Source organism: Colwellia psychrerythraea (assembly GCF_000764225.1).
Lineage (GTDB): Bacteria > Pseudomonadota > Gammaproteobacteria > Enterobacterales > Alteromonadaceae > Colwellia > Colwellia psychrerythraea_D.
On the sequence record NZ_JQED01000005.1, the window covers coordinates 288358 to 346028 of the forward strand.

Consider the following 57671-nt stretch of genomic DNA (forward strand, 5'->3'; position numbering starts at 1 on the left):
GATGTAAGCCTTGCATTAGTACTTATCGGATCTTTACTAGGTGCCACACTAAGCACTAGCGTTAATGCAGCCCCGTTACCTAATGTTGAAAAAACGGTAAGCGATTTCATTGTTGCTCAAGGAGAGAAAATGATTACTGAATTGAATACACAATTACAGCAATCAATTAATAAAGAAATTGAAGAATACACCGTTAACTTTTCATTTGATAATGCGTCAAGCTGGTTAGCAGCAGAAGAAGTAAAAGAAACGACACCGACAGTTGAAGACAATGCTAAGTAGTAAATTAAGTCACTAACATAACTTTTAACAAACTTAATAACATGTAATTTAATTGCACGTTATTAAGTTACCACACTAAATAATTAAATTAAGTATCGAAAATAAGCAGGAGAAAATTATGGGATTATTCAGCCGTTTTACCGACATTGTTAATGCAAATTTAAACAGCATGTTAGACAAAGCCGAGCATCCAGAAAAAATGATTCGTATGATCATTGGCGAAATGGAAGAAACTTTAATTGAAGTACGTTCAACTGCAGCTAAAAATATTGCTGAACAAAAAACCTTAACAAGAAAAGTTAAAGCGACTCAGGAAGGCATAGCGCACTGGCATGAAAAAGCTGAACTTGCCTTAAATAAGGGCCGTGAAGATTTAGCGAAATCAGCATTGGCGCAAAAACATAAATGCCAAGCGGAGTTAACTCAGCTAGATGAAGAAAACGCACAATTATCCGATTTGTTAATCGCAATACAAGAAGATGCACAACGCTTGCAAAATAAACTTAACGAAGCAAAACGTCGTCAAGAAGCACTACGCCTTCGTCAAGAATCTGCTGAAGTAAGATTAAAGGTGCGCGAAAAAGCGGTGGTTCACAATATTGATGAAGCAATGGCCAAATTTGAACGTTACCAACAGAAAATTGATCATCTTGAAGCACAAGTTGAGTCTTATGATTTAACTGAGAATAAAGATTTATCAACACAGATATCTGAACTTGAACAAGACGACAACATTGAAGCGGAATTAGCTGAAATGAAAAAGAAAGTTGTTAACGCTTAAATTTAATAGCACCACGATAAATGAACTAAAAGCCTTCGCTAGTTTTGAAGGCAATCATTTTTAAAAAGTAACGCTGTAAAGAAATAATGCAAAATTAAGGAGTTCCCATGAGATATGATCGAGAATATTCGAGTATAAAAAGTGTTCGTCAAACATTATGTAAAGACGTAGCAAATAAAAAATTGACTGGTGTCTGTGCAGGCATTGCCAAATATTATGACTTCCCTCGATTAGCTGTACGTATTGCCGCTATTGCTGCACTGATTATGTTACCCGTAGTCACAGGTGTTGCCTATGTCGTAGCAAGCATGTTGCTACCTAACAGCAAGTATTACTAATTTTCATGTCGACAAAAGTGAGGAACCTATGAGCTTCTTTAAATCTTTAATACTGGCCATTTTCGCAACTATCTTCTTAACCTATGTTTTTGGTGTTGGCATGTTGGAGTTAATGGACATGCATGTAATGCTAGACGGTGAGTCTGTTGAGCCGCTAAAAGCAATAGGGGTTTCTGCTTTGGTAGTTGTGGTATTAGTGGTGGCGGCATTAGGGATTGTCTTAAGTGTTTTTGGTGGCCTAATATTCATTAGCTTGATTATCTTTGGCAGCATAGCCATGGTAACCGTCGGCGTATTTTGGCCAATTTTATTAATGGCTGTTGTTATTTGGCTTTTTACTCGAAATAACAGTAGTCGAAACAAAAGCACTAGGCAATACACTTAGTGCTCAGTAAGAGTAGTTATAATTTCCAAACTAAACTCAGGCCTTTATTAGAAAAATTTAGCTAGGATATTTTTACATTCATCCGACTTAACCAAATGAGAAAAGGCTTGGCTTTCTGCACTAATAACTTGGCTTAAAGCGGCTTTGTTTGCTTGACGAATTAACTTTCTGCTGGTCATCACTGACTCAACAGGCAAATTGGCAATGGTTAAAGCAACATCAGCAGTAAGTGCTAACAACTCATCGGGCTGACACGTTTGGTTAGTGATACCATAACTCAATGCTTGCTCTGCGTTAAATGTATTGCCAAGCACCATTAATTCAAAAGCTTTATTTGGGCCGACTTTTTGAGTTAATAACAAACTAGAACCCGCTTCAGGGCACAAACCTAGTTGGGTAAACGGTAGTTTAAATTTACTATTTGTGGCTGCAATAACCATGTCACAATGCAATAATAATGTTGTGCCAATACCCACGGCAACGCCAGCAACACCGGCAACTAGTGGTTTAGTAAATTCAGACAGCACTTTAACAAAATCTAAGGCGGCTAGTTCATCATCAGCAGAACATTGAATAAAGTCATGCAAATCATTACCCGCACAAAAACACTGTTCATTTCCTTGAATGACAACGCAATGAATGCTTGAAGTTTGTTCTGCATAGGCAAAATACTGACAAAGTTGCTTATACATATCATTTGTTAAAGCATTTTTTTTATCAAAACGGTTCAAAGTAATGGTAAAAACACCTTGCTTTTCTGTTGTTAAAATCAAATTATTCATTTGCCACCAGTTTAGTTACATAGGTTTATCAATACGATTGATATAAGATATAGTCAAACAATAATACTTGTTATCAGGGATGTATAGTTACAATGAGAAATATTCATTATAGAAAAGTCGCTATCTTTTTTACTTTATTGTTCGCAATGACAAGTAATGTCTACGCGACAAGTGCAATTACCGTTACCGATGGCTATGTTAAGGCAAGCATACCTGGCAGCGAGGTGACGGCTTCTTATATGACCATAAACAATACTAGTGATAACGCAATTACCTTACAGAAAGTTAGTAGTGTCATCTCAGATCGCATTGAAATTCATGAACACAGTATGGCTGATGGGATGATGCGAATGCGTGAGGTAGGTGAAATTACCATTAAAGCTAACAGCGAAGTCGTGCTGCAACCTTCAGGATTGCATCTTATGATTTTTTCATTAAAACAACAAATAACGGAAAAAGATGTTATTACATTAACATTATACTTTTCTAATGACACTGAAGTTAAAATTCAATTACCTGTTCTTAAGTATAAATAGTACAATACTAACAACCTCATCCTTGGAGTGGATATGAAAACAATGTTTTCTACAAAATCAATTGTCTGGGCCTTTACTGGCATATTTTTTCTTCTATATGGCATTGGTGTTTATTGGAGTACTACACCTTCAGCCATCAATATACACGCTGAAGTAACACAGGCTGCCAAAGCTGAAAATGTTGCTCCTGTTGTGGGCTATACCACTACAACGGCTTTAATAAAAGTTAGTGAAGCATTATTAAATAAGCCTGGTGGTTATTTATCAAATGACATCATGCCGCCGTCACTTTTTTTAGATAACATGCCTGCTTGGGAATTCGGTGTATTAGAAATGGTACGAGATTTAGCATTAGTGATGCGTAAAGATTTTAGCCGTTCACAGTCTCAATCACTGGTTAATAAACATTTACTTGAAGCACAACCACGCTTTAATATCGACAGTAAAAGTTGGGCAGTTCCTAGTGCAGAGTCTGAATATAGTGCAGCGATTAAACAGCTGTATGCCTACCGCAGTGCATTGGTCAGCAGCGATGGCAATAACAAGGCTCAGTTTTATGCCCGTGCCGATAACCTGCGTGCCTATATTGAAGAAGTCCAAAAACGTTTAGGTAGTTATTCACATCGCTTAAGCTTAAGTGTTGGTCGTGAACAAGTGAATACTGACTTAGCTGGTGATAAACCTGCTGAACAATCTAGCCAAGGTGTTTCTCATTTACAGCTACAAACAAGTTGGTGGCAAATAGATGATGTATTCTATGAAGCCCGTGGTGCTACTTGGGCGTTGCTTCAGCTACTGAAAGCCATTGAGATAGATTTTAATAGCGTGTTAGAAAACAAAAATGCCAAAATTAGCTTACAGCAAATTATTCGTGAGCTAGAGGCCAGCCAAGAGTCAATATGGAGCCCAATGATTCTAAACGGCAGTGGCTTTGGTACCCTTGCCAATCATTCATTGGTAATGGCTAATTATATTTCTCGCGCAAATGCAGCTTTAATCGATTTAAATGAACTTTTAACCAAAGGATAATGACATGAAAAAAACTTTACTCGCTGGCAGCTTAGCGGCACTAATGTGTGGTACTGCCCAAGCCGATACACTTTTAGGTTTATATATCGGAGGCCAAATTTGGTCAAATGATGCCAGCGGTAGCTTTGGTGAAGGATCTGATAATCAGTCTGTTTTTGAGTTTGATGATGAAAATCAAGGCAGCTTTTATGTTGCTTTTGAGCATCCAATCCCATTAATTCCTAATATTAAAATAGCATCAACAACACTTGATACCGTTGGTGGAACTCAAATAACAGAAAGTTTTAAGTTTGACCAGGTCATTTACCCGGCTGGCACAACATTAGATACAACCCTTGATGCTAGCTTTGTTGATTACACGCTTTATTACGAAGTATTAGATAATGACTTATTAACGTTTGATTTCGGTTTAACCGCACGTGATCTGGATTCTTACATTAAAGTAGCAGAGTCAGATAGTAACAGCAGTGATCTAGATGTCTCTGGTATTATCCCAATGGCTTACGTGTCTACCATTATCGGTTTGCCACTGACCGGCTTAAATGTTTTCGCCGAAGCTAACTTTATTAGTTATGACGACCAAACGATTTATGACGCACAAATTGGCGTAAGCTATGCGCTTTTAGACAATGTTGCTGTCGATTTGGATGTAACACTTGGCTACCGCACATTAAAATTAGAATTAAACGATTTAGATGATTTTTACAGTGATTTAACCTACGACGGTTTCTTTGCTGGCGCAGTGATTCACTTCTAGAGTCAGGCTTTTAAACCAGAGCAAGATACTAAAAGCCGCGGCTATTTCCAAATAGCCGCGGCTATTTCCAAATAGCCACGGCTTTTTTATAGCCAAATTTAACTTAAAAATTAATTGTTAAGGTGAGAGAATCGCCCATATCGTTGATGTAAAATTCCCACGCGCTCAACATAGACTTGGGTTTCTTTATAGGGAGGAATGCCACCATACCTTCTCACCGCACCTTCTCCTGCATTATAGGCAGCAGAGGCGAGTTGACTGTCACCTTTATATTTTTTCAATAAGCGTGCTAAATGTTTAACGCCGCCATTAATATTCTGCTGTGCAATTAACGAATTTCGCACGCCAAGCTCTTTCGCTGTCGCAGGCATTAGCTGCATCAAGCCTTGCGCTCCTTGCTTAGACACAGCTTGCGGATTAAAATGAGATTCAGCATGAATAACGGCCCGAACAAAGGCAGGATCAATATCATATTTCAGCGCGGCACTGTTTATGTCATGTCTATATGGCTTTAGATACAGTTTTGCTTTGCGCCAATCAATTAAGGAATCTACTTCACATGCATAACAATCAAATCGATAACGACTAAAATCAACATCAAGTGGTTCGATATCAGAAAAAGATGTAACGCCTGAAGAGGATTTATAGGTATATATAGCCGCAGACTTTTTATCATAAGCATTACTAATGCTCATCAACGAGCTTAAAAAAAAGAGTAAGCTAAAACGGTAATATTTATTTTTTTTATTTAAAATCACCCTTATCAGTACCCCCAATCCATTACACTTAACATCAACTAAAATCCTTTCATCATTGTATATTCCATTTTGGAATAAAAAATCGCTATCTATTCCTTTTGATCTGAATGAAATTTGTCTATTCTTCATTCATCAATTGTCATGGGTGAAAATAGTTATGTTGCCAGAGCAGCGCTTATTAAATCAAAATACATCAAATTCAGCAAACAATAGTAGTGCCTTAGATGCAAATCAGTTAGCTTCACTACAACAAACTGTTGCTGGTTATTCATCACTTCAACTTGCTTGGGCAAGTGGTTATTTAGCAGCAAAAAGTGAACAAGGCCATAATGCCCAGATAGCACCTTCTGCACCAACGGTTGCTGCAAAAACTTTAACTATTTTATACGCCTCGCAAACAGGCAACGCTAAAGGTGTAGCGAGCAAACTTGAGCAGAGTGCAAAAACGGCCGGTATTAATGTTGTACTTAAAAACATTGCTGACTATAAAGCTAAAGCCTTAAAAAATGAAAGCCACTTATTAATCGTCGCCAGTACCAATGGTGAAGGCGAAGCTCCAGATGATGCTATTGAGTTTCATGAGTATTTATTAGGTAAAAAAGCACCTAAGTTACCAAACCTTAGCTATAGCGTTTTAGCATTAGGTGATAGTAGCTATGAATTTTTCTGTCAAACAGGTAAAGATTTTGACGAACGTTTAAAAGCCTTAGGCGCTAAACAAGTATCTCCTCGCGTTGATTGTGACGTAGATTATGACAGTGATTGTGAAAGCTGGACAGCAAGCATTGTTGAAAGCCTAAAAGATGAACTTACCCAATCGTCTGCTGGTATTGCACCAGTTATTGATTTACCAACGTCAGGCGCTGAAAGTCAGTATTCAAAACAAAACCCATATGAAGCAGAGTTCTCTTTAAGTCAAAAAATTACTGGTCGAGATTCTGCTAAAGATGTTCGCCATATTGAGATTGATTTAGGTGAATCAGGCTTAACTTATCAAGTAGGTGACGCTCTAGGCGTTTGGTTTGAAAACGACGCTGCTTTAGTTGCTGATTTAATTGCTACGCTAAGTCTTACTGGCGAAGAAAAAGTCAAGTTAAAGGTAAATGGCGCCAATCAGGTATTCACACTAACGGATGCCTTAACTACGCAGTTAGAAATTACACAAACAGCGCCGGCATTTGTTGAATTTTGGGCAAAAATTTCGGGTGATAAAGCACTTACTAAAATTGCTGCTGATAAAAATACCGCGAGAGAATACGCGGGTGAGCATCAAATTATCGATGTAGTAAAGGCGGCAAAAACTGAAATTGACCCGCAATTCTTTGTTGAATCACTTCGAAAAATAACCCCGCGTTTGTATTCAATCGCATCAGCACAAGCTGAAGTTGAAGAAGAAGTTCACTTAACTGTAGGCTTAGTTAGTTTTGATACTAATGGCGAACCACGTACCGGTGGCGCTTCAAGCTTCTTAGCAAATCGCTTAGAAGAAGGCCAAAAAGTACGTGTTTTTGTTGAGCACAATGACAATTTCCGTTTACCTCAATCAGATGATACTCCAGTCATTATGATTGGACCTGGTACTGGGGTAGCGCCATTTAGAGCTTTCATGCAAGAACGTGAAGCGCGCGATGCCAGCGGCGACAACTGGATGTTTTTTGGTGATCAAACTTTCACTCAAGACTTCCTCTATCAAGTTGAATGGCAAAATTATTTAAAATCTGGTTTGTTAACACGTATGGACGTTGCCTTTTCTCGTGACCAAGCTGAAAAAGTATATGTACAAGACCGATTAAAAGAACAAGCAAGTGATGTTTTTGCTTGGTTAGAACGTGGCGCACACTTATATATTTGTGGTGACGCTAACCGTATGGCCAAAGATGTTCATCAAACCTTGGTAGAAATTATCCAAGAGCACGGTAAATTAAGTGCAGAACAAGCAGAAGACTATTTAAAATCACTTAGATCTAATAAGCGTTACCAGAAGGATGTTTACTAATGAGCAACGATTTCACAAAAGTTGAAAACCCTGTACTAATTGTTGAAGGTAAACAGGCCGACAATGAACGCTTAAAAGCTGAAAGCGATTACCTTCGTGGGACGATTAAAGACGATCTGCAAGACAGAATGACAGGTGGCTTTACCAGCGATAACTTCCAGCTAATTCGTACTCACGGTATGTATCAGCAAGATGACCGCGATATTCGTGCTGAACGTCAAAAGCAAAAGCTTGAACCATTGCATAACGTTATGCTTCGAGCGCGCTTACCTGGTGGCATTATCAAGCCAACTCAATGGCTAGCTATTGATAAATTTGCCGATGACTATACCTCATACGGCAGTATTCGCTTAACGACACGTCAAACATTTCAGTTTCATGGTGTATTAAAGCCAAATATTAAATTAATGCACCAAACACTTCACAGTGTTGGTTTAGACTCAATTGCCACAGCTGGTGATGTTAACCGTAATGTACTTTGTACTTCTAATCCGGTTGAATCAGCATTGCATCAAGAAGCTTACGAATGGGCAACCAAAATCAGTGAGCATTTATTACCAAAAACCAGAGCTTATGCCGAAATTTGGTTAGATGAAGAGAGAGTTGAAACGACAGAAGAAGATGTCATTGAGCCTATTTTAGGCAGTAATTATTTACCACGTAAATTTAAAACTACGGTTGTCATTCCGCCTAATAACGACATTGATGTACATGCCAATGATTTAAACTTTGTTGCGATTAGCGAAGGTGGCGAGTTAATTGGTTTTAACGTGCTTGTTGGTGGTGGTTTAGCCATGACTCATGGCGATAAATCAACTTATCCTCGCTGTGCTGATGACTTTGGTTTTATTACAAAAGAGCATGCGTTAGATGTTGCTGCTGCGGTTGTTACGACTCAACGTGATTGGGGTAACCGTGTTAACCGTAAAAATGCAAAAACTAAATACACTATAGATAGAGTTGGTGTTGATACTTTTAAAGCCGAAGTTGAACGCAGAGCAGGTGTTGAGTTTTCTGAGTCTCGCTCATATGAGTTTACTCACCGTGGCGACAGCTTTGGCTGGGTTGAAGGTATTGATGGTAAAAACCACCTCACTTTATTCATTGAAAATGGTCGTATTCTTGATTTCGACGGCAAATCGTTAAAAACCGGTATGCTTGAAATCGCCAAAATACATAAAGGTGATTTCCGTTTAACGGCTAACCAAAATTTAATCGTTGCTGGCGTTTCTGCAGAAGATAAAACGGTTATTGAACAGCTTGCACGTGAGCACGGATTAATTAGCGACGGTGTCTCAAATCAGCGTAAGAGTTCAATGGCTTGTGTGGCATTCCCTACTTGTCCATTAGCCATGGCCGAAGCCGAACGTTACTTACCGGGTTTAGTCGACAATGTTGAAACTATTCTTGAAAAGAATGGCCTAAAAGATGACAGCATTATCCTACGTGTTACTGGCTGTCCGAATGGCTGTGGTCGTGCAATGCTTGCTGAAATCGGTCTAGTTGGTAAAGGTCCAGGTAAATACAATATGTACCTAGGTAGTGACTTAGCCGGTAGTCGAGTACCAAAATTATACAAAGAAAATGTTGATGAGGCGGCTGTATTGAGTGAAATTGATGCGTTAAGTGCCCGTTGGTCAGCAGAGCGTAATGACGGCGAAGCCTTTGGTGATTTCGTTATTCGTGCCGGTATTGTTGAACAGGTTATTGTGAGCTTTAGGGATTTCCACCATGCTTAATTCCGCAATAACTGCTGCAGATAAAGGGCTTAGCAGCCCTTTTGAAGCTGCATTTCCTCATCCTGCTATGGCAGAATGGAATCAATCTTTGGAAAAGCAAACTGCGGTTGCTCGTGCAGAATGGGCCATGGAAAACTTGCCAGGTCAATTTGTTTTATCTTCAAGCTTTGGTATTCAATCGGCAGTAATGTTGCATTTACTTACCCAAGTAGATAGCGATATTCCAGTATTGATCACAGACACAGGTCATTTGTTCCCTGAAACCTATCGTTTTATCGAGCAGCTGACAGACCGTTTAAATTTAAACCTGCAAGTGTATCAAGCAAAAGAAAGTGCTGCATGGCAACAAGCCAAATACGGTGAAGAATGGGCACAAAGTGATGATGCACTTAAAGCTTATAACCGCCGGAACAAAGTCGAACCATTAGAACGTGGTTTATCTGAGTTAAATGCACAGACTTGGTTTTCTGGTGTTCGTCGCCAGCAATCGGCACACCGTGAAAGTTTAGGTGTTGTTAGTACTTTACGTGGCCGTTATAAAGTTCACCCGATCATTGATTGGAGTAATAAAGACGTACATGAGTACTTAACTAAGCACAATTTACCCTACCATCCATTATGGGATGAAGGTTACGTATCAGTTGGTGATGTACACAGCACAAAACCATTAACCCTAGGCATGACTGAAGAAGAGACTCGTTTTGGCGGTGGTAACCGTGAATGTGGACTTCACACAGATGGTGATGGTATATAATTTTTACTCAGATTTAGTAAATAATGAGATCGCCCTACAAAAAGCTAAAAGAGAAAACTCTTTTAGCATTTTTTTGTGCCTGTCATTTGCCATTGTTTCACTGCTATAGCTTGAGTTTGCCTCCCTGCATGGCGTCGCGGTGTCGACCACTTAGCTGAATATTCATCTTTCAATTTCAACTAGCCAAAACCTCGATTCCTGCCGCAAAGTTTGTAATATAAGTATTCCCTGAACTCGGCCTAACAAATGTTTATCTAGCAGCTATTTTTCTTAACATCTGCGTTTAGTTTATTTGCAATAGACCAGTTATTGACGCGAAATTTGCATTGAATTAAGAAAAACTATCAAGCCATAAACTCATCAGAATATTTTGTGGCTATATTTCAATGGATTAAATATCTCTTAAACCGAGTTCAAGTTAATTAGGGATAATAGAGATAGGAATTTCATATTTAAAATGTCCGGTAAACTGGGGAGGTTCAGAGTATTCCAGTTTTTATTATGCAAAGAACCAATAACACACGATTATAGCCGCACAGATTCCGGCAAGATCTGCGAGTAACCCACAAAAGACGGCATGCCGTCCTTGCTTAATACCCACAACGCCGAAATACACAGCAAGCACATAAAACGTTGTTTCGGTACTGCCTTGCATAACGGCAGCTAATCGACCGGCGAAAGAGTCTACGCCATGTGTATTCATGGTTTCTAGCATCATAGCCCGCGCACCAGAGCCGCTAAATGGCTTCATTAGTGCCGTAGGCAATGCATCAACAAATTGCGTATTCAGTCCAGCGAGAGCTAACAAGTAGGCAATAGCGTCAACAAATAAACCCAAGGCCCCGCTAGCTCGTAAAACTCCTATAGCCACTAACATTGCCACTAAATAAGGTATTAATGTAACAGCTGTAGTAAAACCTTCTTTGGCCCCTTCTATAAAGGTCTCGTAAACTTGCACACCTTTACGCCAACCTATAGTAAGAAAGGCAAGAATAACACCAAATAAAATGATGTTAGCAGCCACCGAGCTAACCTTTGTCATTTGCTCTGCTGGCATACTTATTAAGCTTGTAATGAGCAAGGATACCAATAAAACAAATCCCCCCAAATAAGATAACACGACGCGATTCAACAGTGACAGGCGCTGAATCCAAGCGACAACAGACACTCCAACAACTGTTGATGCGCAGGTAGCCAGTAATATAGGGATAAAAACCTCCGTAGGGTTTAGCGCACCTTGCTGAGCACGATACATAAAAATAGTAACGGGCAATAACGTAACGGAAGACGTATTCAAAACTAAGAATAAGATTTGAGCATTAGTCGCAACATCTTTATTGGTATTGTGCTCTTGGAGGTCTTGCATAGCCTTTAGGCCGAGCGGAGTAGCAGCGTTATCTAGCCCCAGCATGTTAGCAGCCATATTCATGGAAATGGAGCCAAAAGCTTTATCGCCACGAGGAACTCCAGGCATCAAATGCCTAAAAAGTGGCTCAACGCCACGAGCAAAAAAGGATATAAGTTGGGATTTCTCAGCGATTTTAAAAATTCCGAGCCACAAACAAAGTGTCCCAATCAATCCAATTGCAATTTCAGCAGAAAGCTTCGCCATAGAAAACAAAGAGGTAATAACTTGATTAAATACTTCAGCGTTATCTAGTAAGAGCCACTGATAACCTGCGGCTATAGCTGCTAGCCAAAAAAAACTTAACCATAATCCATTCAACACAACTATAAACCCCGAATAAGAAAATTAGATACGAACAACTACAAATAGTTAGGATTATAACTTTAAAAGAGTAGAGAAAAATCAACAACCTAGAATTTAGATGCAACGTCAATAAACTAGCGGTTACTTAGGCCTTTGAAATTCTCATCTGACCCCGTTTATTAAGCATCAGCAGTTCAGTCTACTCATGACTAATAGATGGGTGTCGTGTCAAAATAGTGATCTATCCTTAGTTAAATTTAAAGAAAATTAGATAACAATTCAAATGCGACATATTCGTTAAACAGGCTCTGGCTATCAATTGACCTAAAGAACATCCAGTAGCTAACGTCAACAATGCGCACTAAGCTACCTACACAAAACTCTGAAGTAAGTTCAATATGGCTATATCTTGCTTTTATTTACCCTTAAGCTCGTTCTATTGAAAAACTCTGTACTTTACTTATTTCTTGGATATCAAGCGCCAGCATCACTAGGCGGTCAATGCCTAAGGCGACCCCTGAACATTGTGGTAAACCATGATTTAACGCCGCTATGAAGTTTCCATCAATAGGTTTAACAGCTAACCCTTGCTGCTCTCTTTTGGCATTATCTTGCTCAAAACGAGCAACTTGCTCTGAAGCATCGGTTAATTCATTAAAGCCATTTACCAATTCTATACCTTTAAAGTAACATTCAAATCGTTGTGCTACTCGAGGATCGTCGATTGATTTTTTTGCCAGTGATGCTTGAGCTACCGGAAAGTCATAGATAAATTGTGGCTGGTCGATACCAATAGTTGGCTCAATAATTTCAGTAAAAATAAACTGTAGCAGCAAGTCGGCATCATTCATTTCAATGAGCCAATCAGCAGCTTTACCATGCTTAGCTAACACTTCAAAAAGTTCGTCAAAAGTGGCGACTAAAGGGTCAACTGAGACAGTTTTAATGAAGACATCTCGGTAACTGCTAAATAACGACTCATTACAGTCTAAAACAGCGGTTAATAGTTCAGACACCTCAGACATCAAGTCAAACTGATCAAAGCCAATGCGGTACCATTCAAGCATGGTAAATTCAGGGTTGTGGTTACGACCTGACTCTTCATGACGAAAGGCCTTAGCAATGGAGTAAATGCAACCATATCCTGCAGCAAGTAAGCGCTTCATATGAAATTCGGGTGAGGTTTGTAAAAATAATTCGGTAGAGTGACCCGCTGGACTATCCACTAAAAAATCATAGTGACAGGTGATAGCATCCAAATAAACATCAGTGACAGTACCTTGTGACAAGGCAGGTGTTTCTACTTCAACAACATCTCGCTCTGCAAAAAACTGTCTTAATTTTTGCAATATTTGTGCTCTTTTTTGCGCATTTTGCCAAGAAAGTGTTGGTTGCCAAGTCATGTTTATTTCCTCGTTAATAAGCGCGAACAAGTTCCCGCCTACGGTTATCAAGTCGTTGTATAGCAAGATCAAAAAAGGCCGCGTTTGCGACCTTTTTTAATGACAATTAACTTTTTCTTGCATGCTAACCGATGGGTTAACAAAGCGCGGACACGGAACTTGCGTTAGCAAGTGAGTATCCGAAATGCCGTTAACGCAAGGTTAGCGGCATGAAAGTGTTAATTAATCTAAGATAGATGATACAACACCAGCACCAACAGTACGACCACCTTCACGGATTGCGAAGCGTAAACCTTCGTCCATCGCTACTGGGTTAATTAGCTCTACAACAAATTTCAAGTTGTCGCCAGGCATTACCATTTCAACACCTTCAGGTAGCTCTACAGAACCTGTGATGTCAGTTGTACGGAAGTAAAACTGTGGACGGTAACCTTTGAAGAATGGAGTATGACGACCACCTTCATCTTTACTTAGTACGTATACTTCTGATTCGAACTTAGTGTGAGGAGAAATTGAACCTGGAGCACATAGTACTTGACCACGTTCTACATCTTCACGCTTAAGACCACGTAGAAGAACACCACAGTTCTCACCAGCACGACCTTCGTCAAGAAGCTTACGGAACATTTCAACACCTGTACAAGTTGATTTTTGTGTATCACGGATACCAACAACTTCTACTTCTTCACCTACTTTGATGATACCGCGCTCTACACGACCAGTAACAACTGTACCACGACCTGAGATTGAGAATACATCTTCGATAGGCATGATGAATGCACCGTCGATTGCACGCTCTGGCTCTGGAATGTAAGAATCAAGTGCATCAGCTAGTTCAACAACTTTTTCTTCCCATTTAGCTTCGCCTTGAAGTGCGCCTAAAGCTGAACCTTGGATTACTGGTAAGTCATCACCAGGGAAATCATATTCAGAAAGAAGTTCACGAACTTCCATTTCTACTAATTCTAATAACTCTTCATCATCAACAACGTCACATTTGTTCATGAAAACGATGATGAAAGGAACACCAACTTGGCGAGACAATAAGATGTGCTCACGTGTTTGTGGCATAGGACCATCTGTAGCAGCAACTACTAAGATAGCACCATCCATTTGTGCTGCACCAGTGATCATGTTTTTGATGTAATCAGCATGGCCTGGACAATCTACGTGTGCGTAGTGACGAGTTTCTGTATCGTATTCGATGTGAGAAGTATTGATTGTAATACCACGCTCACGCTCTTCAGGAGCATTATCGATTTGTGCGAAATCTTTAACTTCACCACCGTGAACTTTAGTTAATACCGCAGAGATAGCAGCTGTTAAAGTTGTTTTACCGTGATCGACGTGACCGATAGTACCAACGTTAACGTGTGGTTTCGAGCGTTCAAATTTTTCTTTAGCCATTTTTCAATTACCTTTAAGTTTAGTAAACTATATAAATTAAAAGGCGCAGTCAAAATGACCTTGCCAGATGTAAATATTAAATATTCAAGTTAATGGATGCTCTAACGAGTTTCCATAATTTTTTGTGCTACCAATTTCGGCGTTTCATTATACTGCTGAAACTCCATAGAGTAAGATGCACGGCCTTGTGTAGCACTACGCAAGTCGGTAGCATAACCAAACATTTCGGCTAGGGGTACCAATGCATTTACAATTTTTGAACCTGACGGACCTTCATCCATACCGTCAATCATACCTCGACGACGATTTAGGTCTCCTACAACATCACCCATATTGGCTTCTGGTGTAGTGACTTCAACTTTCATCATAGGCTCTAAGATAACAGGATTTGCTTCAAGCGCACCCTTTCTAAAGCCCATAGATGCAGCGACCTTAAATGCTATCTCATTTGAGTCAACATCATGAAAAGATCCATCATATAGAGTGACTTTTATGTCTAATAAAGGATATCCAGCTAAAACACCGCTATCCATTTGCTCTTTACAGCCTTTTTCTACTGCTGGAATAAATTCTTTTGGTACTGCGCCGCCAACGATTTCGTTAACGAACTCAAAACCAGCACCTTCTTCGTTTGGTTCCATTTTCAACCAAACATGACCAAACTGACCTTTACCACCTGATTGACGAACAAACTTGCCTTCAACTTCAACAGAGCTGCGAATCGTTTCTCGGTATGAAACTTGAGGGTTACCTACATTACACTCAACACTAAATTCACGTTTCATACGTTCAACTAGGATATCTAAGTGTAACTCTCCCATACCTGAGATTATCGTCTGTCCCGTTTCATCATCAGTAGCCACTCTAAATGAAGGGTCTTCTGCTGCCAGTTTACCTAAAGCGATTCCCATTTTTTCTTGTGCTGCGAGTGTTCTTGGCTCTACGGCTACAGAAATTACTGGTTCAGGAAACTCCATACGCTCTAGTGTAATGATATGCTTAGCATCACATAAAGTATCACCCGTGGTGACATCTTTCAAACCTATTGCAGCAGCAATATCACCCGCACGAACTTCTTTAATTTCTTGTCTGTCGTTAGCATGCATTTGTACTATGCGACCAAAACGTTCTTTTTTACCTTTTACTGGGTTATGAACACTATCACCTGTTTGCACTACACCTGAATATACACGGAAGAATGTCAGTGTACCAACAAATGGGTCAGTTGCTATTTTAAAGGCAAGTGCTGAAAATGGTGCTGAATCGTCTGCAGGTCGACTGCCTTCAGTTTCATCTTTATCATCATTGATGCCCGTAATAGCAGCAACTTCCGTTGGTGATGGTAAATATTCAATTACGGCATCAAGAACCGCTTGAACACCTTTATTTTTAAAAGCACTACCACAACTACACAAGATAATTTCATTGGCAAGTGTGCGAGCACGCAAGCCGACTTTAATCTCTTCTTCGGTTAAATCACCTTCTTCAAGGTATTTATCCATCAATTCTTCATTCGCTTCAGCAGCTTCTGAAACAAGGTGTTCACGCCACTCTTCAGCAAGTTCTTGCATATCGGCAGGAATATCTTCATAGCTAAAGCTCATGCCTTGGTCACTAGCATTCCAGTTAATGGCCTTCATTTTAACTAGATCAACAATACCTTCAAAATCATCTTCGGCACCAATAGCCAAATGAATAGGTACCGCATTTGCACCTAAACGTGTTTTGAGTTGCTCAACAACAGATAAGAAGTCAGCCCCAGTTCTATCCATTTTGTTAACAAAAACGATACGTGGTACCGCATACTTCTCCATTTGGCGCCAAACTGTTTCAGTTTGTGGTTGAACACCAGAAGAACCACACAGCACGAGAACAGCGCCATCAAGCACACGTAACGAACGCTCAACTTCGATAGTAAAATCAACATGACCAGGAGTATCAATAATATTGATACGATGATCATCAAACTGACCTTCCATTCCCTTCCAGAAACACGTTGTTGCTGCTGAGGTTATAGTTATTCCACGTTCTTGCTCTTGTTCCATCCAATCCATAGTGGCCGCGCCGTCATGCACTTCACCAATCTTATGAGACAGACCTGTATAGAATAATACGCGTTCTGTGGTTGTCGTTTTACCTGCATCTACATGCGCACAAATACCAATATTACGGTAGCGCTCTATAGGGGTGATACGGGCCAAAATGAAATCCTCTTAGCATTACTCGTCAATAGAACCAGTAATTAAAATTTAATGTTATTAAGTAAATACTCGTTAGTGCTCTTAACCGAGGTCAAAGTATTTAATTAATAAAACTATACTATAAAAATTTATCTACAATCTATGAATCAGTACTAAAAGCACTAGTCCGTAAAATGAGTATGGCTAGCAAGAGAAACTCTTGCTAGCCATGTACCTACCCTAAGGTAGGCAATACAATCAGTCAATACTGCTATCTTACCAGCGGTAGTGAGCGAATGCTTTGTTAGCATCAGCCATACGGTGAACGTCTTCACGTTTCTTAACCGCTGAACCTTTGCTGTCAGACGCATCTAACATTTCGTTAGCTAGGCGCTGAGCCATTGATTTTTCACCACGTTTACGAGCTGCTTCAACTAACCAACGCATGGCTAGAGCATTACGACGCACAGGACGTACTTCAACTGGAACTTGATAAGTAGAACCACCAACACGACGAGATTTAACTTCGACAGATGGGCGGATGTTATCTAAAGCAGTTTCGAAAAGCTCTAAGTGAGTTTTCTCGCTGTTTTTTTCAGTTAAAATGTCTAATGCACCGTATACAATTTTTTCTGCAGTAGATTTTTTACCATCAACCATAAGGATGTTGATGAATTTTGCTAAAAGTTCGTTATGGAACTTAGGATCTGGCAATATTTGACGTTGCCCAACGACGCGTCTTCTTGGCATCTTAATTCTCCGTGTTATTCAGGTTTAACCCAAAATACATAAATTTAAAAAATTTTAATTTGGCCTTACTTAACGTTTCTTATCTTTTCCTATTTATCTAGGCAAAAATGGAAAACTTAAGATTTAGGTCGTTTAGCACCGTACTTAGAACGGCCTTGTCTTCTGTCGCTAACACCAGAACAATCTAGTGCGCCACGAACGGTGTGGTAACGTACACCTGGTAAATCTTTAACACGACCACCACGGATTAAAATCACGCTATGCTCTTGTAAGTTGTGACCTTCACCACCAATGTATGAAGTAACTTCGAAGCCGTTAGTTAAACGAACACGAGCAACTTTACGTAATGCTGAGTTAGGTTTTTTTGGTGTAGTAGTATACACACGAGTACATACGCCACGACGTTGTGGACAAGCTTCTAACGCCGGAACGTTACTTTTTGCTACTTGTCTAACACGTGGTTTACGTACTAGTTGGTTAATAGTTGCCATTATAGCTCCTGATTAGTTGTTACCAAGGAAAGTAGCCTTGGTAAATTTGTGCGTAAACCTTCAATCAATGGGAAAGGTCTACGCGCTCGTAATATGTCTTTTACCTTGATAAAAGCGCGACAATCATCACACTTTTTATATTATGCACACTGTGTACAGAATATCAGGTCGCGAAATTCTATAGGTCAATGATTGAGCTGTCAAGTTATTAGTGTTTTCGTGCTCAAAAAACAAAAAACCGTACCTTTTGCAAGGTACGGTTTTATTTCAACGCTTAACTAGACTAAATAGCGGGTTTCCCCTTAAAAAGCGTTACTAATTATTGTCAGAAAGTAAATCTGAATTTAACGCATCAGTTAATGCTTTTTCTGCATCATCTGCTGAAACAGTACTTTCAACAACTGGCTCTAGAGAAGCAGCTTTGCGTCTTGCTCGTTCTTGATGGTACGAATAACCTGTACCAGCCGGGATTAAACGACCAACGATAACATTTTCTTTCAAACCACGTAGACCATCTTTCTTACCTGCAACAGCAGCTTCAGTAAGTACACGTGTTGTTTCTTGGAAAGACGCCGCTGAAATGAATGATTCAGTTGCAAGTGATGCTTTAGTGATACCCATCATCTGCATTTCATATTCAGCTGGTTGCTTGCCGGCCGCTTCAAGTTCACGGTTTTCAATGTTAACGCGTGCTACTTCAACTTGCTCACCTTTAAGGAAGCTAGATTCACCCGCATCAAGAATTTCACATTTACGGATCATCTGACGAACGATAACTTCGATGTGTTTATCGTTAATCTTAACCCCTTGCAAACGGTAAACTTCTTGTACTTCGTTAACAATGTAATTAGCCACTGGAGCAACACCACGTAAACGCAAGATATCATGCGGAGATTCAGGACCATCGGCAATAACTTCACCTTTGATTACTGGCTCACCTTCGTAGATATTAAGTTGACGCGTTTTCGGTATCATTTCTTCGTATACTTCACCGCTAGGTTGAGTAATCAATAAACGTACTTTACCTTTAGTTTCTTTACCAAAAGCAACAACACCCGTTTTCTCTGCAAGGATTGCAGGTAGTTTAGGTTTACGCGCTTCGAATAAATCAGCAACACGAGGAAGACCACCAGTAATATCACGAGTTTTTGAACTTGCTTGTGGTATACGAGCTAGTGCATCACCTACGCCAACATCCGCACCATCTTCAAGGTTTACAATTGCATTACCTGGTAAATAGTAAAGTGCTGGAATTTCAGTTCCTGCAATCATGACTTCTTTACCTTTAGCATCAATAAGTTTCAATGCTGGGCGCATTTCTTTACCCGTTGCAGTACGCTGCGCAGCATCAGTAATTACGATACTTGATAAACCAGTTAACTCATCAGTTTGGCGAACCATAGTTACGCCATCAGCAAGATCAACGAATTGAACCTTACCTGCCACTTCCGTGATGATAGGATGCGTATGTGGGTCCCAGTTAGCGATTGTATCGCCTGAGTTCACTGCTTCACCATCATTTTTAGAAAGTACAGAACCGTAAGGTACTTTATAACGTTCTTTTTCACGACCCATTTCATCAATAATAGTTAACTCTGATGAACGTGACGTAATAACAAGATGCTTCTCTGAATTAGTTACAAACTTCGCGTTTTGTAATTTCAAAGTACCAGTATTTTTAACTTGTACGCTGTTTTCAGCTGTAGCACGAGATGCAGCACCACCGATATGGAACGTACGCATAGTTAACTGTGTACCTGGTTCACCAATTGATTGTGCAGCAACTACACCAATCGCTTCACCTTGGTTGATCATATGACCACGGGCCAAATCACGACCATAACAGTTAGCACAAATACCGAAGTCAGTTTTACAGGTAATGATTGAACGTACTTTGATTTGGTCTACTGAATTTTCTTCAATAACATCACAAAGCGCTTCATCAATTAAAGTGTTACGTGGAAGTAATACTTCTTCAGTACCTGGAATCAATACATCGTCACACACTACACGACCTAAAACACGTTCGCGTAATGGTTCTACAACATCACCACCTTCAATTAATGGCGTCATTAATAAACCATCTGTAGTGCCACAGTCATGATTTGTAACCACTAAATCTTGTGCAACATCAACTAAACGTCGAGTTAAGTAACCCGAGTTAGCTGTTTTAAGTGCTGTATCGGCAAGACCTTTACGCGCACCATGCGTTGAGATGAAGTATTGTAATACGTTTAGACCTTCACGGAAGTTTGCCGTGATCGGTGTTTCGATGATTGAACCATCTGGTTTAGCCATCAAACCACGCATACCAGCTAACTGACGAATCTGAGCGGCACTACCACGAGCACCCGAGTCAGCCATCATGAAGATAGAGTTGAAAGAATCTTGCTCTTCCATTTCACCGTCACGGTTTTCAACCATTTCTCTCGATAAGTTGTCCATCATTGCTTTCGAAACTTTTTCGTTCGCAGAAGACCAAATATCGATTACTTTGTTGTATTTCTCACCAGCAGTTACAAGACCTTGGTCAAACTGTGCTTGAATCTCAGCAACTTCAGCTTCTGAATCATCAATGATGGTGTACTTAGCTTCTGGAATAACCATATCATCGATACCAACAGAACAACCTGCGATCATCGCGTAATGGAAGCCTGTGTACATGATTTGGTCAGCAAACATTACCGTTTCTTTTAAGCCTAAGTTACGGTAAGCATGGTTAATCAATTTTGAAATTGGTTTTTTACCAAGTGGTTGGTCAATTAGGTCATAAGGTAAGCCCTTAGGACATACTTGCCACATAATTGCGCGACCAACTGTTGTGTCACGTAATTTAGTCACGGCTTCCCATTCACCGTCAGCATTTTTAACATGCTCGGTAATGCGAACTTTAATGCGAGCATGAAGTTCAGCAATACCGGTACGGTAAGCCTTTTCTACTTCTTTCTCATCAGTAAAGTACATGCCTTCACCTAGACCATTAATGCGGAATCTTGTTAGGTAATATAGACCTAATACAACATCCTGTGATGGTACTATGATTGGCTCACCGTTAGCTGGTGCTAACACGTTGTTCGTTGACATCATCAACGTACGTGCTTCCATTTGTGCTTCGATTGTCAACGGTACATGTACCGCCATTTGGTCACCATCGAAATCGGCATTGTATGCCGCACAAACTAGTGGATGAAGATGAATCGCTTTACCTTCAATTAACACTGGTTCAAAAGCTTGGATACCTAATCTATGTAGAGTAGGTGCACGGTTAAGCATTACTGGATGTTCGCGGATTACTTCATCAAGTACATCCCAAACTTCAGCGCCTTCACGTTCAACTAATTTCTTAGCGGCTTTAATCGTAGTCGCTAAACCACGTGCTTCTAATTTACCGTAGATAAATGGCTTGAATAATTCAAGTGCCATTTTCTTAGGAAGACCACATTGATGTAATTTCAATGTTGGACCAACCGTGATTACAGAACGACCAGAGTAATCTACACGCTTACCAAGTAAGTTCTGACGGAAACGACCTTGCTTACCCTTGATCATATCAGCAAGAGATTTAAGAGGACGTTTGTTAGAACCGGTAATAGCGCGACCACGGCGACCGTTATCTAGAAGTGCATCAACAGACTCTTGTAACATACGTTTTTCGTTACGTACGATAATGTCTGGTGCAACTAGATCTAAAAGACGTTTAAGACGGTTGTTACGGTTAATAACACGACGGTAAAGATCGTTAAGATCTGAAGTCGCAAAACGACCGCCATCTAGTGGTACTAATGGACGTAAATCTGGCGGTAAAATTGGTAAAACATTCATAATCATCCACTCAGGTTTATTACCTGAGGCTGCGAATGCTTCCATTAATTTTAAACGCTTAGTGATTTTTTTACGTTTAGTTTCACTACCAATTTCAGGTAATTCTTCACGCATTTGCGCTACTTCACCGTCTAAATCGATTTGTTGTAATAAAGCTAATACCGCTTCAGCACCCATTAAGGCGTCAAATTCATCACCGTGCTCTTCTAACGCATCAAGATATTCTTCTTCTGTTAGAATTTGGCTTTTTTCTAATGTTGTTAAACCAGGTTCAGTTACAACATAAGATTCAAAATAAAGCACACGCTCAATATCACGCAACGTCATATCAAGTAGTAAACCAATACGTGATGGTAATGATTTTAAGAACCAGATGTGAGCTACTGGACTTGCTAATTCGATATGACCCATACGGTCACGACGAACTTTAGTCAATGTAACTTCTACGCCACATTTTTCACAGATAACACCACGATGCTTCAAACGTTTGTATTTGCCACAAAGACATTCATAGTCTTTTACTGGGCCAAAAATACGCGCACAGAATAAGCCGTCACGTTCTGGCTTAAAAGTACGATAGTTAATGGTTTCTGGCTTTTTAACTTCACCAAATGACCAAGAACGTACCAAATCTGGCGACGCTAAGCCGATGCGAATACCATCGAAGTCTTCGGTTTGATTTTGTTGCTTAAGAAACTTAAGTAAATCTTTCACACACTTCTCCTGTCGGAGTTAAACTTTGAGAAGAAGGCAGGTTTATTTGCCTTCTTCGCTTATTGGCTTATCCATCAGGATAAGCCAATTGACTTATGGTTTGAAACCTAGTCTTTGTCCAACTCGATGTTAATACCTAACGAGCGGATTTCTTTCAACAATACGTTGAACGACTCAGGAATACCTGGTTCCATACGATGATCACCATCAACTAAGTTTTTATACATCTTAGTACGACCGTTAACATCATCAGACTTAACCGTAAGCATTTCTTGCAAGGTATAAGCAGCACCATATGCTTCAAGTGCCCATACTTCCATCTCACCGAAACGCTGACCACCGAACTGAGCTTTACCACCAAGTGGTTGCTGAGTTACTAATGAGTAAGAACCAGTTGAACGAGCATGCATTTTGTCATCAACTAAATGGTTTAGTTTTAACATGTACATATAACCAACAGTAACCGGACGTTCAAATGTACGACCTGTACGGCCATCAGTTAAAACGAACTGACCACTTTCTGGCATATCAGCAAGCTTGAATAACTCTTTAATTTCTTTTTCAGCTGCACCGTCAAATGCTGGCGTAGCAACAGGTAAACCCGCACGTAAATTAGCGGCTAAACGCATTACTTCATCATCAGAGAAACTCGCAATATCAACTTCTTGTCGCGACTCACCAACATTGTAAACATCTTGTAAGAAGTTACGCATTTTGTGAATTTCTTGTTGTGCTTCTAGCATGCGGTTGATTTTTTCACCGATACCACGTGCAGCCATACCTAAATGAGTTTCTAAGATCTGACCGATGTTCATACGTGATGGAACACCTAGTGGGTTCAATACGATATCAACTGGCACACCGTGTTCATCATATGGCATATCTTCAACAGGCACTACGTTAGAAATAACACCCTTGTTACCATGACGACCAGCCATTTTATCACCAGGCTGGATATGACGTTTAACAGCTAAGTAAACCTTAACAATTTTTAATACGCCAGGTTGTAAGTCATCACCTTGAGTAATCTTACGACGCTTAACTTCAAACTTCTTATCAAAGTCTTCTTTGATATTATCAAATTGTTCAGCAATTTGCTCAAGTTCAGCTTGTTGCACTTCATCTGATAAGTTTTGTGTTAACCACTTGTCACGAGACATTGACGTTAAGTCTGACTCGTTAAGGCCTGCAGATAACAATAGTTTCTTAGTACGTGCGTAAATACCATCTTCTAAAATGCTTAATTCATCGCCAAGATCTTTCTTAACTTCTTTAAGTTGCATTTGTTCAATTTCAACTGCACGAGCATCTTTTTCAACGCCGTCGCGAGTAAATATTTGAACATCAATGATAGTACCTTTAACAGAGTTAGGTACACGTAATGAACTATCTTTAACGTCAGCAGCTTTCTCACCGAAAATTGCACGTAATAGTTTTTCTTCTGGTGTAAGCTGAGTTTCACCTTTTGGTGTTACTTTACCTACTAAGATATCACCACCATTTACTTCAGCACCAATATAAACAACACCAGCTTCATCTAATTTAGATAATGCTGACTCGCCTACATTTGGAATATCTGCAGTAATTTCTTCACTACCCAATTTAGTATCACGTGCAATACACGTTAACTCTTGAATGTGAATAGTAGTAAATCTATCTTCCATAGCTACGCGCTCAGATAACAACATTGAATCCTCAAAGTTGTAACCATTCCACGGCATGAAAGCGATACGCATGTTTTGGCCAAGAGCCAATTCACCCATATCAGTTGAAGGACCATCAGCTAATACATCACCACGTACAACAGGTTCACCCATACGACACACTGGACGCTGGTTGATACAAGTATTTTGGTTTGAACGCGTGTATTTAGTTAAGTTATAAATATCAATACCTGCTTCACCAGCATGCATTTCATTTTCATTAACTTTTACAACAATGCGCGATGCATCAACATAGCTCACTACACCGCCACGTTTGGCAACTGCAGTTACACCTGAATCAACAGCTACTACTTTTTCCATACCAGTACCAACAAGAGGCTTATCAACTCTTAAAGTAGGTACGGCTTGACGTTGCATGTTCGAGCCCATCAAGGCACGGTTAGCATCATCGTGTTCAAGGAATGGAATCAGTGATGCCGCAACAGAAATAATTTGTTGTGGTGACACATCCATATATTGAACTTCAGCAGAAGCTTTTAATGTAAATTCGTTTTTATGACGACAGTTAACTAAGTCTTGAAGTAACTTATTGCTGCTATCACGTTCAGCATTTGCCTGAGCGATAACAAAGTTACCCTCTTCAATTGCTGATAAATAATCAATTTCATCAGTGACTATACCGTCAATTACTTTGCGGTATGGCGTCTCTAAGAAACCGTAATCATTGGTACGTGCGTAACAAGAAAGCGAGTTGATCAAACCAATGTTTGGACCCTCTGGCGTTTCGATTGGACAAACACGACCGTAATGCGTTGGATGTACATCCCGTACTTCAAAACCAGCACGTTCACGCGTTAAACCACCCGGCCCTAAGGCAGAAATACGACGCTTATGCGTTACTTCTGATAACGGGTTGTTTTGATCCATAAACTGTGACAATTGTGATGAGCCAAAGAACTCTTTCACAGCCGCAGAAATTGGCTTAGCATTGATTAAATCTTGTGGCATGATTGCATCTAAGTCACCAAGACTTAAACGTTCACGTACCGCACGTTCAACACGAACAAGGCCAACACGGAATTGGTTTTCTGCCATTTCACCAACAGAACGAATACGACGGTTACCTAAGTGATCGATATCATCAACTTCACCTTTACCGTCACGAATACCGATTAAGGTCTTCATTACCGAAATAATGTCATCTTGTGACAAAATACCAGTACCAATATCGTCTGCATTGCCAACACGACGGTTGAACTTCATACGACCTACCGTTGATAAGTCATAACGTTCTGATGCGAAGAATAAGTTTGCAAATAACCCTTCAGCAGCGTCTTTCGTCGGTGGCTCGCCTGGACGCATCATGCGGTAGATTTCAACTAAAGCTTCTAACTTGTTAGTTGAACTATCAACACGAAGTGTATCTGACATGTATGAACCAACATCAAATTCGTTCATGTATAAAGTAGATAGTACTTTATGGCCCGCTTGGCTAAGCTCGGCTAATAATTCTAAAGTAATAATTGCGTTTGCTTCAGCAATTACTTCACCTGTTGATTCGTCAATGTATGCTTTTGATAAAACACGACCAACGATGTAATCTGCTGGTACTTCTAGTTTATCTAATTTAGCTTTTGATAAAGCGCGAATATGGCGTGCTGTAATACGACGACCAGACTCAACTAATACTTCACCTTTTTTGATCGAAATATCAAAAATAGCTGTTTCACCACGAAGACGCTCAGGGATAAGATCCATGATCAACTTATCACCTTTGATGGTGTAGTTAGTTGTGTCATAGAACATCGCTAAAATATCTTCGGTAGAATATTCTAATGCACGTAAGATAATTGACGCTGGTAATTTACGACGTCTATCGATACGAACAAATAAGTTATCTTTTGGATCGAATTCAAAGTCTAACCATGAACCGCGGTAAGGAATAACGCGTGCGTTATATAATACTTTACCCGATGAGTGAGTTTTACCTTTATCGTGATCAAAGAAAACACCAGGAGAGCGGTGTAATTGTGAAACGATAACACGTTCAGTACCATTGATTACGAAAGTACCGTTATCTGTCATCAACGGGATTTCGCCCATGTACACTTCTTGCTCTTTGATATCTTTAACAGTACCTGCTGCGGCTTCTTTATCGTATACCACTAAACGTAATTTTACGCGTAATGGTGCAGAATAAGTCACACCACGAATTTGACATTCTTTAACGTCAAATAATGGTTCACCTAAACGATAGCTTACATATTGTAATTCTGAGCTACCTGAATAAGCTTTAATTGGGAAAATAGAACGAAAAGCAGCCTCTAGACCGGTTTCACCTGTTGCATCAATATCAATAAACTTGCGGAAAGAATCGAGTTGAATGGACAACAAGAATGGATATTCCATTACTTGTGCACTTTTACCAAAGTCCTTTCTAATTCGCTTTTTCTCAAAGTATGAGTAAGCCATGGGGTTCCTCAGCTTGCTGGTTATGGCCAAATCTGCCCACTGAGCGAAGCTCAGTAAGACAGGTTATGCTGTAATATTTACGTCTAAATACTACTAGATGATTTATAGAAATCACCTAAACGCTAATAATACGTCATCAAGGAATTAAATGTTATTTATTCTCTGACAACAAAAGCGCAAAAAGGCCGGTGACGTTTAAATCACCAGCCATGCCTTTTCAGGCAAATAATCTGTTTAAAAACAGATTATTTGATCTCAACAGAAGCACCAGCTTCTTCAAGAACTTTCTTAAGTTCTTCAGCTTCAGCTTTTTCTACGCCTTCTTTGATCGCTTTAGGAGCAGATTCAACTAAGTCTTTAGCTTCTTTAAGGCCTAAACCTGTAGCGCCACGAACTGCTTTGATTACTGCAACTTTCTTCTCACCGAAGCTAGTCATAACAACATCAAATTCAGTTTGTTCTTCAGCAGCAGCACCGGCATCGCCAGCAACAGCAACAGCTGCAGCAGCAGAAACGCCGAATTTTTCTTCCATTGCTTCAATTAATTCAACAACGTCCATTACTGACATTTCAGCAACTGCGTTTAAGATATCGTCTTTAGAAATAGACATACTATAATTTCCTAATTTTTAATAAACAGGCTATTGTTACTTTTCTTATTAAGTAATAAAGCTCTGTTTGAAATAACTATAAATACAAAAAGCTTGGTTTTAAGCAATAAGCTTAAATAACCTATGCTGCTTCTTGTTCTTTCTGATCGCGAACTGCAGCAATCGTGCGGACTAACTTGCCTGCAGATGCTTCTTTCATTGCGCTCATTAAACGTGCAATCGCTTCGTCGTAAGTAGGTAGCTTAGCTAACATATTTACGTCTACGGCATTACCTTCAAATGCAGCTGCTTTTAATTCAAAATCTTCGTTAGTTTTAGCGAAGTCTGTGAATAAACGTGCAGCAGCACCTGGGTGATCACTTGAAAAAGCAACTAGTGAAGGGCCTTTAAATACGTCAGAAACACATTCAAATTCAGTACCTTCTACTGCACGACGTGCTAGTGTATTACGGACAACTTTCATCCATACGCCACTTTCACGTGCTTGCTTACGCAATACAGTAATTGCTTCAACTGTAACACCACGGGCATCCGCGATTACAACTGAGTGAGCGCCACTAGCAGCTTCTTGAACTTCAGCAACAATTGCTTTTTTGTCATCAAGATTGATAGCCATTGGCTTTAACTCCTGGTTCAAACCGGTAAAAAGTACCGGTATTTACAATCCTTAGCTAATAATTACTTAATAGCTAAGCCATAACGGCGAGGACCAGAAAAATCTAGGAAATATCTGGGTAATCACCATCTACGTAGGACAAATTAAGTAGCTAAATCAGAAGAAATAACTACACCTACGGTCTTGGACGGGGGTTGTGCATTACCAGTGAATAATACTGAAAATCGCACAACTCCTACCAAAATTTAAGGGGCGAAATTATAGGTTATAATTTCGCCCTTGTAAAGTTCAATACACAAAACTTTACTCAAAAATATTTATACTTGTAATAAGTAAATAAATATTAAGCTTGAGTTAGTGATGTTTGGTTGACGACAACGCCGGCACCCATAGTTGTAGAAAGAGAAACTTTCTTCAAGTATTGACCTTTAGCATTTGCAGGTTTTGCTTTTTTAAGCGCTTCAAGCAATGCTTCTAAGTTTTCTTGCAATTGTGCAGGTTCGAAATCAGCCTTACCGATAGTGGTATGGATGATGCCGTTTTTGTCATTGCGGTAACGAATCTGACCAGACTTAGCGTTTTTAACAGCGCCAGCTACGTCAGGAGTTACTGTACCCACTTTAGGGTTAGGCATTAAACCACGTGGGCCTAAGATTTGACCTAGTTGACCAACAACACGCATTGCATCAGGAGAAGCAATAACAACGTCGAAGTTCATTTCGCCAGCTTTAACTTGCGCAGCTAAATCGTCCATACCTACAACGTCAGCACCAGCTTCTAAAGCTTTCTCTGCGTTTGCACCTTGTGTAAATACAGCAACACGTACATCACGGCCAGTACCATTTGGTAATACTGTTGCGCCACGAACGTTTTGATCTGATTTACGAGCATCGATACCAAGATTTACTGCAACATCTACGCTTTCACGGAAGTTAGCAGTAGCAAATTCTTTTAATAAAGAAACTGCTTCATTGATATCATATTCTTTTAATACGTCTACTTTTTCACGGATAAGACGAGCGCGTTTTGATAATTTAGCCATTGATTAGTCCTCTACCACTAAACCCATTGAACGAGCAGAACCCGCAATGGTACGCACTGCAGCTTCAAGTGAACCAGCAGTTAAATCAGGTTCTTTTGTCTTAACGATTTCTTCAAGTTGAGCTGTAGTAACAGTACCAACTTTTTCAGTGTTAGGACGACCAGAGCCGCTTTTGATTCCAGCAGCTTTTTTCAATAAGAAAGAAGCAGGTGGAGTTTTTGTTTCGAAAGTAAACGAACGGTCACTATATACAGTAATAACTACTGGAACCGGAGCGCCTTTTTCTAAAGAATCTGTTTTTGCGTTAAACGCTTTACAGAATTCCATGATGTTCACACCGTGTTGACCTAATGCAGGACCAACTGGTGGTGACGGGTTAGCTGCACCAGCAGCTACTTGTAGCTTGATTAAAGCTTGGACTTTCTTAGCCATTATAAAATACCTTTAGTTTGGGTAGTTAACGCAAATAACTTAGCACTAAGCTGGAATTCACCACCTTACCACAAGGTTTTCGCTTCCCTGTTTACAAAATTCACTTTAAAAACAATTGTTTTCACAACAGAATTAAGCGCATTTAGTGCGCGCTAAAAATAAGCGGCAGCGGATTATATATTAACCAGCCATCGCATTTCAAGCGCTTTTATTATCATCTTAAAAAAAGTCGTATGATATAAGCAAATCAAATTATTTTTTTTCTGTAAAATCAGCGTTTTTCCGCTACTTTATTAGTTGTAGATATAGTTGCTTCGATGCGGCGGTTTTGCTCATGAGCTGCATCAGTATTATCTGTATTAAGTAATTCGCTTTCACCATAACCTATCGAATTTAAACGATTTGCTTCAACACCAAAATCATTAATTAAAACATCAACAACAGCCTGAGCACGCTTAGCAGATAAAGTCTGGTTGTATGCAGCGCTACCTTTTGCTGAACTATGTCCTTTAATTGTTAAACTAAGATCTGGATAGGCTTCCATAAATTTAGCAACTTTAAGCATAATTGGTTTGTATTTTTCTTTAACAACGGCTTTATTATTATCAAAGTTGATAAGTAACTCAACTGTATCTTGTTCTTCAGTAAAAACGGTACAACCTACTTCATTTACTTTATCTGTTGCAGGAGTATTAGCGCAATTATCTTTGCTATCTAATACACCATCATTATCACTATCTAATTCGGCGATAGGAGCAACAGCAGCAACTGGCGCCACCACCGCAGCGGTTTTTACTGGCTCATTTCGCTTTATTTCAGCTTTTTGTGTGCCAAAGAAATAAACAAAGCCTAATTTAGCAGAGAGGTCTGTGTAATTATTATCAAATTGATAGTGACCTTTACTTTCAAAATAAAGCGCCATATTCTCGCTTAAATAATGACGGTAGCCAGCACCTAATGCTGCAGAAAGGTTTGATTCCTCTACATCTAAAACATCAGCACCACCAACTACATAAAAACTTTCTTTAAATGGGAAATATAAGAGATCGAGCGCAATGCTTTTTCCTGATGATAAATCAGCATTATGATTCTCAGCGACTGGATTAAAGTGGGTGTAAGAAAGTCTTGTTTCAAATAATTCTGAAAGACGGTAACCACCTTCAACCCCCACGCCTGAAGCATGGTCAATTGAAGAATTGGCATTAGCATTAAATAAGCGATCTTCATCTGTTTTTAAGTACATGGCATGACCACCAAGGTATACTTTGCCTACTAAACTCTCAGCACTTGGCTGCTCAGCAGCTGATAACGATAAAGAAAAAATTGATAAGCCTATTAGTTGGCTTATTTTTGAAACTGATAAATAGCGCATTACATATTGTCCCTGTGAATGTAGTGAGTTGATTGGTATTTTTTACGGCGCATATTTTAATCGTTTTTCACTTATGTTGCAGCATTTAGTTATTAAAATGTTAAAATATCTTTCAAATTGTTATACAAAATACACCTACAAGTTGAATTTCATATCATTAACATCTGATTTCCCAATGTTGGCTAAAACCTCTTACATTTATCCATTTGATTTTAGTTATAATGCCTATATTAAAATGTTAGTCACATAACTCTTAGGTCCTATATGTCTTTATCCTCACACAACGGTAAACTGCAGCAGTTTGTCGAGAGCCAAAAGTTTCAAAATTTTCTTATATTCCTTATCCTATTCAATGCAATTAGTCTGGGCCTTGAAACAAGTCAGTTTGGTAAAGCAAACGCTAGTCTTCTTCACATCATAGATAAGACCATCCTAGTATTGTTTACAGCTGAGTTGTTATTAAAACTCATTGTTTATAAAAATAAGTTTTTCCGCTCAGGCTGGAATTGGTTTGATTTTATAATCGTTGCTATATCCTGGGTACCAACAAGTGGTGCATTATCAGTATTACGTGCCTTTAGAATATTGCGGGTATTACGTTTACTTTCTGTCGTACCACAAATGCGCCGCGTGATCGGCGCACTCGGGCACTCGTTGCCGGGCATGGCTTCAGTCGTTGGAGTTCTAAGTATTATCTTTTATGTTTCAGCAGTTCTAACCACTAAGATCTTTGGTATGCATAACGATGCAAATATGCAAGAGTGGTTTGGTAGTATTGGAGCTTCTGCCTACACCTTATTTCAAGTAATGACATTAGAGAGTTGGTCTATGGGGATAGTCCGGCCAACTATGGAGTTATTTCCCCTTTCTTGGCTTTTCTTCGTCCCCTTTATCATTATTACCAGCTTCGCGGTACTTAATTTATTCATTGGTATTATTGTTGATGCTATGCAGGTTATGCATGAAGAAGAAGGGAAACCTAAACAAGTTATTGCCACTAGAGAAGATATATTAGTACTTGAACAAAAAATAGATAAGTTGAACCAATTACTGCAAACCCCCCCTCATGATAATGATAGATTTTTAACAGGTTAGCTATGTATTAATATACAAGCTCACAATCACACCTAAAGTGTGCAGAATGTTGTATCTTATATGTTTAAAGTCTTATCAATCAAACACTAATACGTTAAGGTTCATTTTAATATCAACTAAATGGAACCTTAACGGTTAAGAACATGACAGCTGCCTGCGTTTTTTCTTCTTTCAGTAAAAGAGTATTACTTATTTTAGTGGTGCTTATCACTGCTTGTAGTAGCAAGCCACAACTAAGCAATCCGCCTAAATTAACCACAGCCGATATTTATGTTAATCAAGTAGCTTTCGATACCCGATCACCTAAACAAGCCGTTGTTGTTTTGCCCATAGGCGAAACAGCAACACGCTTTATTGTTTATCAGGGATCAAGCATGATATATCAAGGTAAGCTTGCTTATCAGCCTAACTTTACAGAATGGGGAGCAGGTGCTCATTATTATCTCGCTGATTTCTCTCAAGTAAAACGTCGAGGTGAGTTTCATATCGTAGTAAACACACCTAAACAGCAACTGGCCTCCTCAACATTCATAATCAAACACAATGCATACTTTGCGCTTACCGCTAAATCACTAGTTAATTACTTTAGGGCAAGTCGCCATACTGACCCGAGTGATGAATCTATTCGTATAAATGGCACAGACCGTTATGTCAACGTTTCAGGTGGTTGGGTTAATGCTGGAGGGGATCAGGGCAAGCATTTAAGTCAGCATACTGATGCAAACTTTTTAGTCCCTCAGCAAGGTGCTATAGCGGTTTGGGCTATGGCAAAATCCTATAATAGCCTAAACAGGTTATATCAGCGGAAAGCCTTAGCACAGGAACTTGCTGAAGAAGTCACTTGGGGTGCTGATTACTTGCATAGAATATTAGATCGCGAGGGCTATTTTTATAACAATATTGATGACCAACGAGGTTTGGCTGATGAACGAGTTATTACCGGCTATGATGGACCTGAAGGCGACTTAAATACCAACTTTCAGGCCGCTTTTCGCGAAGGCGGTGGCATAGCCATTGCTGCACTAGTTAGGGCACATGAACTTAGTAATGAAACAGGAGTTCAAGGTGAGTTTTCTGCCAAGCAATATTTACTTGATGCTGAGCGAGCTTTTGCCCATTTGCAAAAGAACAATCTTCACTATGTCGACAATGGCGAAGAAAACATCATTGATGATTACACTGCGCTTATTGCAGCCACAGAACTTTATCGTATTACAAAAAAATCAAAGTACTTAAAAGCAGCGCGGCACCGTGCTCATAACTTAAACAATCGCATGACATCACAAGGTTGGTTTGTAAGCGATGATAATGACAGACCTTTTTATCATGGCGTTGAATCTGGCTTTCCCATTATTGCCTTAGCCGACTATTTAGCCATAGAGAAAAATCGTCAGATGAGCGCTAAAACTAAACGAACAATTAAGCTTTCATTGGATTATCAACTCACTTTAAACTCTCAGGTAGCTAATCCTTTTAATTTAGCGCGACAAACATTTAAAACCTGCAAAGATCGTCAGTGCTCTACACAAAAGCAGAGTTTTTTCACTCCGCAAACCAATGAAAATAGCGATATATGGCAAGGTGAAAGTTCTCGTTTAACCTCCTTAACAGCAGCAGCTATATGGGGAGGTAAAATTACTCACAGTGATAAACTTGGCGCATTTGGTATCAATGATGAACTCGCTTATTTTGCGCAAAGCCAAATGGATTGGGTTTTAGGTAAAAATCCTTATCAAGTAAGTATGCTTTATGGTTTTGGTGTCAATAACCCACCACATGCACAAAGCGCTGGGACTATGTTAAATGGTGGTATTTCTAATGGAATTACTGGTGCAACATCCCATCCTGATGGTCGTGGTATTACCTGGGCACAAGGGCCCGATGAAAATGATTGGCGCTGGGTTGAGCAATGGTTGCAAAATTCGACCTGGTATCTATTAGCTATGACTGCCATGACTGAATAAATCATTTTAACAGACTGAGCTATCTAACTCAGTCTGTTAAAATATTTGGCCTGCCCTCATAATTATCAACAGACTCTTCTAGTGATATTTGTCCATGCTGCACTCAACAACCTTTTATGCTGATAAGCATAATCAGCTTATTTGTTGAATGACTATTTTCAATAGCAAAAAAAAACGCCTGCACAAGGCAAGCGTTTAAATCAGTGTTTAACATTTGAAGAAAAGTGGCTAATTAGCTACCTTTTTCAACTTGACCGAATTCTAAATCAACTGGCGTTGAACGACCGAAGATAAGCACTGACACTTTAATACGGTTTTTCTCGTAATCAAGCTCTTCAACTACACCATTAAAGTCTGCAAATGGACCATCGATAACACGAATAACTTCACCAGGCTCAAATAATGTTTTAGGCTTCGGCTTATCTGTTTCTTCAAGGCGCTGTAAAATGCGGTCAGCTTCTCTTTGAGTAATAGGCGCAGGACGATCACTTGTGCCACCAATAAAACCAAGCACACGTGGAACACTTTTTACTAAATGCCAAGCATCTACATCCATTTCCATTTGTACTAAAACGTAGCCAGGGAAAAATTTGCGTGAACTTTTACGCTTTTGACCTGCGCGCATTTCCACAACTTCTTCAGTAGGAACTAAAATCTCACCAAATTTATCTTGTAAACCGTGAATTTCAATGTGCTCAAGCAATGTTTTTTGCACACGCCCTTCATAGCCAGAAAACGCTTGTACTACATACCAACGTAATTTCGGATTTTGATTTACTTGCTTTTCTTCGCCTTCTGGAGAGACATTTTCTTCTGACATATTTTCTTCAGACATAACTAAACCTGCATACCTGTAACTAAACCAACTAACCAGAATAGAACAGAGTCTAATCCCCAAAGTAGCAATGACATTAACAAAGTCACTACCAATACAATACCCGTCGTTTGTACCGCTTCTTGGCGTGTTGGCCAAACAACTTTACGTACTTCAGTACGTGCTTCTTTAGCAAATATAGCGGCATTACGACCTTTTTCTGTTTGTAATGCAATTAAACCAGCAATACCAACCATAACTACAACAGCCACGGCTCTGATTAATACTGACTCTTCACCGTAAACGTAATTACCCGCAACAGCACCAGCTAAAAGTAAGAATATGACTCCCCACTTTACCGTATCGAAAGAACTGCTTGGTTGCTCTTCTGTACTTGCATTCATAATTCTATTCCGTATTTATCTACTTTCTAATAACGTGACTTGTAATCACAAATCACTAAAACATAGGTGATCGACCTATATTTACTCAAAATGGCAGGGGTGGAGAGACTCGAACTCCCAACCATCGGTTTTGGAGACCGCTGTTCTACCAATTGGAACTACACCCCTACAGATTGCTTATAAAGCAATGGTTACACTTATCAGGTGAATCTTAGTTTTTTTGGGAAATAAGAGATACTCGAGAAGTGAGGCGTTATTATACTCAGCCCAGTGTTTTACTCAAGAAGTATTTGTTGTAAAGACTAAGATAAGCAATATCTCTATCATTAATTCTACTAATAATTAGCACATGATTATTTAAAATACAGCTGTTACTCAACTAGTTGCTTAGAATTTACTTATCTCAATGTTATATATCAGACAGAAATAACAACACTACTCGATTTTAAGTAAAATAAAGAACTCCGTTATTTATTTTCACGCACAAAAAAGACCGCATAAGCGGCCTTTTTCATCAATACTGTTATCTAGAAATTAATCTAAGATAGCTGATACAACACCAGCACCAACAGTACGACCACCTTCACGGATTGCGAAGCGTAAACCTTCGTCCATCGCTACTGGGTTAATTAGCTCTACAACAAATTTCAAGTTGTCGCCAGGCATTACCATTTCAACACCTTCAGGTAGCTCTACAGAACCTGTGATGTCAGTTGTACGGAAGTAAAACTGTGGACGGTAACCTTTGAAGAATGGAGTATGACGACCACCTTCATCTTTACTTAGTACGTATACTTCTGATTCGAACTTAGTGTGAGGAGAAATTGAACCTGGAGCACATAGTACTTGACCACGTTCTACATCTTCACGCTTAAGACCACGTAGAAGAACACCACAGTTCTCACCAGCACGACCTTCGTCAAGAAGCTTACGGAACATTTCAACACCTGTACAAGTTGATTTTTGTGTATCACGGATACCAACAACTTCTACTTCTTCACCTACTTTGATGATACCGCGCTCTACACGACCAGTAACAACTGTACCACGACCTGAGATTGAGAATACATCTTCGATAGGCATGATGAATGCACCGTCGATTGCACGCTCTGGCTCTGGAATGTAAGAATCAAGTGCATCAGCTAGTTCAACAACTTTATCTTCCCATTTAGCTTCGCCTTGAAGTGCGCCTAAAGCTGAACCTTGGATTACTGGTAAGTCATCACCTGGGAAATCATATTCAGAAAGAAGTTCACGAACTTCCATTTCTACTAATTCTAATAATTCTTCATCATCAACAACATCACATTTGTTCATGAAAACGATGATGAAAGGAACACCAACTTGGCGAGACAATAAGATGTGCTCACGTGTTTGTGGCATAGGACCATCTGTAGCAGCAACTACTAAGATAGCACCATCCATTTGTGCAGCACCAGTGATCATGTTTTTGATGTAATCAGCATGGCCTGGACAATCTACGTGTGCGTAGTGACGAGTTTCTGTATCGTATTCGATGTGAGAAGTATTGATTGTAATACCACGCTCACGCTCTTCAGGAGCATTATCGATTTGTGCGAAATCTTTAACTTCACCACCGTGAACTTTAGTTAATACCGCAGAGATAGCGGCTGTTAAAGTTGTTTTACCGTGATCAACGTGTCCAATAGTACCAACGTTTACATGTGGTTTATTACGTTCAAATTTTTCTTTAGCCATTTTAAAATACCTCTGGGTATAGTAATAATTTACTGTTTAAGTTTGCGATTTAATTTGAGATAAGGATAGATTAATCTAGGAATGGTGCTGATAGGCAGATTCGAACTGCCGACCTCACCCTTACCAAGGGTGCGCTCTACCAACTGAGCCATATCAGCATTCATATATAAAGATTGGAGCGGGTGGCGGGAATCGAACCCGCTTCATCAGCTTGGAAGGCTGAGGTAATAGCCAGTATACGACACCCGCTTTTCTATCTGTTCATCTCTGCTTTTTGACTTACCTTACTTTAGTAAGGATAAATCGAAATATGGTGGAGGGAGGTGGATTCGAACCACCGAAGGCTGAGCCGTCAGATTTACAGTCTGATCCCTTTGGCCACTCGGGAACCCCTCCACTTTAAGCCTATACCTTTTATCAAGGTACCTTATATAAGCATCGCTTAGATAAGTATTAATGGTGCCGACTGCCGGAATCGAACTGGCGACCTACTGATTACAAGTCAGTTGCTCTACCAACTGAGCTAAGTCGGCACTACATTAAGTGGTGCGAATTCTAGTGTAATGTTTTACGCCTTGCAATAGCTAAATTCAAATATTTTGCACTTTTTTCATCTTTATTGTTTGTTTGATGGTTTTTCATTCAAAGGAAGCTTGTTTTTACTACGTAGTGACCTGTTATAGCAAGTCCATTAAGTGATTTTCTACGCAGCGAGAACCGAAAGCCTTAGAATTGAGCTGTTGATTGAAGAGAATCGTTAAACGGGGAAATACATTGATCATGCTCTAATAAGCTGAATCTATGCTGTATCCCTGATAAAAAACAATAACTATACAAATTTGATTTGTTATGACTCTTTTAACATTGCACGGAAGTGACAATAAATTTAATAGCATTAGCCTTAATCATAGCTAAAGTACAAACTCCGACATTAAATCAATACCGGGGTTTGTCTTTTAACTTTTCAAAGCCAATTTATTGACTATATTGCTTACACTATTATAGTAGTACTATTTCTGACCTCAAACATTCTAGCTTAATGTGATAAAGAGGAAGCGGGTAAACCACCTAATTGTCCTGCTGACATTTGTGACATTATAGGTGTCTGTTGCTCAACTTGTGCTCTAGCTGCTGCGGATGTTAATGCTCCAACTGATTTATTTCTTGCTCTGACCATAGGTGCCGGAATAATACGGCCTTTTACTTTTGGCTCTGGGGCAAAGTTAGCTGATGATTTACCCAATAAACGGGTATGAATACAAGATCGGATTTCTTCTAAGGTATAATTTGCTTTTACTTTAATACGTAGATGCGGAATCGATGCAGCCTCTAAACTGCCACTAACAAACCAATCTTTTTTGATTTTATAACCTCGTCCCTGTGTATCGACTAAATCAATAGCGCCTAGCAGTTTCATCGTGCTACGGTCACAGATAACAAAGTCCAAGTACTTAGTTTCAGCACTTTTTGCTGCCGTTTGACTGGCTCGGCTTGAGACACCATTACGTATTGTTACCACATCACTCAGCCTAACGCGGTTCAATACACGGTATTTAGACCCTAGAGCTTGCTCTACTAGGTTTTGGAAGTTTTTTTCTGCGGGTGTAAAAATGGCTTTTTTACTATCAAACGGAAAAGGAAAGCTATTGTCATTTAAACGACTTGCTAACACAGCAACAATTACCACTAAGGTAATTAAGGCAAATAATATCAATTCCATACATTTCTCCAGCGATTCAAATTCTTGACGCTTTTTCTGATTCAGAGAATAAGCGCACTACTAAGCTTGAATTAAGCAGAATACGTGCCAAAGAGCGATATTTCGAAAAGTTTTTACAAGGGGAATTTATTTACTTTATTTGAATTCATATCTACAAAAATATTGATTCAAGCGGTAGATGCAGTATCAAACAACTGCACCTATCTAGATAGTTACTGATAATAACCTAGGCTGGATACTTTTCCTCTAACGCTTGGTAAAGTTGTTGTTGAAAATCTTCTGCACTAGTATCTAAGGTAGTCACTAGTTTTGCTAGTACCTCATTATCTTCTTCACCATGCCATTCTTTAATATAACTACCTTCTTTATACCCGTGATCTTGACGGAAAAAGTTAAGGGTATTTTTACCAACATATTGTCTGAATAATTCATCTAGATCCATGTTCATTAACGACATACAGTCGGCTAACGCCTTAGCATCAAAGGCTTTATTGGAGACAGCAGCAGAAGCTAAATTTTCTAACGCTATTTTAAAATCACTTTCTGCAGTGCCTTGATGTAATTCTTTAGCAAGCTCACTAGCAATTAATTCAGCGCTATCGCCTGATAATAAACGTAGGCTTAAACCAAAGTGAAAAATATCGACCAGTTCTAATTGCACTTGAGCGACGTCAATTTCTTGATGTTTCCACCACTTCCAACCATGATGATCTAACATCTCAGCACATTCTACCCAAATGGCACGATACCATTCATAGCCATTCTCTCGCCATGTATCACTAACACGACTATTCATCGCATCTTGCATAACCAGCATTTGGCTAATTTGTTTTTCAGCTAAAGAAAGTGCGGTTGATAGTTTTTCGCTCATGTATTTCTCAAATAATAAAGTCTGTATTGTTATTTTGCCGTAGCTGATAGCTTGTGACAAGTATTTGCTGTTTGTTTTGCTTAAAGAACCACTTTATGGCTATATTAGTTAGGTAAACCTTTTCTCCCTTTGCTTCTTGTTTTCCTCGCATTAAGTAAACGAGTTAGTCCAAGGAGAGCTCCATGAAGCAAATAGAAAGTTCACTACTACTAAGCTCCGTCATTGACCTCATTGATGATCTTATTTTCTATAAAGATAAACATTTCAAATATATTGGTTGTAATGCTGCTTTCCTTAGCTTTATCGGTAAAACCTCTGCAGAGCTTCTTGGCAAAGATGATTTTGAGTTATTTGAGCATAATGTAGCTAGTCAGTTCAGAAAACACGATAAGCTCATGCTCGCAGAAGGAAAAATCAGATCTAATGAAGAATGGGTTACCTACCCTAATAATAAAAAAGTCTACCTGTTAACTAAAAAGATCCCTTTTGTTTATGACGGCATCAACACTGGCATTTTAGGTATTAGTCGGGATATTACTTTATTAGAGAAAGCCAACCAAAAGTTGCAAGAGCAAACTTTGCTCGACGAGCTCACACAGGTTAAAAATAGAAAAGCCTATAACCTGAAAATTAAATCGCTACTTGCAGTTTACGAACGCTATCAAACTCCTTTCTCGATCATCAGTATAGACATTGATGACTTTAAAGATATTAATGATAGTTTTGGTCATGACATGGGCGATACTGTCTTACGAAATTTTGCTGCGCTGCTCGAAAAAAACATTAGAGAAACCGATCACCTGTTTAGAATTGGTGGTGAAGAATTTGTTATATTATCAGAATCAAAAACTAAGGTGGATGCTATTCAATTAGCCGAGAAGTTGCGGCAAATTGTGGCTTTTACTGAGCTACTTTCAGAAATAAAAGTCACCATCAGCTTAGGGATCTGTGAAGTCTCTTTCGGTGATAGCCCAAACTCAATTGCTAAGCGAGTCGATAAGTTGCTTTATGAAGCTAAGTCAGATGGAAAAAACAAGGTGATTTATCATTCAAAAAAATAAATCATGAAATGCATTAATTTTTTTGAATGATAAATATACTTATTAACTGAATAGTTTTTTCCTTACCATAGCTCGATAGTCTTTTGGTGTTATATGTAAATCTTTCTTAAATAGACGTGTTAAGTGTCCTTGGTCTTGATAACCAACCTGATCGGCTATTTCTTGTATGGTTAAATTACTCGATGCCAACAATTCTTTAGCTGTTTCAATTCTTAATTGCTGCCAGTACTGCGTTGCACGAACGCCTGTTGCGGCTTTGAATCGACGGGTGAAAGATCGTTGACTCATACCAAACTGCTTGGCAATTTCTGTCAGCGTTAATTCAGTTGTTAAGTTTGTGCGCAACCAAAATTGAATTTCAGCTATCAATTCATCAGCGTGTCTATCTCCTGCCCCTTCTAGATAACGCTGTTCTTCATATGGCTTACGTATTTCATGGGAAAAGTTACGCTCAACATTCTGTGCCGCCTCTTTGCCATAGTGCTGAGCAATGAGATGGACAATAATATCAGCTAGTGCATTTAAGCTTGCTGCACAATATATACGTTCAGATTGAGTAATAAAAAAATCAGGTTTTAAATCAACTTGCGGATAATCTCGCTTAAATTGCTCAACATAGTGCCAATGTGTAGTAGCAGAGTGATTATCCAATAAACCAGATTCCGCCAAAAAACACACGCCTGTACCAACACCAATAATCGTGCTTCCCTGCTGCCAACACTGTTTTAACCAAGCAACTAGTTTTTTATGATTTTTTATAACAGGGCGAGGGTTTCGCCATAAACTCGGCACAATAATGATATCAGGCAAGACTGACTTAGCGACTAACTCACTATCCAGTGTTATATCTGCCATCATGGTAATGCCCGCACGAGATTTTATATTAACCGCTGATTCACTTAAAAACTGTGTATTAAGTGCTAATACCGATTTATCATAACGCCTAGCAAAGGCTTCACCGGCGAGTAACATTTCAACAGGTAACGTGACCCCTGTAGCTAAAACATGCGGATAAATAAGTAAATTTACGATTAATTCATCTGTTTTAATACGCTTATTAGGCATAATTTATTCCCTATACATTACTTGTGGCCATTATAGCATGAGACAAGGCCGTTTTGGCTCATTATTATTTTGTGGAGCCATTAGAATAGACACCATCAAACGCAATACTCTTATTTTGCATTTATTCAAATTCTTTAAGTGGATTATCACATGACTCGTTTACCTTTAATTATTGGCATGGGCGGTATTAATGCTTCAGGTCGCACTTCATTTCATCAAGGATTTCGACGTATAGTAATCGACAAGTTAACGGCACAAGCTCGCCAAGAAACCTTTGTCGGTTTAGCTAGCTTAATGAAAATTATCACAAAAAGAGACGACACTTTAGTTGATGCTGACGGTAACCTTGTTTTAGCTGAAGAGATAGAAAGTAAATTTGGTCAACAAATACTTGCGGGTACCTTAATTCGTAAAATTGAAAAAAATCATTTTGATCCCGATGCAACACACTGGCATCAAAAAATGAAAGTCAGCCCTACAGATACACCTATTACATTTGAATTACGTGCGAAAGAATTACCTGTACCGGTACCTAGCTCATGGTTAGTGTCTGACCTTGGTAAAGGGAAGGTCTCTGTCGAAATTCCTGAGCAACTAACTTTTACTCACGATTCTTATCGAGATAACCCGATTAAAGCCGCTGGTCAATTCCCTACTGGATTTGAACCTACTGAGCTTTACAAGAGCCGAAACCATCCACGTGGTTTACAGGTCACAATTTTTGCCGCAACTGATGCTATTCGCTCTACAGGATTAGAGTGGGATGCTATTTTAGATAAAATTAGCCCTGATGAAATAGGTACTTACTCTGCTTCAATAGCAGGACAAATGCATGATGAGGGTTTTGGTGGCTTAGTTAAGAGTCGTTTAACCGGCTCGCGTGTTAGCACTAAGCAATTAGCGTTGGGCCTAAATACTATGTCTACCGATTTTATCAATGCTTATGTAACTGGCAATGTCGGCACGACGTTTACTAGCTCTGGGGCTTGTGCAACATTTTTGTATAATCTACGCGCCGCAACACATGACATGGCTGCTGGTCGAACACGTGTCGCTATTGTTGGTAGTAGTGAAACGCCTATCACGCCAGAGATGATTGAAGGTTTTGGCAACATGAGTGCATTAGCCAATGAAGAAGGACTAAAAAAACTTGATGGTACTGATACTGCAGATCACCGACGAACTAGTCGTCCATTTGGCCACAATTGTGGTTTTACCATGGGTGAAGGCGCACAATTTGTTGTATTGATGGATGATGCTCTCGCACTAGAAATGGGTGCAAAAGTACTTGGCTCTGTTGCCGATGTATTCATTAATGCCGACGGTTACAAAAAATCGATTACAGCACCTGGCCCTGGTAACTATATTACGATGGCCAAATCAGTAGCTTTAGCCGAGCAAGTATTGGGCAAAGAAGCATTACAAGAACGTAGCTTTATTTTGGCGCATGGTTCTAGTACACCACAAAACCGCGTTACTGAGTCATTAATTTACCATAAAGTTGCAGAATGCTTTAACATCGATAATTGGCCGGTTGCTGCACCTAAAGCGTATATCGGTCATACATTAGGCCCTGCTAGTGGCGATCAAATGGCAATGGCATTAGGTATTTTTAGCGATAATATTATGCCTGGTATTACCACAATTGATGAAGTTGCTGAAGATGTTCATAACGAGCACCTAAATATTGCAACTGATCACTGGCATTGTCCAGATATGGACATTGCATTTATCAATTCTAAAGGCTTTGGTGGGAATAACGCTACTGCTACTGTTTTTTCTCCGAAAGTAAGTTTAGCCATGATGGAAAAGCGTTATGGTGCAGAGGCCATGGAAACCTATCAACAAAAATTAGTTGAAGTAGAAAAAGCCCAACAAGTTTACCGTGATAACGCTAATGATGGTCAATTCGATTTAATTTATAAGTTTGGTGAAGGTCTGATTAATGAAGCTGATATTGAGTTAACAAGCGACAGTTTAACTTTCGCTGAATTTAAGAACAGTATTGCACTACCTAATCAAAACCCGTTTGATGATATGGTCTAATAGCAATCCAAGAAAGGTATTAGCTTGCTTATTTAGCAAGTTAATACCAGATATGCTTCTGTCTTTCTTTTAAGTGAATAGTCGAGTCACTTCTGTTTCAACTGTAGTACTCCTAAACAAAAACAAGGAAAAATATGACTCGACTTCGCATCATTATTATCACCTTTCTCTCACTATCTGCCTTTGCGGCTAACTCACTCATCACCCGTTATGCGCTAGAACAAACAACAATTGATGAAGCCAGCTTTATTATGCTTCGAGTGGTCTCTGGAGCACTTTTCTTAGGGATATATTTAACGATAAAAAAAGATAAAAAAATTTCACAAGGTGGTACTTGGTTTGCGGCTTTTGCTTTGTTTATTTATGCGGTGAGTTTTACCTATGGTTATGGGCTGATCGCAGCGGGGACTGGTGCTTTATTGCTTTTTGGCTCAGTGCAAATAACCATGACAATTGCTGGCTACCGTGAAGGAGAACGACTAAATGTAATACAATTAGTCGGCTTTATTTTAGCCATTGCTGGGCTAGTGATTTTAATGCTGCCGGGCATCAGCGCACCTTCTTTAATAGGAGCATCCTTGATGTGTATTTCAGGAATCGCTTGGAGTATTTATACATTACAAGGCAGAGGAGCTAGAAACCCCGCCGCTAGCACTGCCGGTAATTTTATCAAAGCAGCCCCTATGGCAACGCTGTTATGGCTCATGGTTTATCTGTCGACAAATAATACTATTTCATTAGCAAACACAGGTGTCATTTATGCGTTGCTGTCCGGTATTGTCACTTCTGGAATAGGGTATATCATTTGGTATAGCGTATTACCTGAACTTAAAGCGACTCAAGCTGCCATTGTGCAATTAAGTGTGCCGCTCTTAGTCACATTGGCAGGTGCCCTATTACTGAGTGAGGCGATTACATTACGTATTGTGATCGCTTCTATAGCTATCTTAATCGGTACCATGCTAGTACTGTCTTTTAAACGTAAGCATTAATCGTCTTTTCGTCCTCAATTGCTAGCATCATAGCATTGAAAAAGTGGTATCAACAATACCGCTTAAATGCACTCTTATTTACACCAGTCAATAAAGCTGTACATAAAACCAGTAAACGATTTATACTTAAACCTTTGTTGTTTCTCACTAACACTTGGATATGGCTTGAAACTCTACATTGCCGAAAAACCGAGTTTAGGTCGCGCTATTGCAGCTGCATTACCTAAGCCACAAAAAAATCATAAAACACACATCGAACTCGCTAATGGTGATGTGGTCAGTTGGTGTATCGGACATATTTTGGCGCAAGCAGATCCTGAAGACTATGACGCCGAATTAAAAAAATGGCGCATGGATAATCTGCCCATAGTGCCGCAACAATGGCAATTAAAACCAATCGCTCGTACTCGTTCACAATTGACTGTCTTAAGAAAATTGGTCAAGCAAGCCAACGAAATTATTCACGCAGGCGATCCCGACAGGGAGGGTCAATTACTCGTTGATGAAGTAATTGATTACTTTAAATTATCGAAAGCCAAAAAGGCTAACGTTAAACGTTTGCTGATCAGCGATTTAAACTTACCTGCCGTAAAACGCGCACTTAACTCACTAAAACCTAATAGTGATTTTATGCCGCTATCAATTTCTGCTTTAGCACGTTCACGTGCTGATTGGCTTTATGGTATTAACCTCACCCGTGCTTATACTTTGCAAGGACAAAAAACAGGTTATAACTCAGTATTATCTGTGGGCCGTGTGCAAACACCTTTATTAGGTCTAGTCGTTAGACGTGAGCAAGAAATATCAAACTTCATCAGTAAGCCATTCTTCCAAGTACAGGCACATATTGCCCTAAACTCAGATGAAGGGGTCGCTTTCACGGCAAAATGGCAGCCAAGTGAAAACTGCCAACCTTATTGTGATGAAGAAGGTCGGGTGCTGGTGAAAGCATTAGCTGAGAATGTTGTTAATCGCATTGAGAATCAAGCAGCTACTATCAGTAACATTGACAGTAATGAAAAACAGCAGGCCGCCCCTCTGCCCTTTAATTTGTCACAATTACAAATTAGTGCAGCTAAGCAGTTTTCTATGAATGCCAAGCTGGTACTGGATGTCTGCCAAGCATTGTACGAAAAACATCAGTTGATTACCTATCCTCGTTCAGATTGTCGTTATTTACCTAAAGGGCAATTAAAGCAAGCTAGTGGCATTGTTAACATGCTAGCTAACTCATCATTGCCTTGTAATAAACCCGCTCAAGGGGCAAATACTTCTCTAGTGAGTAAAGCTTGGAATGATAAAAAAATAACCGCCCATCATGCGATTATTCCAACCGAGAAATCACCTGAACGCATTAACTTAAATACCTTTGAAAAAAATGTCTATTTACTGATTGTTCGTCAGTATTTAGCGCAATTTTATCCTGCTTATATATATCAGCAAACTAAGGTGAATTTATTGATTGCCGGAGGGCACTTTGTAAGCCAAGCAAAAACAGAGAAACAGCTGGGCTGGCAAGTATTATTCCCAAAAAGTAATAAAACGAACAGCCAAAACAAGTTAGCACAAGAAAGTGATAAGGAGCAAACATTACCTCCACTAACAAAAGGGCAAGTGCTGCATTGCAAACATGGTCAGTTGATAGAGAAACACACGTCACCACCGCAATCTTTTACTGATGCAACGCTGCTCGGTGCTATGACGGGTATTTCCCGTTACGTCAATGACGCAGCCATTAAAAAAGTATTGAAAGACACCGACGGTCTAGGTACAGACGCCACCCGCGCCGGCATCATTGATTTACTCTTTAAACGTGGTTTTTTACAACGTCAAGGTAAAGCAATAACCGCAACAGAAGTCGGTATTGCCTTAATCAATGCTCTACCTCTAAAGGCCACGCTCCCCGATATGACTGCGCAATGGGAAGCAACACTCACTGCAATCAGCGAAAAGAATGCCAGCTATTTAAGTTTCATGCAGCCGTTGACAAATACAGTGAATGAGATGGTACAAGGAGCCGGCCAGCAATCTTTTGCAGGCTTACCTAAAGTTGCTTTTAAGCCAAAACGCCGTAAAAAAACCTTTCAGAAAAAGGCGGCTAGAAAGGCAAGTTAACATTATTTGACTCAAGATAAGTGTTAAAAAAAGTACGCTTTCATGCTTCCTTGTACGCTAGGGAATTTACCTTTTCCTAGTAAATTATTTTATAGAATAATAGCTTACAAATTTGAAGATTAAAGTAATTTGAGAGCGGGATAGCCAATGCATAAATGATTGCTATGCCGTATCTAAACTGTTCTTAAGAGCGCCAAGTAATGCCATATAGATGGGATCACAAAACTCCGTCACTGCATTTTCATTATCTGAAGTGAAGCTAGAACTCCATTCAACTAATACACCTGTACTACTTTCAGACAAGTTAACCATTCCTAGATAGTTGTCTACTGCCGACTTAGCAATAGCACCTGGCCCGTCATCAATTGAATAAGTAAAGGTATAATTACTGGTATCTACTGAGACTAAGGTTTCGTGAATAACACCATTTAAAATGCGCTTGGCACCTACTTCAGTTCCACTAGTTGTGCCAACTTTATCTAAAGAGGTGATAACTCCTTTTGCCCACGACATATCATGAAAATTGGCTATTTGTTGCCAAACAGCCTCGATTGACGCATCAATAACGATATTGTTGTAACATCTACCCATGATTGCCCCCAGATCTAAAAGCATAAAATGTATAATTAAGTTTATGTCATCGTAGTAAAATTGCCAATTAACAGAAAAGTAAAGATATATAGGCATTGGCCTTTAACATTTATTGCTCTGATTATCCACGAGCAAATACTTTGCTATCAACACGGATTGTAATATCATCAAAATATTCTGAATAACAAGCAAAGAGATAAAGATGATTATTCTGCAAAATGCCATGGAAAAAAGTAACTTATATAAGGTTGATGAATTTGGTGTGAAAAACTACAATTATGGCATTTTAGCTATATTATCTTTCATCCTTTTTGCCTTTATTAACGTCAGTTTAGGGTATGTCACCTTTGTAGCAGAAACCGCTGTAGAAGGCTCCCCCGTGAAAAATTATGCCGATGCTTTTTGGCTAATGCTGATGTCATCTACTACCATAGGTTTTGGTGATGTCTATCCGATTACCTTAGCAGGTCGTATTGCTGTTTTTGCGATGTTCATATTAGGTGTCGGCATATTAGGTGGAGTTGGCGCTGTTTTTGCCAACAAGGTTTTTGGCTTTGCTGATACCAATATAAAAAATAGAGAGCTAAGACAGCAAAACGAAGAAATATTGTTACAAAATGACAAAATTTATCAAAAATTATCGGCGCTAGAAGATAAGTTGGCTGCCTTTGAGAAAGAAACTAAGTAATACATTGCCATTGAATAAATTACAACAAAGCAAATCCACCATAAAAACAAAGACTTACATAGGTACCCTGCTTAATTCTTTCTGGAATAATAGCCATAGAGCATTTGACAATTACCTCCTCTTTTTTGCAGTATATTGGAGGTAATCACTTCATAAAAGCCAAGTCTATTCGTCTCTCTTAAGTTACAAACCATGTTTTACTATCTTCCTTAACGCATCTGAGGTATAACAGCGCAATGAAAATTCCAAAGCGACTAATGCCTCTCGTAGAAGAAGGCTTAATTGATGAAGTGCTCAACCAATTAATGAGCGGTAAAGAGGCAACTGTCTACCGAGTTCGTTGTGGTGGTGAAATTCGCTGCGCAAAAGTATACAAAGAAGCGGCTAAACGTAGTTTCAAAAAAGCCTCACAATATACAGAAGGTCGCAAAAGCCGAAGTAGTCGACGTGCTAGAGCAATGGAAAAAGGTTCTAAATATGGTAAGAGCCAGCAAGAAGAGGCATGGCAAAATGCTGAAGTAGATGCTTTATATACCCTTGCAGAGCATGATGTACGGGTGCCACAACCTTATGGTTGTTTTGACGGCGTGCTCTTAATGGAACTTATCACTGATGAACAAGGTGATGTTGCACCACGACTCAATGATGTTGTTATGCCAGCAGAGCAAGCAATAGAAGATCATGCCTTAATGATGATTTATATTATGCGCATGTTATGCGCAGGCATTGTCCATGGCGATTTATCTGAGTTTAATGTCTTAGTAGATGCTTATGGTCCTGTCGTTATTGACTTACCCCAAGCAGTTGATGCCTCAGCGAATAACAATGCCAAAGCAATGCTACTGCGTGATGTCAATAACATCACTACCTATTACGCCCAATTTGACCCCAACTTAGCTCTAACTAAATTTGGTGAAGAGATGTGGGCACTCTATGAAGCTGGTGAATTAAACGATACCACTAAATTAACAGGCTTATTTGCAGAAGATACTCAAAGCGCCGATGTTGAGACAATACTAGCCGAAATTCAAGCGGCTTTTGAGCAGGAGCAAGACCGACTCGCTTACCTCAAAGAAGCTGCCGAACAAGACTAAAGTAGAGCTCGTTATTGAGAGGCTATATTTTTAATCATTTCTTAAATAAAAAGGCCCATTAACCTGAGTTAATGGGCCTTTTTTTGGCATAATGTTTAGCTCATTACTTCTTGGTGTATTTCTCTAGCCATGTAAATACTTCGTCGTACCAAACAACTAAATTATCAGGTTTACGAATATGATGATCTTCATCTGGAAACATCACTAAACGACTATCAATACCTTTACGTTGTAGGGTGGTAAATGCACCTAAACTTTGTGCATAAGGCACACGGTAATCTAACTCGCCTTGGATCACTAACATAGGTGTTTGCCAATTATTAACATAAGCAGAGGGGTTAAACTTACTGTAATCAATGCTTATTTTACCCTTTGCATTACCGCTTTCTTTGCCCCAAGAAGGACCGCCCATATCATACTCTGGGAACCATAACTCTTCGGTTGACTGATAGAAGCTTGGCATATCATATAAACCAGCATGATTAATCAAACATTTAAAGCGAGTAGGCCAATTGCCGGCTATCCAATTCATCATGTAACCACCGTAAGAAGCACCTAAAGCACACGCATTATCACCGTCTAACCAAGGCTGGTCTTTTACGATAAAATCTAAACCCTTTTGTAAATCTTCTAATGGCTTCCCACCCCAGTCACGACTGATAGAATGGGTAAATTCTTGTCCGTAACCCGTAGAGCCATGGAAATCAACCATAACAACACCATAACCTTGTGCTGCCCAAAGTTGCGCATTCCAACGGTAATGGAACATATTACCAAAGCTACCCTGTGGACCACCGTGTACTAAAAAGGCAATAGGGTATTGCTTATCTTCTTGAAAATTAGCAGGCTTTAACCAGTAACCATGTACCGTTTCATCATTCCAACCTTTAAAGTTAAATTGCTCGTAGTCTGCAAATTTAACCTTAGCAAGTTTGTCTTTATTGATATTGGTAAGTTGCTTAAGTTGATCACCATGGTTATCAATGGTAAAAATATCTTTAGGTGAGTTTAACGTATGACGAGTAAAGTAAAGTTTGTTGTCATAGCTAGTTACATCGCCATTACTACCGACATTATAAATTCTCCGAACTTCATCAAATTCTGGTGTAATGGAAAAAATACTTTTTTGGCCAACATCTTGCGCTACTACATAAAGTGACTTGTTATCTGGGGCAAACGCTAAATTGCTAATTGAACGATCCCAATCACTAGCAACCGCACGAATTTTTCCTGTTCTGCTATCACGTAAATGTAAAGTAAACTTATCTGCTTCATAACCCGGTGTTTTCATTGCTTTATAGGCAAGATATTTTCCGTTAGATGAATATAACGGGCTTGAATCCCACGCTTTATTTTTTTCAGTAATATTCTTTAGATTAAAAGCCGTTTGTCCTTTTGTAATGGAGACTTCATAAATATCAAAGTTGGTGCTCCACGCATGATCTTTGGCTGCTGTTTTACTTGAGGAGTCTTTCGCTGAAAATGCTAACGATGATGCATCTGGATGAATACTTACTTGATTAATACCAGCAAAGTCACTGACCCAATTGGGCATAATATCTTGGGCATGTTTAAGTTGACCATTTTGATCTACATGGGCAATAAATAAATGTTCTTTATACTCTGTAGCCCATACATCCCAATGGCGAACCATCAATTGATCATAGGCACGGATATTATATTTTTTCTCATCATCCACTTTCTGTGCTTCAACGGTGCAACTTAACGTTTCACAGCCTGGCTTGACGGTAAATGACAAAGCAAAAACCTGTCCGTTTTGAGATAATTTAAAACCGTTAACACCGATAGGGAAGTCAGATATTTGCTTAGCAATCTTTTCATTTAATGGCTGTTGCCAAATTTGACTGCTGCCACTGCGTGAAGATAAAAAGAAAAGCGATTGGCCGTCATCAGCCCAAACGACGTTACTTTCCGCTTTTTCATGCTCAGTAAGTTGTGTAATTTGACCCGTTTTAATATTTTGTTTATATAAGTGATTGTCTTTAGAGCTACTGCCTTTTTTTAAACCATAAACCAGCATATTCCCCTGTGGAGACAAGGTAACATCATGCAATTGGTTCAATTCATTAAGTTTTTCAACGGTAAACACTTCAGACATTGAGTCTGATGCTTTAACCGTTGTTACCGCAGTCATTAATGAAAGCGCTGCAAAGCTTAGTAATTTTTTCATAAGAGTCTCGAATAATTGTCAACATAGCAAGAATATACAATCCACATACGTTACACAATTACTTACCCATATACCTTTAACTGCAGAACGACCAAATTCGACAACGACGTACACAGTTTTTTACGTTTGAGTATGATGATGGGGATAATTTAGACTCAGTGGCTGAGCCAATTTTAGAAGAATTCGTTACATTAACCGAACTTACCCGTTGCTTATAAAGTTTGATCGCGAGTGATGAAGCCTCTCAGAGCTACTTAATTTACAAAAGCGTCAACCTTATGCGCATGAGAATAATGAATCGTATTAACGTTAATGAGTTAACTGTGTCATAAATACAAACAGCCCAAGTTATATTTAATAACTCGGGCTGAATCAAAGTGTATTCGAGTAACAAATAAGCTAGCTACTTACTGGCTTGCTTTGCCTTTTTGTCATTTTTTTCTTGGCGGCGCTCTTCAATAATGTTTTGAATATCACCACCTATATGGCTTTCACCACGCTGTTCTGCTAATGAAATCTGACGTTGGCGTTCAGCGTAACGGTTACGCTGCTCGTCGGTTACTTTGTCATGACAACGATGACAGCTTACGCCTTTAACATAATGCTCACTCTCTTTTTCCACTTCAGTTAATGGAAAGCGACAAGCAAAACACTGATCGTATTGTCCTTGCTCTAGTTCATGATTAACCGCCACTCGGCCATCAAAGACAAAGCACTCACCTTCCCACAGTGTTTCTGTGCTTGGCACTTCTTCAAGATACTTTAATATGCCACCTTCTAGGTGATATACCTCGTCAAAACCTTGCTCTTTTAAGTAAGCCGTTGATTTCTCACAGCGAATACCGCCCGTACAATACATAGCCACTTTTTTGTGCTTATTTTTATCTAAGTTTTTCTCTACGTATTCAGGAAATTCACGAAACGTTTCGGTATTGGGATTAATGGCATTTTTAAAGGTACCAATCTCAATTTCGTAGTCGTTGCGAGTATCCACCAAAACCACCTCTGGATCAGAAATTAAAGCATTCCAATCTTTCGGCTTCACATAAGTGCCAACCACTTGGTTTGGATCAATTCCTTCAACACCCATAGTGACGATTTCTTTTTTCAATTTCACTTTCGTGCGATGAAATGGGTTTTCTTCACTATAAGATTCTTTATGAGATATATTATCTAAACCTGGTTGCTCGGCTAAAAAAGCAAGTACTGTATCAATACCAGATTGCGGGCCTGCAATAGTACCGTTGATGCCTTCAGCAGCTAATAACAAAGTACCTTTAACATCAACACTGACCATTTTATTTGACAATGGCTCACGTAATGCTTCAAACGCGTCTAAACGCACGAATTTATACAATGCGCAAATAGTGATAGTTGACGGGATTTTTATCGTCGCAGGCGTCGATAACTGTTTTTCTGATGAACTCATGTTTTCTCCATTGAGCTAACTGGAACGTAAATCCAGCGCTGTAGATTAATATTCAAAACGTAACTGATTACTTACCAAATAAAGCATCAAATAACTCATTCAAGTCACATTTTTAGGGAGGCATATTCTAGCAGAATTATTTAACAATAAACATAGCGCACAAAGTAGACGATAATTAGCTAAGCTATATTAAGGTAAGAGCAGATAGGAACTACATTAAGCACAAACAAAAATGCCACCTTGCATCAGCAAGGTGGCGATTGGATTTATCTATTTGGTGTTTTCTTTAAGTTAGATGGTTAAATAATAAGGCAGAAGCGCGGAGCCTAGTTTACTAGGTGAGCACTTCTAACAATGTTATTTTACTCATCTAGCAACAAGAAAACTGTAAATTAGGCTTCTACTTGCAAAATTACAGTATCTGCTTTTGATGTATACTCTTCCATCTTATCAAAGTTCAAGTAACGATAAGTATCAGCTGCTGTTGCATCAATTTGTGATGCATACTCCATATACTCAGCAGGACTTGGCAGTTTACCCAAGATAGCGCCAACACCCGCAAGCTCTGCTGACGTTAAATAAACGTTTGCGCCAGTACCTAAGCGGTTAGGGAAATTACGTGTTGAAGTAGACAGCACAGTAGTATTATCACCTACACGTGCTTGGTTACCCATACATAGTGAACACCCTGGAGTTTCTACGCGAGCACCTGCTTTACCGTAAATGTTGAAGTAACCTTCATCTTTAAGTTGTGCACTATCCATTTTAGTCGGTGGTGTAACCCACATGCGTGTTGGTAATGAACCACCATAGTTCTCAATCAATTTTCCTGCTGCACGGAAGTGACCAATATTCGTCATGCATGAACCGATAAAGACTTCATCAATGTCTACACCAGAAACGTCTGACAATAATTTCGCATCATCAGGGTCATTTGGACAACAAACGATAGGCTCTTTAATTTCATTCAAGTCAATTTCAATTACGTGAGCATATTCAGCATCGCTATCAGCCGTCATCAGTGAAGGATTAGCTAACCATTCTTCCATGCCCTTAATACGACGTGTAATAGTACGCACATCACCATAACCTTCACTGATCATCCATTTAAGCATAACGATGTTAGACGTTAGGTATTCAGCAACGGCATCTTCTTCAAGCTTGATCGTACAACCTGCAGCAGAGCGTTCAGCTGAGGCATCTGATAATTCAAACGCTTGCTCAACTGATAAACCTTTAATACCTTCAATCTCTAGTACACGACCTGAGAATTCATTGATTTTGCCAGCTTTCTCTACGGTTAATAAACCTTTTTTGATGGCTGTATAAGGAATAGCATGTACTAAATCACGTAAAGTGATGCCTGGTTGCATTTCACCTTTAAAGCGAACCAAAACTGACTCAGGCATATCAAGCGGCATAACACCTGTTGCCGCAGCAAAAGCAACTAAACCAGAGCCAGCAGGGAAAGAAATACCTAATGGGAAACGCGTATGTGAATCACCACCGGTACCAACAGTATCAGGTAATAACATACGGTTTAACCAAGAATGAATTACACCATCACCTGGGCGAAGCGAAATACCGCCACGGTTCATCATAAAGTCAGGTAATGTGTGATGGGTAATAACATCAACAGGCTTAGGATAAGCAGAAGTATGACAAAAAGACTGCATCGTTAAATCAGCAGAGAAACCTAAACAGGCTAAATCTTTAAGTTCATCACGTGTCATAGGGCCTGTGGTATCTTGCGAGCCAACGGTTGTCATTTTAGGTTCACAATATTGACCAGCGCGAACACCTTTAACATTACATGCTTGACCAACCATCTTCTGCGCTAAAGTAAAACCTTTAGTAGAAGATGTTGGATCAATAGGCGTAGCAAATAAATCTGTCGCTTCAAGACCTAACGCTTCACGAGCACGCCCCGTTAAACCACGACCAATGATTAGAGGAATACGACCACCAGCACGAACTTCATCAAACAATACCGGGCTAAGTTCAAAGGTCGAAATAACATCACCAGCAGCATTTTTAACAACACCTTCGTATGGGTAAATATCAATAACGTCACCCATATGCATTGCTTGCACGTCTAATTCAATCGGTAATGCGCCTGAATCTTCCATGGTGTTATAGAAAATAGGAGCAATTTTACCGCCTAGACAAACACCGCCAGCACGTTTATTAGGGATACAAGGAATATCATCCCCCATAAACCATAAAACAGAGTTAGTTGCAGATTTACGTGAAGAACCCGTACCAACGACATCACCAACATAGGCCAGTGGTATACCGTCTTTTTGTAATTCTTCAAGTTGAGCGATAGGGCCAACAGTTCCGTCATCATCTGGATTAATACCATCACGACCAATTTTAAGCATTGCTTTAGCGTGTAATGGAATATCTGGGCGAGACCAAGCATCAGGTGCTGGTGATAAATCATCGGTGTTAGTTTCACCCGTCACTTTAAATACTTTAATGGTAATTTTTTCAGCGACTTTTTCTTTTGAGGTGAACCACTCAGCGTCAGCCCAAGATTGCATAACTTGCTTAGCAGCAACATTGCCCGATTCTGATTTTTCTTGAACATCATGAAAAGCATCAAACATTAATAAGGTATTTGATAAACCTTTAGCTGCTGTAGATGATAATTTTTCACAGTCTAATAAATCAATCATCGGCTGAATGTTGTATCCACCTAACATGGTGCCTAATAATTCAGTCGCTTTTTCAGGACTTAAAATAGGAGAAGTTACTTCACCTTTAGCTATTGCCGCCAAAAAACCAGCTTTAACATAAGCTGCTTCATCAACACCCGCTGGTACACGATTTGTTAATAAATCAATTAAAAAAGCATCTTCACCCGCTGGTGGGTTTTTAACTAATTCGACTAATGCAGCTGTCTGTTCAGCGTCTAAAGCTTTAGGTACGATACCTTCAGCTGCACGTTCTGCTATGTGGTTGCGATATTCTTGAAGCACGACATTCACCTTTTTATTTGGAGACACTAGTCACTTTAGGAATGACTCGTAATATAGAGCCAATTTAGGACAAAGCTGTTAAGTATCTATGATTATAAAATACATCTTAATAATACAATATTGTCGACACTTTTTGTTATCGACGACTAATCACGATGGTTATTTTCAATATCCATATAGGTTATAGCTTATTAATTTCAACAACTTAACAGAATTTAAATTTTCATCTGTACGACTATTATACTAGTCTTTTTTTCTTTGATTTTAACATTGTCGGAAATGTCTTGGATTTTATTAAAAATACTTTTGTAAAAAATGAGCACTTAAACTTGTTAAAATAGCAGTATGATCAGTTGAGTTAAGAAGCTTGATTATAGTATAGGAGATAAGGTAATTTTCAGCGACTAGGTACATTTTTCATCGACAAAAACGATAGTGTTTCAGCTATATCGCCGCACAACAAAACCTCTTTAATTAATTAAAATCAAATAGTTATGGCATCACTCTGATATAAAGAATAATCTATCACAACTAACATAACTAAAATTTCTACCGAGTATAACTGCTATGAATAACGTTTATGTAATCAAATGATTACTAGTCGACAGAAAATCAGGTAAAATAGTCGTAAAATTTGTCCAAGCTAATGATGACAATATTATTAGCGCAATAGAACTAGAGAGAGTTTTAAATGAGTCTATATATAGAATACATTAAAGAAATTGAAAGTCGCAAGAATGAGCTTGGCTTAGCACCTAAACCTATTGATAGCGCAGATTTATTATCCGAAATTATTACACAAATTAAAGATCAAGATAATGAGTACCGAGCTGACTCACTTAACTTCTTCATCTATAACACCTTACCTGGTACAACTAGCGCCGCAGGTGAAAAAGCTGCATTCTTAAAAGAAATTATTTTAGGTGCCGTTGTTGTTACAGAAATTACACCAACATTTGCGTTTGAATTACTTTCGCACATGAAAGGTGGTCCTTCAATTGAAGTATTACTTGATCTTGCATTAGGTGACGACGCGGCATTAGCAGCTCAAGCTTCAGATGTATTAAAAACACAAGTTTTCTTATATGATGCTGACACTGCCCGTCTTGAAGCTGCTTTTAAAGCAGGTAACGCCGTTGCTAAAGATATTTTAGAAAGCTATGCACAAGCTGAGTTCTTCACAAAATTACCTGACATTGACGCAAAAATTGACGTAGTGACTTATATTGCCGGTGAAGGTGATATCTCTACTGATTTGTTATCTCCAGGTCATCAATCTCACTCGCGTGCTGACCGTGAATTACATGGCAAGTGTATGATCACACCAGAAGCTCAAGAAGAGATTCAAGCGTTACAAGCTAAGCATCCAAATGCGAAAGTAATGCTTATCGCTGAAAAAGGTACTATGGGTGTTGGTTCTTCTCGTATGTCAGGTGTTAACAACGTAGCACTTTGGGCGGGTAAACAAGCAAGTCCTTACGTACCATTTATTAACATTGCACCCGTTGTAGCAGGTACTAACGGTATCGCTCCAATCTTCTTAACGACTGTTGATGTAACTGGTGGTATCGGTCTTGATCTTAAAAACTGGGTTAAGAAAGTAGATGCTAATGGCAATGCGGTTGTTGACGCAAATGGCGATGCAGTATTAGAAGAAGCATACTCAGTAGCGACTGGTACAGTATTAACTATCGATACTAAAGCGCAGAAGTTATACAACGGTGATAAAGAGTTAGTTGACGTATCTTCAGCATTTACTCCGCAAAAGCAAGAATTCATGAAAGCGGGTGGTTCTTACGCGGTTACATTCGGTAAAAAGCTACAAACATTTGCCGCAGAAACTTTAGGTGTTGAAGCGCCTGTTGTTTACGCTGCATCTAAAGAAATATCTCACGAAGGCCAAGGTTTAACAGCAGTAGAGAAAATCTTTAACCGTAATGCTGTTGGTGTTGCATCTGATTCACCTTTACATGCTGGCTCTAATGTTCGCGTAAAAGTAAATAT

General features: G+C 39.3%; 44 protein-coding genes and 5 tRNA genes (2 of these 49 only partly in view). 19 read left to right on the top strand and 30 right to left on the bottom strand.

The window, feature by feature from the left end; genetic code table 11:
* The 4 genes from ND2E_RS17875 to ND2E_RS17860 all read left to right on the top strand — a co-directional run.
* Nucleotides 1–282 carry the 3' portion of a hypothetical protein gene (locus ND2E_RS17875; protein WP_033092440.1) on the top strand. It extends 45 nt beyond the left edge of the window, so only the last 282 of its 327 coding nucleotides appear in the window; its start codon lies beyond the left edge, outside the window; it ends in the stop codon at nucleotides 280–282.
* 118 nt (nucleotides 283–400) lie between these two features.
* Nucleotides 401–1063 (top strand): phage shock protein PspA, encoded by a 663-nt coding sequence (gene pspA / locus ND2E_RS17870; protein ID WP_033092441.1) that lies wholly within the window; start codon nucleotides 401–403, stop codon nucleotides 1061–1063.
* Nucleotides 1064–1170: 107 nt separating this feature from the next.
* Nucleotides 1171–1401: a PspC domain-containing protein gene (locus ND2E_RS17865; protein WP_052056231.1), complete on the top strand. Its 231-nt coding sequence runs from the start codon at nucleotides 1171–1173 to the stop codon at nucleotides 1399–1401.
* A 28-nt stretch (nucleotides 1402–1429) separates the two neighbouring features.
* A complete protein-coding gene (locus tag ND2E_RS17860) occupies nucleotides 1430–1786 on the top strand; it encodes a hypothetical protein (protein WP_033092442.1) in 357 nt (118 codons plus the stop codon).
* A 47-nt stretch (nucleotides 1787–1833) separates the two neighbouring features.
* On the opposite strand, the gene ND2E_RS17855 is transcribed toward ND2E_RS17860, so the two are convergent.
* Complete coding sequence (locus ND2E_RS17855) at nucleotides 1834–2568, bottom strand: enoyl-CoA hydratase-related protein (RefSeq protein ID WP_033092443.1); 735 nt, start codon at nucleotides 2566–2568, stop codon at nucleotides 1834–1836.
* A 92-nt stretch (nucleotides 2569–2660) separates the two neighbouring features.
* Here ND2E_RS17855 and ND2E_RS17850 point away from each other — a divergent pair, with 92 nt between their 5' ends.
* Genes ND2E_RS17850 through ND2E_RS17840 form a run of 3 tightly spaced genes read left to right on the top strand, consistent with a single transcriptional unit; the run spans nucleotide 2661 to nucleotide 4890 of the window.
* Nucleotides 2661–3104: a copper chaperone PCu(A)C gene (locus ND2E_RS17850; RefSeq protein ID WP_033092444.1), complete on the top strand. Its 444-nt coding sequence runs from the start codon at nucleotides 2661–2663 to the stop codon at nucleotides 3102–3104.
* A 33-nt stretch (nucleotides 3105–3137) separates the two neighbouring features.
* The gene (locus ND2E_RS17845; protein ID WP_033092445.1) at nucleotides 3138–4133 is read left to right on the top strand and encodes a DUF2333 family protein; all 996 of its coding nucleotides are present in this window, start codon (nucleotides 3138–3140) and stop codon (nucleotides 4131–4133) included.
* A gap of 4 nt (nucleotides 4134–4137) precedes the next feature.
* Nucleotides 4138–4890, top strand: a complete 753-nt coding sequence (locus tag ND2E_RS17840; protein ID WP_033092446.1) for a TIGR04219 family outer membrane beta-barrel protein — start codon at nucleotides 4138–4140, stop codon at nucleotides 4888–4890.
* Between the two features lie 110 nt (nucleotides 4891–5000).
* Here the strand turns inward: ND2E_RS17840 and ND2E_RS17835 are convergent, their stop codons facing one another.
* The gene (locus ND2E_RS17835) at nucleotides 5001–5585 is read right to left on the bottom strand and encodes a lytic transglycosylase domain-containing protein (RefSeq protein WP_150113701.1); all 585 of its coding nucleotides are present in this window, start codon (nucleotides 5583–5585) and stop codon (nucleotides 5001–5003) included.
* Between the two features lie 220 nt (nucleotides 5586–5805).
* On the opposite strand from ND2E_RS17835, the gene ND2E_RS17830 reads away from it, so the two are divergent.
* The 3 genes from ND2E_RS17830 (at nucleotide 5806) to ND2E_RS17820 (ending at nucleotide 10137) form a co-directional block, all read left to right on the top strand.
* Nucleotides 5806–7644 (top strand): assimilatory sulfite reductase (NADPH) flavoprotein subunit, encoded by a 1839-nt coding sequence (locus ND2E_RS17830; protein WP_033092447.1) that lies wholly within the window; start codon nucleotides 5806–5808, stop codon nucleotides 7642–7644.
* Entirely contained in the window at nucleotides 7644–9383 is a 1740-nt protein-coding gene (gene cysI, locus ND2E_RS17825; protein ID WP_033092448.1) for an assimilatory sulfite reductase (NADPH) hemoprotein subunit, read from the top strand. The genes ND2E_RS17830 and cysI overlap by 1 nt, the downstream gene beginning before the upstream one ends.
* Before the next feature lie 67 nt (nucleotides 9384–9450).
* Nucleotides 9451–10137: a phosphoadenylyl-sulfate reductase gene (locus ND2E_RS17820; protein ID WP_223303542.1), complete on the top strand. Its 687-nt coding sequence runs from the start codon at nucleotides 9451–9453 to the stop codon at nucleotides 10135–10137.
* 499 nt (nucleotides 10138–10636) lie between these two features.
* On the opposite strand, the gene ND2E_RS17815 is transcribed toward ND2E_RS17820, so the two are convergent.
* From ND2E_RS17815 to ND2E_RS17755, 13 genes are all read right to left on the bottom strand, one after another.
* Entirely contained in the window at nucleotides 10637–11866 is a 1230-nt protein-coding gene (locus ND2E_RS17815) for a nucleoside recognition domain-containing protein (protein ID WP_033092450.1), read from the bottom strand.
* A gap of 407 nt (nucleotides 11867–12273) precedes the next feature.
* Nucleotides 12274–13251 (bottom strand): elongation factor P--(R)-beta-lysine ligase, encoded by a 978-nt coding sequence (gene epmA, locus ND2E_RS17810; protein WP_033092451.1) that lies wholly within the window; start codon nucleotides 13249–13251, stop codon nucleotides 12274–12276.
* A 222-nt stretch (nucleotides 13252–13473) separates the two neighbouring features.
* On the bottom strand, nucleotides 13474–14658 hold the full coding sequence (gene tuf, locus ND2E_RS17805) for an elongation factor Tu (RefSeq protein ID WP_033092452.1): 1185 nt from the start codon (nucleotides 14656–14658) through the stop codon (nucleotides 13474–13476).
* Between the two features lie 101 nt (nucleotides 14659–14759).
* The gene (gene fusA, locus ND2E_RS17800) at nucleotides 14760–16859 is read right to left on the bottom strand and encodes an elongation factor G (protein ID WP_033092453.1); all 2100 of its coding nucleotides are present in this window, start codon (nucleotides 16857–16859) and stop codon (nucleotides 14760–14762) included.
* Between the two features lie 255 nt (nucleotides 16860–17114).
* The gene (gene rpsG / locus ND2E_RS17795; RefSeq protein ID WP_033092454.1) at nucleotides 17115–17588 is read right to left on the bottom strand and encodes a 30S ribosomal protein S7; all 474 of its coding nucleotides are present in this window, start codon (nucleotides 17586–17588) and stop codon (nucleotides 17115–17117) included.
* A 116-nt stretch (nucleotides 17589–17704) separates the two neighbouring features.
* A complete protein-coding gene (gene rpsL / locus ND2E_RS17790; RefSeq protein WP_033092455.1) occupies nucleotides 17705–18079 on the bottom strand; it encodes a 30S ribosomal protein S12 in 375 nt (124 codons plus the stop codon).
* A 315-nt stretch (nucleotides 18080–18394) separates the two neighbouring features.
* Complete coding sequence (rpoC, locus tag ND2E_RS17785; RefSeq protein ID WP_033092456.1) at nucleotides 18395–22615, bottom strand: DNA-directed RNA polymerase subunit beta'; 4221 nt, start codon at nucleotides 22613–22615, stop codon at nucleotides 18395–18397.
* Between the two features lie 107 nt (nucleotides 22616–22722).
* Nucleotides 22723–26751: a DNA-directed RNA polymerase subunit beta gene (rpoB, locus tag ND2E_RS17780; RefSeq protein WP_033092457.1), complete on the bottom strand. Its 4029-nt coding sequence runs from the start codon at nucleotides 26749–26751 to the stop codon at nucleotides 22723–22725.
* Between the two features lie 245 nt (nucleotides 26752–26996).
* Entirely contained in the window at nucleotides 26997–27362 is a 366-nt protein-coding gene (gene rplL, locus ND2E_RS17775) for a 50S ribosomal protein L7/L12 (protein WP_033092458.1), read from the bottom strand.
* 121 nt (nucleotides 27363–27483) lie between these two features.
* The gene (rplJ, locus tag ND2E_RS17770; protein WP_033092459.1) at nucleotides 27484–27978 is read right to left on the bottom strand and encodes a 50S ribosomal protein L10; all 495 of its coding nucleotides are present in this window, start codon (nucleotides 27976–27978) and stop codon (nucleotides 27484–27486) included.
* Nucleotides 27979–28321: 343 nt separating this feature from the next.
* The gene (gene rplA, locus ND2E_RS17765; RefSeq protein ID WP_033092460.1) at nucleotides 28322–29020 is read right to left on the bottom strand and encodes a 50S ribosomal protein L1; all 699 of its coding nucleotides are present in this window, start codon (nucleotides 29018–29020) and stop codon (nucleotides 28322–28324) included.
* 3 nt (nucleotides 29021–29023) lie between these two features.
* Nucleotides 29024–29452, bottom strand: coding sequence for a 50S ribosomal protein L11 (gene rplK, locus ND2E_RS17760; protein ID WP_033092461.1), 429 nt, complete (start codon nucleotides 29450–29452; stop codon nucleotides 29024–29026).
* Between the two features lie 271 nt (nucleotides 29453–29723).
* Nucleotides 29724–30824 carry an OmpA family protein gene (locus ND2E_RS17755; protein WP_052056232.1) on the bottom strand — a complete coding sequence of 367 codons (1101 nt, stop codon included), beginning with the start codon at nucleotides 30822–30824 and terminating at the stop codon, nucleotides 29724–29726.
* 264 nt (nucleotides 30825–31088) lie between these two features.
* On the opposite strand from ND2E_RS17755, the gene ND2E_RS17750 reads away from it, so the two are divergent.
* Nucleotides 31089–31919, top strand: a complete 831-nt coding sequence (locus ND2E_RS17750; protein ID WP_033092462.1) for an ion transporter — start codon at nucleotides 31089–31091, stop codon at nucleotides 31917–31919.
* A 143-nt stretch (nucleotides 31920–32062) separates the two neighbouring features.
* The gene (locus tag ND2E_RS17745; RefSeq protein WP_033092463.1) at nucleotides 32063–33883 is read left to right on the top strand and encodes a glycoside hydrolase family 9 protein; all 1821 of its coding nucleotides are present in this window, start codon (nucleotides 32063–32065) and stop codon (nucleotides 33881–33883) included.
* Between the two features lie 232 nt (nucleotides 33884–34115).
* Here the strand turns inward: ND2E_RS17745 and nusG are convergent, their stop codons facing one another.
* The 10 genes from nusG to ND2E_RS17700 all read right to left on the bottom strand — a co-directional run bounded on the left by nusG (nucleotide 34116) and on the right by ND2E_RS17700 (nucleotide 39411).
* On the bottom strand, nucleotides 34116–34703 hold the full coding sequence (gene nusG, locus ND2E_RS17740; protein WP_033092727.1) for a transcription termination/antitermination protein NusG: 588 nt from the start codon (nucleotides 34701–34703) through the stop codon (nucleotides 34116–34118).
* A 17-nt stretch (nucleotides 34704–34720) separates the two neighbouring features.
* On the bottom strand, nucleotides 34721–35101 hold the full coding sequence (gene secE, locus ND2E_RS17735) for a preprotein translocase subunit SecE (RefSeq protein ID WP_033092464.1): 381 nt from the start codon (nucleotides 35099–35101) through the stop codon (nucleotides 34721–34723).
* Nucleotides 35102–35192: 91 nt separating this feature from the next.
* Nucleotides 35193–35269, bottom strand: a tRNA-Trp gene (locus ND2E_RS17730).
* 366 nt (nucleotides 35270–35635) lie between these two features.
* Nucleotides 35636–36820, bottom strand: coding sequence for an elongation factor Tu (tuf, locus tag ND2E_RS17725; protein WP_033092465.1), 1185 nt, complete (start codon nucleotides 36818–36820; stop codon nucleotides 35636–35638).
* A gap of 82 nt (nucleotides 36821–36902) precedes the next feature.
* Nucleotides 36903–36978, bottom strand: a tRNA-Thr gene (locus ND2E_RS17720).
* Nucleotides 36979–36994: 16 nt separating this feature from the next.
* Nucleotides 36995–37069, bottom strand: a tRNA-Gly gene (locus ND2E_RS17715).
* A 62-nt stretch (nucleotides 37070–37131) separates the two neighbouring features.
* Nucleotides 37132–37216: transfer RNA gene (locus ND2E_RS0121210), tRNA-Tyr, on the bottom strand.
* 61 nt (nucleotides 37217–37277) lie between these two features.
* Nucleotides 37278–37353, bottom strand: a tRNA-Thr gene (locus tag ND2E_RS17710).
* A 503-nt stretch (nucleotides 37354–37856) separates the two neighbouring features.
* Nucleotides 37857–38540: a DUF2726 domain-containing protein gene (locus ND2E_RS17705; RefSeq protein ID WP_033092466.1), complete on the bottom strand. Its 684-nt coding sequence runs from the start codon at nucleotides 38538–38540 to the stop codon at nucleotides 37857–37859.
* Between the two features lie 226 nt (nucleotides 38541–38766).
* Entirely contained in the window at nucleotides 38767–39411 is a 645-nt protein-coding gene (locus ND2E_RS17700; RefSeq protein WP_052056233.1) for a dUTP diphosphatase, read from the bottom strand.
* Between the two features lie 182 nt (nucleotides 39412–39593).
* On the opposite strand from ND2E_RS17700, the gene ND2E_RS17695 reads away from it, so the two are divergent.
* Entirely contained in the window at nucleotides 39594–40472 is an 879-nt protein-coding gene (locus tag ND2E_RS17695; protein WP_033092467.1) for a GGDEF domain-containing protein, read from the top strand.
* A 42-nt stretch (nucleotides 40473–40514) separates the two neighbouring features.
* On the opposite strand, the gene ND2E_RS17690 is transcribed toward ND2E_RS17695, so the two are convergent.
* Nucleotides 40515–41537 carry a GlxA family transcriptional regulator gene (locus ND2E_RS17690; RefSeq protein ID WP_033092468.1) on the bottom strand — a complete coding sequence of 341 codons (1023 nt, stop codon included), beginning with the start codon at nucleotides 41535–41537 and terminating at the stop codon, nucleotides 40515–40517.
* A 150-nt stretch (nucleotides 41538–41687) separates the two neighbouring features.
* On the opposite strand from ND2E_RS17690, the gene ND2E_RS17685 reads away from it, so the two are divergent.
* The 3 genes from ND2E_RS17685 to ND2E_RS17675 all read left to right on the top strand — a co-directional run bounded on the left by ND2E_RS17685 (nucleotide 41688) and on the right by ND2E_RS17675 (nucleotide 46690).
* Nucleotides 41688–43583: a beta-ketoacyl synthase gene (locus tag ND2E_RS17685; protein ID WP_033092469.1), complete on the top strand. Its 1896-nt coding sequence runs from the start codon at nucleotides 41688–41690 to the stop codon at nucleotides 43581–43583.
* A 134-nt stretch (nucleotides 43584–43717) separates the two neighbouring features.
* Nucleotides 43718–44575 carry a DMT family transporter gene (locus ND2E_RS17680; RefSeq protein WP_033092470.1) on the top strand — a complete coding sequence of 286 codons (858 nt, stop codon included), beginning with the start codon at nucleotides 43718–43720 and terminating at the stop codon, nucleotides 44573–44575.
* Between the two features lie 165 nt (nucleotides 44576–44740).
* Complete coding sequence (locus ND2E_RS17675; protein WP_033092471.1) at nucleotides 44741–46690, top strand: DNA topoisomerase III; 1950 nt, start codon at nucleotides 44741–44743, stop codon at nucleotides 46688–46690.
* A 162-nt stretch (nucleotides 46691–46852) separates the two neighbouring features.
* Here the strand turns inward: ND2E_RS17675 and ND2E_RS17670 are convergent, their stop codons facing one another.
* Nucleotides 46853–47281 carry an SRPBCC family protein gene (locus ND2E_RS17670; RefSeq protein WP_033092472.1) on the bottom strand — a complete coding sequence of 143 codons (429 nt, stop codon included), beginning with the start codon at nucleotides 47279–47281 and terminating at the stop codon, nucleotides 46853–46855.
* Nucleotides 47282–47483: 202 nt separating this feature from the next.
* Between ND2E_RS17670 and ND2E_RS17665 the strand changes: the two genes are divergently transcribed.
* Both ND2E_RS17665 and ND2E_RS17660 read left to right on the top strand, forming a co-directional pair.
* Complete coding sequence (locus ND2E_RS17665; protein WP_223303527.1) at nucleotides 47484–47969, top strand: potassium channel family protein; 486 nt, start codon at nucleotides 47484–47486, stop codon at nucleotides 47967–47969.
* Between the two features lie 236 nt (nucleotides 47970–48205).
* Complete coding sequence (locus ND2E_RS17660) at nucleotides 48206–49063, top strand: PA4780 family RIO1-like protein kinase (RefSeq protein ID WP_033092473.1); 858 nt, start codon at nucleotides 48206–48208, stop codon at nucleotides 49061–49063.
* 103 nt (nucleotides 49064–49166) lie between these two features.
* Here ND2E_RS17660 and ND2E_RS17655 read toward each other — a convergent pair whose 3' ends face one another.
* The 3 genes from ND2E_RS17655 to acnB form a co-directional block, all read right to left on the bottom strand.
* Nucleotides 49167–51254 carry a S9 family peptidase gene (locus tag ND2E_RS17655; protein ID WP_033092474.1) on the bottom strand — a complete coding sequence of 696 codons (2088 nt, stop codon included), beginning with the start codon at nucleotides 51252–51254 and terminating at the stop codon, nucleotides 49167–49169.
* Between the two features lie 403 nt (nucleotides 51255–51657).
* Nucleotides 51658–52683 carry an oxygen-dependent tRNA uridine(34) hydroxylase TrhO gene (trhO, locus tag ND2E_RS17650; protein ID WP_033092475.1) on the bottom strand — a complete coding sequence of 342 codons (1026 nt, stop codon included), beginning with the start codon at nucleotides 52681–52683 and terminating at the stop codon, nucleotides 51658–51660.
* Nucleotides 52684–53075: 392 nt separating this feature from the next.
* Nucleotides 53076–55667 (bottom strand): bifunctional aconitate hydratase 2/2-methylisocitrate dehydratase, encoded by a 2592-nt coding sequence (acnB, locus tag ND2E_RS17645; protein WP_033092476.1) that lies wholly within the window; start codon nucleotides 55665–55667, stop codon nucleotides 53076–53078.
* Nucleotides 55668–56358: 691 nt separating this feature from the next.
* Here acnB and ND2E_RS17640 point away from each other — a divergent pair.
* A protein-coding gene (locus ND2E_RS17640; protein ID WP_081961962.1) for a bifunctional aconitate hydratase 2/2-methylisocitrate dehydratase crosses the window boundary here: on the top strand, nucleotides 56359–57671 show its 5' portion. The gene runs 1483 nt beyond the window's last position; only the first 1313 of its 2796 coding nucleotides appear in the window; it begins with the start codon at nucleotides 56359–56361; its stop codon lies off the right edge, out of view.

Coding starts and splice junctions, on each gene's coding strand:
- ND2E_RS17755 (WP_052056232.1), bottom strand. CDS start 30,824: ATGCGCTATTTATCAGTTTCAAAAATAAGCCAACTAATAGGCTTATCA.
- ND2E_RS17705 (WP_033092466.1), bottom strand. CDS start 38,540: ATGGAATTGATATTATTTGCCTTAATTACCTTAGTGGTAATTGTTGCT.
- ND2E_RS17850 (WP_033092444.1), top strand. CDS start 2,661: ATGAGAAATATTCATTATAGAAAAGTCGCTATCTTTTTTACTTTATTG.
- rpsL (WP_033092455.1), bottom strand. CDS start 18,079: ATGGCAACTATTAACCAACTAGTACGTAAACCACGTGTTAGACAAGTA.
- ND2E_RS17845 (WP_033092445.1), top strand. CDS start 3,138: ATGAAAACAATGTTTTCTACAAAATCAATTGTCTGGGCCTTTACTGGC.
- ND2E_RS17820 (WP_223303542.1), top strand. CDS start 9,451: ATGGCAGAATGGAATCAATCTTTGGAAAAGCAAACTGCGGTTGCTCGT.
- secE (WP_033092464.1), bottom strand. CDS start 35,101: ATGAATGCAAGTACAGAAGAGCAACCAAGCAGTTCTTTCGATACGGTA.
- ND2E_RS17860 (WP_033092442.1), top strand. CDS start 1,430: ATGAGCTTCTTTAAATCTTTAATACTGGCCATTTTCGCAACTATCTTC.
- ND2E_RS17685 (WP_033092469.1), top strand. CDS start 41,688: ATGACTCGTTTACCTTTAATTATTGGCATGGGCGGTATTAATGCTTCA.
- ND2E_RS17680 (WP_033092470.1), top strand. CDS start 43,718: ATGACTCGACTTCGCATCATTATTATCACCTTTCTCTCACTATCTGCC.
- ND2E_RS17750 (WP_033092462.1), top strand. CDS start 31,089: ATGTCTTTATCCTCACACAACGGTAAACTGCAGCAGTTTGTCGAGAGC.
- trhO (WP_033092475.1), bottom strand. CDS start 52,683: ATGAGTTCATCAGAAAAACAGTTATCGACGCCTGCGACGATAAAAATC.
- ND2E_RS17690 (WP_033092468.1), bottom strand. CDS start 41,537: ATGCCTAATAAGCGTATTAAAACAGATGAATTAATCGTAAATTTACTT.
- ND2E_RS17670 (WP_033092472.1), bottom strand. CDS start 47,281: ATGGGTAGATGTTACAACAATATCGTTATTGATGCGTCAATCGAGGCT.
- rplA (WP_033092460.1), bottom strand. CDS start 29,020: ATGGCTAAATTATCAAAACGCGCTCGTCTTATCCGTGAAAAAGTAGAC.
- ND2E_RS17700 (WP_052056233.1), bottom strand. CDS start 39,411: ATGAGCGAAAAACTATCAACCGCACTTTCTTTAGCTGAAAAACAAATT.
- nusG (WP_033092727.1), bottom strand. CDS start 34,703: ATGTCAGAAGAAAATGTCTCTCCAGAAGGCGAAGAAAAGCAAGTAAAT.
- pspA (WP_033092441.1), top strand. CDS start 401: ATGGGATTATTCAGCCGTTTTACCGACATTGTTAATGCAAATTTAAAC.
- tuf (WP_033092465.1), bottom strand. CDS start 36,820: ATGGCTAAAGAAAAATTTGAACGTAATAAACCACATGTAAACGTTGGT.
- ND2E_RS17655 (WP_033092474.1), bottom strand. CDS start 51,254: ATGAAAAAATTACTAAGCTTTGCAGCGCTTTCATTAATGACTGCGGTA.
- ND2E_RS17830 (WP_033092447.1), top strand. CDS start 5,806: ATGTTGCCAGAGCAGCGCTTATTAAATCAAAATACATCAAATTCAGCA.
- rplK (WP_033092461.1), bottom strand. CDS start 29,452: ATGGCTAAGAAAGTCCAAGCTTTAATCAAGCTACAAGTAGCTGCTGGT.
- epmA (WP_033092451.1), bottom strand. CDS start 13,251: ATGACTTGGCAACCAACACTTTCTTGGCAAAATGCGCAAAAAAGAGCA.
- rpsG (WP_033092454.1), bottom strand. CDS start 17,588: ATGCCAAGAAGACGCGTCGTTGGGCAACGTCAAATATTGCCAGATCCT.
- ND2E_RS17835 (WP_150113701.1), bottom strand. CDS start 5,585: ATGAGCATTAGTAATGCTTATGATAAAAAGTCTGCGGCTATATATACC.
- ND2E_RS17660 (WP_033092473.1), top strand. CDS start 48,206: ATGAAAATTCCAAAGCGACTAATGCCTCTCGTAGAAGAAGGCTTAATT.
- ND2E_RS17840 (WP_033092446.1), top strand. CDS start 4,138: ATGAAAAAAACTTTACTCGCTGGCAGCTTAGCGGCACTAATGTGTGGT.
- ND2E_RS17695 (WP_033092467.1), top strand. CDS start 39,594: ATGAAGCAAATAGAAAGTTCACTACTACTAAGCTCCGTCATTGACCTC.
- cysI (WP_033092448.1), top strand. CDS start 7,644: ATGAGCAACGATTTCACAAAAGTTGAAAACCCTGTACTAATTGTTGAA.
- ND2E_RS17665 (WP_223303527.1), top strand. CDS start 47,484: ATGATTATTCTGCAAAATGCCATGGAAAAAAGTAACTTATATAAGGTT.
- rpoB (WP_033092457.1), bottom strand. CDS start 26,751: ATGGCTTACTCATACTTTGAGAAAAAGCGAATTAGAAAGGACTTTGGT.
- tuf (WP_033092452.1), bottom strand. CDS start 14,658: ATGGCTAAAGAAAAATTTGAACGCTCGAAACCACACGTTAACGTTGGT.
- ND2E_RS17855 (WP_033092443.1), bottom strand. CDS start 2,568: ATGAATAATTTGATTTTAACAACAGAAAAGCAAGGTGTTTTTACCATT.
- ND2E_RS17745 (WP_033092463.1), top strand. CDS start 32,063: ATGACAGCTGCCTGCGTTTTTTCTTCTTTCAGTAAAAGAGTATTACTT.
- rplJ (WP_033092459.1), bottom strand. CDS start 27,978: ATGGCTATCAATCTTGATGACAAAAAAGCAATTGTTGCTGAAGTTCAA.
- rplL (WP_033092458.1), bottom strand. CDS start 27,362: ATGTCTATTTCTAAAGACGATATCTTAAACGCAGTTGCTGAAATGTCA.
- ND2E_RS17865 (WP_052056231.1), top strand. CDS start 1,171: ATGAGATATGATCGAGAATATTCGAGTATAAAAAGTGTTCGTCAAACA.